This window comes from Pseudolabrys taiwanensis (assembly GCF_003367395.1).
Lineage (GTDB): Bacteria > Pseudomonadota > Alphaproteobacteria > Rhizobiales > Xanthobacteraceae > Pseudolabrys > Pseudolabrys taiwanensis.
Genome location: NZ_CP031417.1, coordinates 4,363,351 through 4,420,846, shown reverse-complemented (window position 1 = coordinate 4,420,846; position 57,496 = coordinate 4,363,351). Strand labels below are relative to the sequence as shown.

Below are 57,496 nucleotides of genomic sequence, written 5' to 3'. Positions count from 1 at the left end.
CACGTCGAGCATCATGTCGCGTCTGTCGGAATCTCTGCTCGTCGAATCCGTGCGGAAATACGCGGCGACGCTCGGCGATCATGAGGCAGGATGGCTGAAAGGCGCGGCCGACCCCCAGATCGGCCGCACTTTGGCGCTCATGCACAGGGATGTGCATGTGCCCTGGACCGCGGAAGCCCTCGCCAAAGAAGCCGCGCTCTCACGCAGCGCGTTCGTGGATCGGTTCACGACCCTCGTCGGAATGCCGCCGATTCGGTATCTCACGACGTGGCGTCTTCAGACGGCCAAGCTCTCCTTGTCCGAGACTCGCATGACGATCGCGCAACTTGCGCACTCGGTCGGCTACGAATCCGAGGAGGCGTTCAGCCGCGCCTTCAAACGCGAATTCGGCCTATCGCCGATGCGCTGGCGCGACAGCCAGACCGCATAGGACGTCATTGCTTGACGAGGGTGAGCGCATCGACGCTTTCCGGCAAGCGGCGCCAGGTATTCGGCTCGATCTCTTCGAAGCGCCAGGGCTCGCCGCGCGACGGCACGAGCAGCAGTTCCTCGCGGTCGAGCCGCCACTGCGTGAAGTTCTGGCCGGCGATGCCGCCGTCGCAGCCCGGCTTCACCGTCAGCGCGAAGGCATCCTTCACCGCCGTCGGCGCGAGCGTAAGCGAGCACAGCGTCTTCTCACCTTGCATCACATTCCAGTTGCCGGCGATTTGCTGCGGTGTCTTCGCCGGCGCCGCCGTGCTCGCGCTTTGGATGAACAGCACGCCGACGCCGGGCGTCGGCGCTTCGTAGATGCCGTCCTCGACCTCGCTGAATTCCGCGAGGGCGCGGCCCTGCGCATCGAGCAGGCGCAACAGATCGTTTTCGGGAAACGTCCAGCCGGCAACATCGCCAACCAGTGGAAATAGGCCGGCGCAACCGGCGTTGAACTCCACCTTGAAGCCGACGGCATTGCGGTCGGATTTGAAGGTGACGGTGCAGACCTTGTCCCGATCGGCGTTGGAGAATTCCCAGCTTCCGACCATGGCTTTGGCGGTCTCGCCGAGCGTCGGCGGCGTCTGCGCCGCGACCGGAGCGGCCGCCGCAACGAATACGCAAGCAATAATGCGGGCGAGCCGCATGGGGCTACTTCTTCCTCTGGGCCGGCCGCTCTTGAACCTTCACGAGCTCATGCATGCCGGCGATGTCCGTCTCGTCGCCGAACGCAACGTAGCGATCGTCCGGCGTCTCAAAGCGCACGCGCGTCTTGCGTAAAGCATCTACCAGATCGATGGTCCAGCTTTCCAGCAGGCGCCAGGCAGCGATGTCGCCCATCACCGGAAAGGCCTTTGCGCATCCGGGCGCAACCTCGATCTGATAGCCGCCGATGCCGAAATCTTTCATCAAATTGATGCGACAGCGCTTCTTGCCGCTTTTGTCGCGGATTTCATAAGCGCCATAGACGTCCGCCAGCATCGCGGGGTCGACCGACGCGGTGTCCATCGGCTTCGCCGGCGCGAAGTCGTAGGCCTGCGCCGGCGCGGCCATGGCCGCTGCCATTAAAATGAGCAGCCAGCCACGGCGCATGATCTTACCTTTTCGGCGGATAAGGTGTTTCCGGCACCGGCGTCAGCGGCGGCTTGCCGGCGACCCAGGCGAGGAGGTTGTCGACCACGAGCTGGTCCATGGCCTGCCGCGTCGCCTCGCTGGCCGAGCCGAGATGCGGCAACAGCACCACGTGATCCATCTCGATCAGCTCCTGCGGCACGTGCGGCTCGTTCACAAAGACATCGAGACCGGCGGAGAAGATGGTGCGATTCTTCAACGCCTCGATCAAGGCCTTCTCGTCGACCACCGAGCCGCGCGCCATATTGATGACGATGCCGCGCGGGCCGAGCGCCTTGAGCACCTCGGCATTGATCAGGTTCTGCGTCGCCGCCCCACCCGGCACGATCACCATCAGCGTGTCGACCTCGCGCGCCATGTCGACGAGCTTGGGATAGTACTTGTAGCTCACGCCCGGCTGCGGATTGCGGCTGTGATAGACGACCGGCACGCCGAAGGCCTCGAGGCGGCGCGCGATTGCCTTGCCGATGCGGCCCATGCCGACGATGCCGACCGTTCGGTCGCGCAACGTCGCCTTCGACAGCGGATAGCCGCCGGACGGCCACTTGCCGGCGCGCAGGTAACGGTCCGCCTGCGGGAATTCGCGCACGGTGCAGAGCAGGAGACCCAGCGCCGTATCGGCCACTTCCTCGTTGAGCACATCGGGCGTGTTGGTGACGACGATGCCGTGCTGCCCCGCCCACTTGGCGTCGATATGATCATAGCCGACGCCGAAGCTCGAAATCTGCTCGAGCTTCGGGAAGCGCTGCATGAAAGCGCCGTCGACCTTATCGGCAGTATAGGCAACCGCGATCGCTCGAACGCTTCCGCCTATCGATTTGAGGAATGCTTCCCGATCGGGATGATCGAACAGGACGTGCAGATTGACCGCGCCCTCGAGCCCTTTGACGAGGGTCGGCTTACGATTGCCGACCAGCAGGACATCGGGCTTTCCGCTCGACATTTTATCTCTCCGTCAGATCAGGAATGTGACCGGAGTTTCGATAAGGGATTTGAACGCCGCGAGCAATTCGGCGCCGAGCGCGCCGTCGACCACGCGATGGTCGCAGGATAGCGTGACCGTCATCTGACTGACGAACTTGACGCCGCCGTCGGCGGTTTCGACCGGCGCGCGCCGGGCGGCACCGACGGCCAGAATGGTGGCATGCGGCGGATTGATGATGGCGGCGAACTCACGCACGCCGTACATGCCGAGATTGGAGATGGCGGACGCGCCACCTTGGTATTCGTTCGGCTTCAGCTTCTTGTTGCGGGCGCGTCCGGCGAGATCGCGCATCTCAGCGGACAAAGCGGAAATCGACTTGGTGTCGGCATTGTGCAGCACCGGCGTGATCAGGCCGCCGTCGAGCGCCACCGCCACGCCGATGTCGGCATGCGTGAAGCGCAGGATGCGATCCTCCGCCCAGACCGCATTGGCGGCCGGCACGCGGGTCAGCGCAACCGCCCAGGCCTTGATGACGAAGTCGTTGAGCGAGAGCTTGAACAGCGGCTCGCCGTCGGCGCCTTTCGGAGCCGCGGCGTTCGCCTCCTCACGCGCCGCCATCAAACGGCCGATCTCGATATCGGCCGTGAGATAGAAGTGCGGAACGGTTTGCTTCGCTTCGACCAGCCGCCGCGCAATGGTCGCACGCATGCCGTCGAGCGGCACTTCTTCGTAAGCGATGCCGTCGAACAGCGCCTTGACCTGCGCCGCGCTCGCCCCTGTGGCAAAGGCCGCGCCACGCACCGGCCCTTGCGCCTTTTCGACGTCGGCGGCGACGATGCGGCCACGCGGACCCGAACCTTTGATCGACGCAAGATCGATGCCGCGCTCGCCGGCCAGTCGCCGCGCCAGCGGCGTGACCGAGACGCCGCCGATGCGGGCCGCACCGAAATTGTGCTCCGGCGTGCGTACCTCCCGCCAGGGGTCCATGTGCGGATAGGCGAAGCTATCTGCACTCCGTTCGTCCCCGCGTAAGCGGGGACCCAGTTCTTTCTGAGGCTGTACCTTTGGGCTCTGGACCCCCGCTTGCGCGGCGGTGAGCGGAGGTTGTTGCGCTGTCGCGGGACTCGCGGGCGCACTCGGTTGCGGCGCCGCTTGCGCCCCGCCCTCGCCTGCGATCACCGCCACCACGGCGCCGACCTTGGCGACGTCGCCGACCTGAAAATGAATGTCGGTCAACGTACCGGCAAACGTTGCCGGCACTTCCATCGAAGTCTTGTCGGTTTCGATCTCGAACAGGTTTTCGCCCGGCTTCACGGCGTCGCCGGCCGACTTGAACCACTTCACGATCTTGCCTTCGGCGACGGTCTCGCCGAGCTGCGGCATCAGGACGTCCATCTCTTCCCTCGTGTCACTTGATGCGTTGCCAAGTGACTTCCATTGTCGAATTGGGCGGCCGCAGCACCAGACGGTCGCCAGTGAACTCAACGCGACGGACGAAGTCGCCGGAATCGCCCGGCTGGATGCTGGCCTCGCGGTGATGCGTCACCGTGCCGGCCGCCTCGTCGATCGAATAGGTGCCGAAATAAGCGATGTAATCCTTGAGCGCGTCGAAGGCTTCGTCCGGAGTCATGACGCTGCCTGCCCGCGGGCGCGCGACGTCAGGCGCAATTTGCACCGACATCTCGCCGGCGGGGCCGTAATAGATCATGCCCTTCGGGCTCGCACCGCGATTGACGTTCTCGCCATTGAGCCGCGTACCGACGTAGCGCCAAGCGCCCACCAGCCTCTCGCGGATTCCGCCCCCTGCCGCACTCATGGTACCGGACCACTCACCACGTCACTGAAACGTATTGCGTCTCGAGAAACTCTTTCATGCCCTCCGCGGCGCCTTCGCGCCCCAGGCCGGACTGCTTGGTGCCGCCGAACGGCGCCGCCGGATCTGAGACGAGACCACGGTTGAGGCCGATCATGCCGAAGTCGAGCTTCTCCGACACACGCATGCCGCGCGACAGATCCTTGGTGTAGAGATACGCGACGAGACCGTATTCGGTCGAATTGGCGCGCTTAATCGCCTCATCCTCGGTCTTGAAGGTCTGGATCGCGGCAACCGGACCGAAGATTTCCTCGTTGAACATCTTGGCGTCGCTCGGCACGTTGGTGACGACGGTCGCCGGATAGAAAAAGCCTGGGCCATCGGGCGTCTTGCCGCCGGTCAGCACCTTGCCGCCCTTGGCCACCGCATCGTCGACCAGCTCGATCACCTTGTCGCGGCCTTCCTTGTTCACCAGCGGCCCGAGCGCGACGCCGTCATCGAGGCCGTTGCCCATCTTCAGACCGGACATCTTGGCGGTGAGCTTCTTGGCGAACTCGTCGTGCACCTTCTCATGCACGTAGAAACGGTTCGCCGCCGTGCAGGCCTCGCCCATGTTCCTCATTTTCGCAATCATGGCGCCCTCGATCGCCGCGTCGATGTCGGCGTCCTCGAACACGAGGAAGGGCGCGTTGCCCCCTAACTCCATCGCCGGCTTGACGATGTTGTCGGCTGCCTCGTGCAGCAGCTTGCGCCCAACTTCGGTCGAACCGGTGAAGGAGACGACGCGCACGCGCGGGTCATGCAGCATGGCCGAGACGACCTTGCCCGAGGAGCGCGAGGGTATGACGTTGACGACGCCGGGCGGCACGCCGGCTTCTTCCAGCGCCGGCATCAGCGCCAGCATGGTGAGCGGCGTGTCGGAGGCAGGTTTGAGCACCACCGGGCAGCCGGCGGCGAGCGCGGGACCGATCTTGCGCGTCGCCATGGCCGCCGGGAAATTCCACGGCGTCACCAAAACGGCGACGCCCGCGGGCTTGTGCTGGGCGACGATGCGCGCGCCGGAGGCCGGCGCCATCGAGATCTGGCCGATGTTGCGCACCGCCTCCTCCGCATACCAGCGGAAGAACTCGGCGGCATAAGCGACCTCACCCCGAGAGTCGGACAACGCCTTGCCGTTCTCCAGCGTGATCAGTTTCGCAAAGCGCTCGGCGTCGCGCATGATGAGGTCGAACGCTTTGCGCAGAATCTCGGCACGCTCGCGTGGCTTGCGCCCGGCCCAGCCTTCGAACGCCGCCTGCGCGGCATCCACCGCGGCAATGGCGTCATCGACCGTCGCGCTCGCCACGGAGGCGATGGTCTTCTCCGTCGCCGGATCGGTGACATCGAAGCGGCCGCCATCGGACGCCTTGCGCCATTTGCCGCCGATCCACAGGTCGGTCGGGACGTTGGCGAGGAGATTTTCGTACATGACCCTACTCCAGTCGTAGGGTGGGTTAGCGCCGAAGGCGCGTAACCCACCATCGAAAACGTCGCATGTTTGCGGCGGGTTACGGCGCTGCGCGCCTAACCCGCCCTACGCGCTAGCTATTCAGCGACCGCTTCACCGTCTCGACGATACGGTCCACCGTCGGCAGCACGATGTCTTCCAGATTGTCGGCGGCCGGCAGCGGAATATGCGGCGTGGTGATGCGTACCGGCGGGCCGTCGAGATCGTAGAAGGCTTCGTCGGCCACGATCGATACGATCTCGGCACCCCAGCCGCACAGTCGTGGATTTTCCTCGACGGTGAACAGCCGATGGGTCTTCGCGACCGAGCCGAGGATCGTCTGCGTGTCGAGCGGCACCAGCGATCGCACATCGACAACTTCGCAGTCGATGCCGTGTTCCGCCTGGAGCTTCTCGGCCGCGGCAAGCGCGCGCGGCACCATCAGCGCGAGCGCCAGAATGGTGGCGTCCTTGCCCGGCCGCAGCACCTTGGCGGTGCCGAGCGTGTCGACGATCTCGCCGTCCGGCACCTCGCCTTTGGTGGCGTAGAGCGATTTGTGCTCGAAGAAGATCACCGGATCGGGGTCGCGCACCGCCGCCGCCAGCAAGCCGATCACGTCGCGCGGCGACGACGGCGCCACGACCTTGAGGCCGGGGATCATCATGCACCAGTTCTCGACGCTCTGAGAATGCTGCGCGCCGAAGCGCGAGCCGGCGCCGTTGCCGGTGCGCACGACTAGCGGGCATTTGGTCTGCCCGTTCGACATGTAACGGCTCTTCGGGAATTCATTGGCGATATAGTCGAAGCACACCGCGATGAAGTCCGAGAACATGATCTCGGCGATCGGCTTCAGACCCGTCATCGCCGCGCCCATGGCGGCGCCGAGAATGGCCTGCTCCGAGATCGGCGTGTCGCGCACGCGCAACGGACCGAACTGCTCGTAGAGGCCGACGGTCGCCTTGAACACGCCGCCGGCCTTCGCCACGTCCTCGCCGAGGAAGACGACGTCTTCGTCACGCGACATTTCCTGGGCAATGCCGCGGATGACGGCGTCGCGATAAGTGATTTCCGGCATTTCAATTTCTCCAGGCCCAGCCGCCGTCGGCGTAGACGTCGGTGGTGATGATATCGACGGGCGGGACCGGCGCGGCCTTGCAGGCTTCGGTCGCGTCATCGACCATCTGACGCACTTCCGCGTCGATCTTCGCGGTCACATCCTCGCCGATACCGAACTGCTTGAGGCGTTCGCGATAGACCTTGATCGGATCGCGCTCCTTCCATTTCTCGAGTTCGCCTTCGGGGCGATACTTCGCCGGGTCGGCGCGCGAGTGGCCGGAGTGACGATAGGTGAGACACTCGATCAACGAAGGCCCCTCGCCGGCGCGCGCCTTGTCGAACGCCTTCTGCGCCGTACGATAGACAGCGTCGGCATCGTTGCCGTCGATGATGATGCGCTCGAGACCGTAAGCCGCGGCGCGGTCGGCCGCCGGATGTGGCACGGCCGTCACGTCGCCGATCGGCGTATATTCCATGTAGAGATTGTTCTCGCACACGAACACCACGGGCAGCTTCCACACCGCCGCGAAATTCAGCGCCTCGTGGAATGCGCCGATATTGGTCGTGCCGTCGCCGAAGAAGCAGACCGAGACGTCCTTCTGACCTTTGTACTGCGCGCGCCAAGCGGCGCCGCAAGCGATCGGCAAGTGCGCGCCGATGATGGCGTAGGAGCCCATCACGCCGTGCTCCTCGGACGTGAGGTGCATCGAGCCGCCCTTACCCCGCATCAGGCCGTTGTCGCGCTGCATCAGCTCGCCGAGCACCTTCTCGACCGGCACGCCGCGCGCCAAAGTATGCGCATGACCGCGATAGGTGCAGAACGACAAGTCGCCCTGTTTCATCGCGCCGGCAAAGCCCGCCGCGATCGCCTCCTGCCCAAGCGACAGATGGCTGGTTCCTTTCACCAGGTTCTGCAGGAAGAGATCGAAGGCGCGCTGCTCCGCCTCGCGGATGACCACCTGCGTCCGGTACAACTCCAGACGCTTGGCCTCGCCGATATCGTCATTCACGCCGGAGCTGGCCGGACCTGTCGCGCGGTCCTTCGCTGTCGCCATGGGTTTCCTCGATAACTGTTTTTCAGTTTTGCCGTCGGAACTTAGCCATGAAGTTCGGGCCACCGCAACCGTTCCATCTCATTGCAGGCATGCGGCCATAGGTGGCGGCCGGTCGGGCTACTCCAGCGGGCCCTCGACGACACTGTCACTGGTAGTCGTCTTGCCTAACTGGCGCTCGCGATAAAGCAGATAAAGTCCCGACCCAATGACCATGGCCGCACCGGCCATGGTCCAGCCGTTTGGCACATGGTCAAATACCACGTAGCCGAGGATCACGACCCAGACGAGTTGCGTATAGATGAAAGGCGACAGCACCGAGGCGGGCGCCAACCGGTGGCCGGCGATCAGGAAGAAGTGCCCGACGCTGCCCAAAAAGCCGATGCCGAGCAGGAGCAGGGCGACGAACGGACCCGTCGGCATCGTCCAGACGAACGGGATGACCGGTAGCATCACCAGGGCGCCGATCGCGTTGTTGTAGAACAGCGACGTCTGGTTGGAGTCCGTGCGCGACACGATGCGGGTGAGGACCGCATAGATGCCGTAGCAGATCGTCGCCGTCAGCGAGAATAACGCCGCCGGATGGATCGCGCCGAACCCCGGCCGGGTGATCACCAGAACGCCCGCGAAACCGAAACAGATCGCGGACCAGCGCCGCCAGCCGAGCCATTCGCCGAGCAGCGGGCCCGACACGATCGCCACGATGAAAGGAAAGGTGAAGATGATCGACAGCACTTCGTCGAGCTGCATGAAGTGCAGTGCAAGAAAATTGAGCACGGTCGAGCCGACCAGCAGGAGCCCGCGGACCAGCTGCAGCTTGAAGTTGCCGGACTTGAGCAGGCCCGGATTGGTCATCGGATTGGATACGAACAGCGTCAGGAGAAAGGCGCCGATATAGCGCGCGGCGGCAATCAGGAGCACCGACATCTGCGCGCTGAGGTACTTCGCGCTGGTGTCGAGGCAGGCGAACAGGGCCACCGCCCCACACATGAGCGCGATGCCCATGAGGCGCTGCCGCCGCTGCCCCGCCGCCTCGATCAATACGTCGCCCGCCCGCCAGAAATATCGAACACCGCACCGGTCGTGAACGAACAATCCGCCGAGGCGCAGAAGGCGGCGAGCGCCGCGATCTCCTCGACCGTCACGAATCGGTTGCGAGGAATCTTCGATAGCATGAAATCAATATGCTCCTGTGTCATCTGATCGAAGATCGCGGTCCGCGCCGCCGCCGGCGTCAGGCAGTTCACCGAGATGTCATAACCGGCCAGTTCCTTGCCGAGCGACTTGGTTAGCGCGATGAGGCCGGCCTTCGAGGCCGAGTAGGCCGGCGCGTTCGGATTGCCCTCCTTGCCGGCGATCGAGGCGATGTTGACGATGCGGCCGTAGTTCTGCGCGATCATCGCCGGAGCAACGGCCCGACAACAGTGGAACGGACCGTCGAGATTGATCGATAACACGCTCCGCCAGGCGTCGAGAGGGTACTCCCAGGTCTTGGTATTCGGGCCGGAGATGCCGGCGTTGTTGACGAGGATGTCGATGCGCTGGAAGTCCGCGAGTGTCGCGTCCCGCGCCCGCTCGACCGTGCCGTAGTCGGTCACGTCGACCGCGACGGCAACGACTCGGCCGCGGCCTTTGAGTTCTGCCGCGGCCTGCTGCGCCAGCGCCAGGTCGCGGTCCCAGATCGCCACCGCAGCGCCCGACTCCAGAAAGCGCGCGACAATGGCGCGGCCAATGCCTTGTGCACCGCCGGTGACGACCGCATGGCGTCCGGCAAGGTCGATCTTATTGGTCATCGCGCGTCTCCCAAGACCGTAGGTTTTCAGACTTACTCGCCTCGGCAGGGTACACCGGCCTCGGCTCTGCGGCAGCCTCGGCCCGCGCGCTTCAGAAGGGGAGCCCTGCTCTTTGGCCTCTGGCGAATTTCGGTGCCGCGGTTAAACCTGAGGCGTCGGCACGGGCACTGCCACTCGTTCGCTTGCCATGCCGCGGGGGACGCATGATCGGCACGAATCTGGCGCTTTATCTCTTGGCGGTCTTTCTCGGCGGCATGACCAACGGCCTCGCGGGCTTTGCGCTTGGACTCGTCGTGTCCGGCATCGCCCTGCACATCATTTCGCCGATCCAGACCGCGGTCCTGATCGCGGGCTACGGGCTGGTCGCGCAAGCCTATGGCATCTGGCGCCTCAAGGACGCGCTGGAGTGGCGCAAAGCAATGCCCTTCGTCGCCGGCGGCGCGGTCGGCGTGCCGATCGGCGCCTTCCTGATCACCTACATCGATCAAGAGTTCATGCGCCGCGCGATCGGCGCCCTGCTGGTCCTCTACAGCGTTCACGGCTTGGCCCGTCCCACTCTGACGCCCATCAACGCCGGCGCCCCGGCCGCTGTCGGCGTCGGCGTGCTGAACGGCTTGCTCGGCGGACTCACGGGGCTTGCGGGCGTCATCGTCGCCGTCTGGTGCCAGATGCAGGGTTGGCCCAAGGATGCGCAACGGACGGTGTATCAACCGACCTTGTTCGTCGTGGCCGCGATGAGCGCGGCCTCGCTGATCGTCGCCGGCGCGGCCGACATGCAGACCGGCAAACTCTATCTGCTCGGGCTACCGATGCTGTTCGCCGGTATGTGGTGCGGATTCAGGCTCTACGGCCGGCTCGACGACCGCGCCTTCCGCAAGCTCATTTTGATACTCCTCCTCGCATCGGGATTGTCGCTGGTCGTGCCGTCAGCTTGAACGGCAACGCGGCTTCATGATCTATGGTCGGATTCGCGCGGGCTCCCGCCGCCGACGACCCGCATACCGCATCCTGAAAGCCGCGTGACACCGCCATGACAACTCAGCCAACAAGCGGCCAAACAGCCGCTCATCCGAGCTTCGGCGAAGCTTTCATGACGTGGCTGAAGATCGGCTGCATCAATTTCGGCGGTCCGGCCGGGCAGATCGCCATGATGCATCGCATCCTGGTCGACGAGAAAAAGTGGATCGACGAGCCGCGCTTCCTGCACGCGCTCAACTTCTCGATGTTGTTGCCGGGCCCGGAGGCGACGCAACTCGCGACCTATGTCGGCTGGGTGCTGCACGGCGTGCGCGGCGGCCTGACCGCCGGCATTCTGTTCGTGCTGCCGGGCGCGTTCGTGATGCTGGGCCTGAGCCTGCTCTATGCCTATGGGCGCGGTGTCGGCGCCATCGACGGCGCGCTGTTCGGCATCAAGGCCGCGGTGCTGGTGATCGTGCTCGAGGCGCTGATCCGCATCGGCAAGCGGGCGCTGAAATCGTGGCTGATGGTCGGCCTCGCGGCCCTGGCCTTCATCGCCATCTTCTTCTTCGACTTGCCCTTCCCATTGATCGTCGGCGCCGCCGCCCTCGCCGGCTATGGCGTATCGAAATCGCGTCCCGATCTGGTCGGCGTGAGCGGCACCGTCGACACGATCCGCACGCACGAGGGCAATCGCTGGCGGCACGCCATTGTTGCGTTGCTCGTCGGCCTGACGCTCTGGTGGGCGCCCGTCGCAATCGCGGCGCTCACCTTCGGCACGAGCCACGTCCTGGTCGCGATCGGCTTGTTCTTCTCAAAGTTGGCGGTCGTCACCTTCGGCGGCGCTTATGCGGTGCTCGCCTACATGGCACAGCAAGTGGTGCAGACGCATCACTGGATGACGGCGCCGGAGATGGTCGACGGCCTCGGCCTGGCGGAGACCACGCCGGGCCCGCTGATCCTGGTCACGCAGTTCGTCGGCTTCCTCGCGGCGTTCCGCGCGCCCGCGCCGTTCTCACCTTTGACCGCGGGACTGATCGGCGCGGCTTTGACGACATGGGTCACGTTCGTGCCGGCGATCCTTTGGATTTTCGCCGGCGCCCCGTTTCTCGAGGACCTGCGCGCGAACAAGCGGCTCGCCGGCGCGCTCGCCGCGATCACCGCAGCCGTGGTCGGCGTCATCCTGAACTTGTCGGTGTGGTTCGCCTTGCACGTCCTGTTCGGCACCGTGACCGAGCACCATGCCGGCTGGCTGCGCTGGTTCGCCTTCGATCCAGCCGCGCTCGACCGACATGCCGCGTTGCTGGCGGTCGTCGCCGCACTGCTCGCGTTTCGCTTCCATCGCGGCCTGCTCGAGGTGATCGTCGTGATGGCGCTGCTCGGGATCGTCAGCCGCTATTCGTTCTAGCGTTCGCGCCGGATGGCGCTCTCGTGCCAGCGGCGCAGCACGACATACGACACCGCCGACAGCACGAAGAAGATGACGACGCCGGCAAGCGACAGCAGCACCAGGGCCGCGAACATGCGCGGGATATTGAGCCGGTAGCCGGACTCGGCGATCCGGTAGGCGAGCCCGGAGCCCGCGCCCGCCGACCCCGCCGCGATCTCCGCCACCACCGCACCGATCAGCGACAGTCCACCGGCAATGCGCAGGCCGGCGAGCATTTGCGGCAGCGCCGCCGGCAGCTTCAACCGCCACAGAATTTCCCAGCGCGAGGCTTTGTAGAGTTCGAACAGCGCCAGCAGATTGTGATCGACGGAATTGAGGCCCAGCGTCGTGTTGGCGAGCACGGGAAAGAAGGCGACGATCCAGGCGCAGGCCAGCACGGCGAGATGCTGCGGCAGATAGATCAGCAGGAGCGGCGCGATGGCGACGATCGGCGTCACCTGCAGGATGACGGCGTAGGGATAGAAAGAATATTCGACCGCGCGCCATTGATTGAAGACCACGGCCCACATGACGCCGCCAACGGCGGCGAGCACGAACCCCTCGATGGTGAGCGTCAGCGTTACCAAAAGCGACTGGAACAGCAGGCCTGCATCGGCGATCAGCGTCGACAGGACGAGACCTGGCCCCGGCAGCACGTAAGGCGGGATGGCGAAGCCGCGCACGATCAGGTCCCAGGCGAGGAGCAGCACGGCCAAGACGAGAATAGGCAAGCCGATACGCAAAGCGCGTTCGCTCATGACGCGCCCCCCGCCATCGCCGCGTTGAGCGCCTCCGACACGCGCCGGCACAGCGCGCCATACTCCGCCGAGGTGCGGAAGCGTTCGTCGCGCGGATAAGGCGCGTCGATGACGATCTCGTCGAAGACGCGGCCAGGGCGCGGCGTCATCACCACGATGCGCTGCGACAGGAACACCGACTCGAACACCGAATGCGTGACGAAGACCACCGTCTGGCGCAGCTCCTGCCATAAAGCGAGCAGATCGTTGTTGAGCTTGAAACGGGTGATCTCGTCCAGGGCGGCGAAAGGCTCGTCCATCAGCAACAGGGCCGGCGCGGTGACGAGCCCGCGCGCGATCGAAGCACGCATCTTCATGCCGCCCGACAATTCACGGGGATAGGCCTTTGCGAATTCGGCGAGCCCGACCCGCGCCAAGGTCTGCGCCACGGCGGCCTCAGCCGTGCCGCGGTCGGCCCGCGCCAATTCAAGCGGCAGCCGCACATTGGCGGCGACATCCGCCCAGGGCATCAAGGTCGGCTCCTGGAACACGAACCCAACCTGCCCCGGCCCGCCGCGCGGGGACACGACACTCCCGGTCGACGCATCGCTCAGCCCGGCAATGATCCGCAGCGCGGTCGACTTGCCGCAGCCGGACGGCCCCAGCAGCGAGACGAACTCGCCCGCGCGCACGTCGAGGCTCAACCGGTCGAGCGCCACCGTGCCACTGTCGAACACCTTGCCGACATCACGGAGGGAAACGATGGGGTCGCTGTGTTGCGAAGACTGCGCCATGGGCTCCGTCATGCCCGGCCTTGTGCCGGGCATCCACGTCTTTTCTCTGTTGCACAGTAAAGACGTGGATGGCCGGGCAAAAGGGTCTTTACGCCCGTCTTCGACGGGCTATGCCCGGCCATGACGAGATTACTTCGGCCGCAGGTCGACGCCGACGCCTTTGTTGACGAACTGCAACGTATAGGCGCGTTTGTAATCGAGGTTCGGCTTCGTGACCCCCGCGCGCACCATCTTGTCGAAGAAGCTCTTCCAGTGCGCGTCCGTCATCGCGCCAATGCCGAGCTTCACCGTGTCGCCCGAGTCGACGATGCCGTATTCCTTCATCTTGGCGATGGAGTTGGCGAGCAGCGCATCGCTCATTTCCGGATTGTACTTCTTGATCAGGTCATTGCCCGGCCGGCTGTCACCGTAGATGTAGTTGTACCAGCCGACGGCCGAGGCATCGACGAAGCGTTGCACGAGATCGGGTCGCTTGTCGACCAGATCGCGCCGCGTCTCGATCAAAGTCGAATAAGCATTGAAGCCGTAGTCGGCGAGCAGGAACACCTTCGGCTTGAAATGCGCCTGCTGCTCGATGGCGAAGGGCTCGGACGTGACATAGCCCTGCATCGCCGAATTCTTGTCGGCGAGGAACGGCTGAGGATTGAAAGTATAGGGCTTCACCTTCGCTTCATCGAAGCCGTATTCCGATTTCAGCCACTGGAAGTAGGTGACGATGCCTTCCTTGGAAACGAACAAGGTCAGCTTCTTCAAGTCCTCGAACTTCTCGGCCATGCCCGGATGGGCGATGAACACCTGCGGTTCCTTCTGGAAGCTCGCCGCCACCGCGACCGTCGGAATGTTGTTCTCGACCGCATCGAACGACTGCAGTGAGTTCGCGCTCATGAAGAAGTCGATCTTGCCGACCGGCAGCAGGATGCGGTTGTTCACGTTCGGACCGCCGGGCACGATTTCGACGTCCAGTCCGTACTTCTTGTAGGTGCCGTCGGCGACCGCTTGATAGAAGCCGCCGTGCTCGCCCTCGGCGATCCAGTTGGTGCCGAAACGCACCTTGTCCAGTTGCTGCGCTTGCGCGCCAGCGAGGCTCGCAGCCAGCGCCAGAATCGTTGCGATTGTTTTCGTCATCATCCGGTTACCTTGTCACCGCCGTGCCGATCCGGGCAACCCGCACGCAAAAATCTGGTGAACCTTTTCGACCTTCGGCGCGACCCATGGATATCGCGGCCTTAACGGCCGCCCGGTTTCAAAGGATGGAGAAGCGCCATGTCCACGAAGACCAAGTTCGCCGCCGTTGCCCTCGCCGCCCTCACCCTCTCCACCGCTGTCGCCGCCACGAGCGGCGAAGCCCAGGCCCGCCCCCGCTTCGGCGTCGGGATCGGCATCGGTCTCGCCGCGGGCGCGCTGATCGGCGCCGCCGCCGCCTCCAGCGCCTATGCCGGCCCGTCTTACGTCGTGCGCGAATGCCGCTATGTCGAGCGCTACGACCGCTGGGGCAACATCCGCACGGTCAAGGTCTGCGACGTCGACTGAGCGTCGCTCGTTCTGCGGATCGGCGCCGCCCCCGCCCCATCCCAGCGCCGATCGCAAAAGACCCGCCCGGTTTCCCCGACCGGGCGGGTCGCTTTTCGGCAGTGTCAGAATTTCACGATCGAGCGCAGGCCCAGCACCCGCGCGTCGCGCCCGGCGACGCCGCTCGGATGCCAGATGTATTGGAAGTCCGGCTGAATGGTCCAACCGGGCTTGATCTGCGCCATGTAGGTCAGTTCGAGATTGGCTTCGAAGTCGCGCACCGGGCCCGGCACGCCGGTGAAGTTGATGGTGTCCTGGTCGAAGCCCGCTATTGCGCTGGAGAACTTCGAGTAGATCACACTGGCGCCGAAGCGATCGTCGGGCCGGCCCGGGATCAGGCCGGCGAAGACGACGCCACTGTCGATCTCCAACGAGAACAGATTGCGGTCCGACGGACTGACGGAGGCACGTGTGAATACCGAAATGCCGCTGTCCGGCGCGCCGCCGCGCGGCCGATAGAGTTGCTGATCGATGACGCCGTAGATGCCGTAATCGCGGCGGTCCTTGCGCGGCACGCCGCCGCTGGCGGGATCGGCAAGCAGCAAACCGCTTTCCGAGTAGCGATCGTCGTTGAACTGGCCGAGATGCGTCCAGCCGCCGAGCTTCAACGTCGTCGCAAGGCCCGTGTCGTTCTTGCCCTGATTCCAGCGAAACTGCGACTCGCCGATGATGAAGGCCGGGTCGCGGACGCGGAAGTTCACGCCGTAGCGGTTGCAGGTGTCCGGATCGCCCGGGCATGGCCCGGCGGGATCGCCGTTGAACAGCGCAACGAGCAGCGACACGTGCTCGTTCGGGTCGACCTTCAGGCGCACGCCCGGCGTCGACAGCGGATAGGCCGGGCCGCCGCCGGGCAGATTGTACGCCGCGATCGACGGCCAATCGCTCTGCAGAAACATCGTACTCAGATCGCTGTAGAAGAACTCGCTGTCGGCGGCGAGTTGGCCGATGCGAAAGCTCGCTTTGCCATCGAACAGACGCTGCTCGAGCCACATCTCGGACAGGCGCGTCGTTGCCGCCGCCTCGATGGCGGCGATGGTATTGAGGCCGCCGACATAGTCGCGGCGGATGCGGCCCGTATTATGGATCTGAAAGACGTTGGCGTAGAAGGTCAGGTCTTTCACGCCGAGCAGCTTCTCGAGATCGGCCGTGAACTGCCCCTCGACCTTACCCTGGTAGATCGTGCCGGTGCGCGTACCGCCGGCGACATTGGCCAGGAGATCGCTGGTGTAGATCAGGCTGTAGCTGATGCCGTGATCGTACAGTTTCTTGCGGGCGCCCCAAGGATCGCCGTGATCCGGGAGGCTGGTGGCAATTGAGGGCTCACTAATCCCCAAGGCATCCGGCGGGGGCGGCGTCTGCGCGCCTGCCTGACTTGCCCAAAGCGCCCCGCCGCCGAGCAAAAAGATCAACAAAAACCGCACGCTAGATCCCTTTACGCGTGGCTATCGCCATTGAGTTCGTCTCAGACGGCCCGACCGTCTGAACTGCAGATTGGCCCATCCCAGTTGCTATTGCAAATTATTCTTAATAAGGACGGCATCTAACCAAACCCTTTGCATGCTAGCGTTCGAAAGAACAGACGGCCGACGACCGCAAACCGCTGGCGGGCACTGAATTTACGCCATTGATATTTCATCCCGTGTTCATGTCCTCCTATGTATAGGTTCGCTCATGCACATGGATTGTGACGGGGACGCTGCAACGTGCTGAAGAATTTGACGCTGTGGCTGAAGCCGCATGCTCGGCTGCGCAACAGCGTTGCGGCCGTGCTGGCGCTCCTTGTTGGCCTGTCGCTGGCCGTCGCTGCGACCAGCGGCGCGCGGCGGCCCGATTCCGCGCAAGCGCCAGAACGCGCGGAGACACCGCGGCGCGTTGGCGACCATTATTATCCGACGCAGCGGCAGTGGGACTCGCTGAAGGTCGACGCCGTCGCCGAGATGAATTTCCCGGACGAGAACCTGACCGAAGGCAAAATCGCCGTCGATGAGGATCGTTCGACGCTCGTTTACTCGCCTTATGCCGGCCGCGTGGTGAAGCTGTTCGCCAAGCCCGGCGACATAGTCACCGCCGGCCAGCGGCTGTTCGCCGTTGAATCGCCCGACATGGTGCAGGCGCAGAACGACTTCATCACCGCGCTGTCCGGACTGAACAAGGCGCAATCCGCGCTCAACCTCGCCAAGATCGTCGAGCAGCAGAACAAGACGCTGTATGAGAGCAAGGCCGGTCCGCTGCGCGACCTACAGCAGTCGCAGGCCAATACCCTGTCGGCACAGAACGACCTGCACGCGGCACAGATTGCGCTCGAAGCGGTGCGCAACCGTATGCGCATTCTCGGCAAGACCGACGACGAGATCACCAAATTCCGCGACACCGGCATCATCGATCCGCTGACCATGATCTATTCGCCGATTGCCGGCACGGTGGTGCAACGCAAGGTCGGGCCCGGGCAGTACGTCAACACCTCGTCCAACAACGCCGCGGCCAGCGACGCGACCTTCGTGGTCGGCGACCTGACGACGGTGTGGCTCGTCGCCTATGTGCGCGAGTCCGAAGCGCGCAACATCAAGGTTGGCCAGCGCGTGACCTTCACGGTCATGGCGTATCCCGACCGGGTCTTCGAAGCCGCGATCAACTACGTGGCGACCTCGCTCGATCCGGCGACGCGGCGGCTTCAGGTGCGCGCCACCATCGACAATCACGAGGGCCTGTTGCGGCCGGAAATGTTTGCCAGCGTCAAGATTCTGACCAGCGAGCAGCTTTCACCGGGCACCCCGCGCGATTCGATCGTGTATGACGGCAGCAAGGCGCATGTCTGGATCGTCAACGAAGACCGTTCCGTGCAGAAGCGCCCGATCAAGATCGGTCTTTCGCGCGGCAACATGGTCCAGGTTCTCAATGGCCTGAGCGTCGGCGAAAAGGTCGTCAGCAAGGGCACCTTATTTGTCGATCGCGACGCCTCCTCGGGCAGCTAGCGCCCCTTCCGATCTCCAGAGCCATAGTCAATGTACGCGCTCATCAGCTTTTCCCTTAGGCACCGAGCGCTGATCGTTCTCGCGTTCATCGCCGTCATGATCGGCGGCGTATTCGCGTTCCGCCAGCTCAACATCGAGGCCTATCCCGATCCCACCCCGCCGATGGTGGACATCATCACGCAGAGCCCCGGGCTCTCGGCGGAAGAGATCGAGCGCTACATCACCATCCCGATCGAGACGCAGCTCTCCGGCCTGCCCAACTCGCAGGTGATCCGCACGATTTCGCTGTACGGCCTGTCCGACGTCAAAATCCAGTTCACCTTCAATTTCACCTACGACCAGGCGCTGCAGCAGGTCATCAACCGGCTGAGCCAGCTCTCGCCGCTGCCGAATAACGCCCAGCCGCAGATTTCCCCGGTCAGCCCGATCGGCGAGATCTTCCGCTACCAGCTCGTCGGGCCGCCGAACTATTCGGTGCGCGAACTCAAGACGTTGCAGGACTGGGTACTGCAACGCCGCTTCCGCGCGGTGCCCGGCGTCATCGACGTCACGGCCTGGGGCGGCGAGACCCAAACCTACGAGGTGCAGGTCGACCCGAACCGGCTGACCGCCTACGGCCTGACGCTGGCGCAGCTCCTCACCACGCTCAACAACAGCAACATCAACGTCGGCGGCAACACGCTCGATATCGGCCCCCAAACCGCGGTCGTGCGCGGCGTCGGCCTCATCCGCACCATCGACGACATCAACAACACGATGCTCACTCAAGTCGGCGGCACGCCCGTGCTGATCCGCGACGTCGCGACGGTCAAGATCGGCAACAAACCGCGCCTCGGCATCGCCGGCCGTGACGACCAGAACGACATCGTGCAGGGCATCGTCCTGATGCGCCGCGGCGAACAGAGCATGCCGACGCTCAAGCGCGTCGAGGCCGAGGTCGCGCGCATCAACAACTCGAACGTGCTGCCGCCCGGCGTGCGTATCGAGCGCATCTACGACCGCAAGGACCTGATCGACGTCACCACCCACACCGTGCTGCACAACATGGTGTTCGGCATCGGTCTGATCTTCTTCCTGCAATGGGCGTTTCTGGGCAACCTGCGCAGCGCGCTCATCGTCGGCGCCACGATCCCGTTCGCCCTCTTCTTCGCCATCGGCATCATCGTCCTGCGCGGCGAGTCGGCGAACCTGCTGTCGGTGGGCGCCATCGACTTCGGCCTGATCGTCGACGCGACCGTCGTTATGGTCGAATGCATCTTCCGCCGCATGAGCGAACCCAGGCCGGCCGCACTCCCGCGTCCGAACGACGACGAAGAGCAACTCACCGGCAAGCCGGCCGTCATTCTCGAAGCGGCTACGTCGGTCAGCCGCTCGATCTTCTTTGCCGCCGGCATCATCATCGCCGCCTTTCTTCCGCTGTTCACGCTGGGCGGCGTCGAAGGCCACATCTTCGGACCGATGGCGCGCACCTATGCTTACGCGCTGGCCGGCGGCCTGATCGCCACCTTCACCGTCGCACCGGCGCTGAGCGCGATCCTGCTGCCGGAGCACACGCAGGAAACAGAGACCTTCCTGGTTCGCTTCCTGCACCGCCTGTATTTGCCGGCGCTACACTTCGCGGTGAGCCACAAGAAGGTCACGCTCAGCGTCGCGGCGCTTCTGCTGGTGCTGATGGTCGGCTCGATCAAGATCTTGGGCTTGGAATTCCTGCCCAAGCTGGAAGAGGGCAATCTCTGGGTCCGCGCCACCATGCCCTCGACGATCTCGCTGGAGGAGGGCGGCAGCTACGTCAATCGCATCCGTAAGCTGCTGGCGGGCTATCCCGAAGTCGCGCTGGTGGTGTCGCAGCATGGACGGCCTGACGACGGCACCGACGCGACGGGCTTCTTCAATGCCGAATTCTTCGCGCCGCTGAAACCGATCGATCAATGGCCGCCCGGCGTCGACAAGGACTCCCTGACGGCCGAGATCCTGAAGAAGCTGCAGGACGAGTTCCCGGGCATCGAGTTCAACTTCTCGCAGTATCTGCAGGACAACGTCGCGGAGGCGGTGTCCGGCGTCAAAGGCGAGAACTCGATCAAGCTGTTCGGCAACGACCTGCAACAGCTCACCGACACCGCAAATAAGATCAAAGCCGTGCTCGCCACCGTTCCCGGCGTGACGGATCTCGCGGTGTTCACCTCGCTCGGCCAACCCACGCTGCAGATCGACGTCGATCGCGAGCGCGCGGCGCGCTACGGGCTGACGCCCGGCGACATCAACGCGGTCGTGCGCGTGGCCATCGGCGGCGATTCCGCCGGCGACCTTTACGAGCCCAGCAGCGACCAGCACTTCCCGATCGTCGTGCGGCTCGCGCCGCGCTTCCGCCAGAGCCTGGAGTCGATCAAGAACCTCGGCGTCGGCGTGCAGACTGCCTCGGGCTTCATGCTCATTCCGCTCAAGGAGCTCGCCCGTATCGAACTCATTTCCGGCGCCGCCTATATCTACCGCGAGCAGCAGCAACGCTATCTCCCGATCAAGTTCAGCGTGCGCGACCGCGATCTCGGCAGCACCATCAAGGAGGCGCAGGACCGCGTCAGCCGCGAAGTGCAATTGCCGCCCGGCTCGCGGCTCGAATGGGTCGGCGAGTTCGGCAACCTTCAGGATGCGATCGGCCGCTTGCAGATCGTCGTGCCGATCAGCCTGGCGCTGATCGCCGTTCTGCTGTGGGTCAATTTCGGCTCGGTGCCCGACATGCTGCTCGCCATGAGCGTGATTCCCATGGCCTCGATCGGCGGCGTGCTCGGCCTCGTCCTCACCGGCACATCGTTCAGCATCTCCGCCGCCATCGGCTTCATCGCCCTGTTCGGCATCTCGGTGATGGATGGCATCATCATCCTCTCCTACTACAACCAGCTCATCGACGAGGGCCTCGAACGCATGGAGGCCGTGCTGCGCGCCTGCGAGCATCAGATGCGGCCGGTGCTGATGACCTGCATCATCGCCGGCGTCGGCCTGCTGCCGGCCGCGGTATCGTCGGGCATCGGCTCGCAAGTGCAGAAGCCGCTCGCGCTGGTGGTTGTCGGCGGCATGATGCTGGCGCCGATCGTGATCCTGATCACGCTGCCGGTGTTGATCGCCTTGTTCTCACGGCGCACCGCGAAACACGCGGCGACACATGCTCACGCCGAGGCCGCTCAGCCCGCGGAGTGATAGCGAAAAAACGCGGCGCCGCCCGCAAGGGCAGCGCCGCTACGCGTGAGCCTCAGCGATAGCCGCCGGCGGCAACAAGTCGTTCGCCGGTCATCCAGCCGGAAGCGTCCGAGGCGAGGAAGACGGCGACACGCGCGATGTCGTCCGGCTGACCGAGACGGCCGAGCGGCGTGCGCGCGACCAGGCTCTTCTCCAGATCGCTGCCGACCAGGCCGAAAGACTGCACGCCCTCGGTTTCGGTGCCGCCAGGCGCAATGACGTTGACGCGAATCTTACGTTGACCCAGTTCGGCGGCGAGCACGCGCGTCAGCGTATCGACAGCGCCCTTCGTGGCCGAATAGATCGAGGCCGTCGGGACGACCGCCTCGATGCTGGCGTTCGACCCGATATTGATGACGTTGCCGCCGTTCGGCCCGAAATGCTTGACCGCTTCCCGGGTCGCCAGCAACGTGCCGAGAACGTTGATGTTGAACAGGCGGTGAAACTCGTCTTCGGTGACGTCCTCGATGGCGTGGAAACGATAGACGCCCGCATTGTTCACCAGCACGTCGAGCTTGCCGAAGGCCTGCTTCGCCGCATCGAACAACTGCTTCACCTCGGCCGCTTTGGCGACGTCGGCCTGGACGGCAATCGCCTTGCCGCCTTTGCTCTTGATGTCGGCGACGACGCGCTCGGCGCCCGCCTTGTCCGAGGCGTAGTTAACGACCACCGCCGCGCCGTCCGCGGCGAAAGCCTTGGCGATGCCCGCGCCGATACCCTTCGATGCGCCGGTGACCACGGCCACTTTGCCGGTCAGATTGCTCATGAACTTCTTCCTTGCCTTAGTTCGATAATTAGATAACCATCGAATTGACAGCTAAGCGGGTGGCGGCGATCCGCAAGGGAGGGGCACGGCAAATTTTTACGGCAGGCGCGACGCTCAGATTTCGGCGAGGCGGTCGAGATAAGCGTGCAAGACATCACGCTTGAGCAGGAGATTGGCGAATTTTCCTTCGCGCACGATCTCGATGAGACCGGCGGTCTCGAGTTCCTTCATGTGGTGGGACAGGGTGGCGGCGCTGATCTTGTGCGCCTCGTTCAGCGCGCTGCAGGCCATCGCGCCCTCGCACGTGCCGATGGCTTTGAGAATCTCATACCGCCTGGGCTCCGCCAGCGCCCGCGCAATGCGCGTGAACTGCTGGTCGGTGAGCGCATGTTTTTTCTTCGGAGCCATGGTCTGAAAGTAGGCAATCGAATGCAAATGTCCAGAAGCGGCTAAGCGCGCGTCGTTTCCAGGCTCATCGCCAGGACGCGCGCCACATGCAGCGCTTCGCGCGCCGCGCCGTCGTGAATCTGATGGCGGCACGAGGTGCCGTCGGCAACCACGATCGTCTCGGCGTCGGCCTTGCGCACGGCGGGCAACAGCGACAGCTCACCCATCTTGAGCGATATGTCCGCGGTCTCGGCCGCGTAGCCGAAACTGCCGGCCATGCCGCAGCAGCTCGATTCGACGGTCTCGACCGCGAGCCCCGGGATCAGCCGTAGCGTCGCCTCGACCGCGCCCATGGCCGCGAACGACTTCTGATGACAATGGCCATGCAGCAGCGCCTTCTTGGGCAGCGGCGCGAGCGGCAGCGCGAGCCGGCCGGCCTTCTGCTCGCGGGCGATGAACTCCTCGAGGAGGAAGGTGCTGGCGGCGAGCACATTGACGCCCTCCTCCTTCAGCACCGCCGGCAACTCGTCGCGGAACGTGAACAGGCAGCTCGGCTCGAGGCCGACCACCGGCACGCCGCGCTGGATGTACGGCAACAGCGCGGCGAGCGTGCGCCGCATCTCCTGCCGCGCCTCGTCGATCAGGCCGGCGGACAGGAAGGTGCGGCCGCAGCACAGCGGGCGCTTATCGCCGTCGGCCGGCACCGCCGCATGCACGCGATAACCGCCCGCGGTCAGCACCTTGAGCGCGGCGTCGAGATTCTCGCGCTCGAAATAGCGGTTGAAGGTGTCGGCGAACAGCACGACCTCGCGGCCCGGGGCGCCGTCGAAACCGGGCGATGGCGGATCGGCATAGATGTCCTTGCGCCATGCCGGCAGCCGGCGCTTGGCCGAGAAGCCGGTGACGATCTGCGCCAGGCCGCGCAGGAGCGCGCTGCCGTTGCGCAGGTTGAACAAATAAGGATGGCGCGCGGCGAACGGCGCGTAGCGCGGCAGATAGCCGATCAGCCGGTCGCGCAGCGACAGGCCTTTGCGCACCACCCGCGCCGCCAGCACCTCAAGCTTCATGCGCGCCATATCGACGCCGGTCGGACATTCGCGCCGGCATGCCTTGCACGAGACGCACAGCGACAACGTCTCAGCCATCTCGTCCGACGCCAGCGCGTCGGGTCCGAGCTGACCGGTAACGGCGAGCCGCAAAGTATTGGCGCGGCCGCGCGTGACATCGCGCTCGTCCTTGGTGACGCGATAAGACGGACACATGGCACCGCCGGCGAGCTTGCGGCAGGCGCCGTTGTTGTTGCACATCTCGACGGCGCCCTGGAAACCGCCACCGGCGCCGGGATAGGCCGACCAATCCAATTCGGTCTTGATGTCGAGGCCGCGATAGTCCGGCTTGAAGCGAAACAGCGAGCGGTCGTCGAACTTGGGCGGGCGCACGACCTTGCCCGGATTGTAGAGGCCGTTCGGGTCGAAGCGGTCTTTCACCTCCTCGAAGGCGCGCGCCAGCTTCGAACCAAACATCGGCTCGTTGAATTCGGAGCGCACGATGCCGTCGCCGTGCTCGCCGGAATGCGAGCCCTTGTATGCGCGCACCATGGCGAACGCCTCTTCGGCGATCGCGCGCATGGCGCGCACATCCTTCTCCTGCCGGAGATTGAGGATCGGCCGTACATGCAGGCAGCCGGAACCGGCATGCGCATACCAGGTGCCGCGCGTGCCGTGCTTCTCGAACACCTGCGTCAGGCGGCTGGTGTAGTCGGCCAGGTGCTCCAGCGGCACCGCGCAGTCCTCGACGAAGGATACAGGCTTACCCTCGTCCTTCATCGACATCATGATGTTGAGGCCGCTGGTGCGGACCTCGGTGATCGCGGCCTGCAGCGCCGGATCCAGCACCTCGACCACGCCGCCCCATTTGGCGCCCGACTTGTCCCAGGCAAAGCCGAGATCGCCGACCAGTTCTTTCAACTGGCGCATCAGGCGCAGATTCACATCGTGGTCGTCCTCGCCGAACTCCACCAGCAGGATCGCCTCGGGCGTCTCGCGCACGAACTGATCGAGCGTCGGCCGGAAGAGCGGAATCTCGCGCGCGAGTTCGATCATGGTGCGGTCGATGAGTTCGACGGCGATCGGCTTCAAGCGCACGAGATATTGTGCGGCATTCATCGCCTCGTAGAAGCTGCCGAAATGCACGGCGCCGACGGCGCGGCGACCGAGCAGCGGCGACAGCTTCAATTCGATCCGGGTCGAGAAGCCGAGCGTGCCTTCCGAGCCGACGAGGATATGCGCGAGATTGACGTCGTTCTTGCCCGGCACCAGCGCGTCGAGATTGTAGCCGCCGACGCGGCGCTGCACTTTGGGGAAGCGCAACTCGATCTCGCCCTGCTCGCGCGCGCCGAGGGCCAGCAGATCCTTGGCGAGCGGGCGTAACGCGGCCGGCACATCGGCAAGGCTGCCGCCGACCGGCCCGAAGTGAGCGCGCGTGCCGTCGGCGAGGATCGCATCGATCGACACGACGTTGTCGCGCATGGTGCCGTAGCGCAGCGAACGGCCGCCGCAGGAATTGTTCGCGGCCATGCCGCCGATGGTGGCCCGCGACGAGGTCGAGATGTCGACCGGAAACCACAACCCGTGCGCTTTGAGCTGGCGGTTCAGCTCGTCGAGCACGATGCCGGGCTCGACGGTGACACGCCGCCGCTGCAGGTCGAGGTCGAGGATGCCGGTGAGATACTTGGAGCAGTCGACGACCAGGGAATCGTTAACCGTCTGCCCGCACTGCGAGGTGCCGCCGCCGCGGGGCAATACCGTCACGCCCTCGTCCCGCGCCAAGGCGATGGCCCGGGCGGCCTCCTCGACGGTCTTCGGCGCAACCACCCCGATGGGCACGATCTGATAGTGGGACGCGTCGGTGGCGTAGCGACCGCGGGTAAAGCGATCGAACCGGACATCGCCGGTCAATTCCGCCTTCAATCGCCGCTCCAAGCCGGGCCTCAGAGACGCCACCGAAGCCCCCCTCGGTTTGAACAATTCTGCCTATGCATCAACGGTTTTTCTGACGTGGGAAAACGCTTGACCACACTGTTACATTCATAGTTCAACCCAGCAAGCGCCGCTCCCCAAACGGCCGGGACCGGCTCGGTGGTGTCACTCTCGCATTTCTTCGCAAGCCGCGTCTCAGGAGCGTTGCTATGGCTCAGAATTCCTCGCGTCCGGTTGGACGTCACTTTCTCCAGATTCCGGGACCGACCACGGTACCAGACCGCGTGCAGCGCGCGATCTCCGCGCCGATCATCGACCACCGCGGTCCCGAATTCGCCAAGCTCGCCAAGAAGTGCCTCGACGGCATCAAGACGATCTTCAAGACCACCAACCCGGTGATCATCTACACCGCGACCGGCACCGGCGCGTGGGAGTCGGCGCTCACCAATACTCTTTCACCCGGCGACAAAGTATTGATGCTGGAGACCGGCCAGTTCGCGACGCTCTGGAAGAAGATGGCCGAGCGCATCGGCCTCGTGCCCGAGTTTATCTCGACCGATTGGCGCCATGGCGCAGATCCTAGCCTGATCGAAAAGCGCCTGCGCGAGGACAAGAACAAAGAGATCAAGGCCGTCTGCGTCCTGCACAACGAAACCTCGACCGGCGCACTGACGCCGATCGCCGACATCCGCAAGGCGATCGACGCCGCCAGCCATCCCGCGCTGCTGATGGTCGACACCATCTCGTCGCTCGCCTCGGCCGACTATCGCCACGACGAATGGGGCGTCGACGTCTCGGTCGGCGGCGCGCAGAAGGGCCTGATGCTGCCGCCCGGCATGTCGTTCAACGCCGTGTCGGACAAAGCGCTCGCCGCCAACAAGACCTCGAAGCTGCCGAAGTCGTTCTTCGCCTGGGACGACATGCTGAACATGAACAAGGTCGGCTTCTTCCCCTACACGCCGGCGACGCAGATGTTGCAGGGCCTCGTCGTCGGCATCGAGATGCTGCACGAAGAGGGCCTCGAGAACGTGTTCGCCCGCCACGCGCGGCTGGGCGAAGCAACCCGCCGCGCCGTCGCGGCTTGGGGCCTCGAGAACCTCAACAAGAACGCCGATCAGTATTCGCCGACCATCACCGCGGTGATGCTGCCGGAAGGCCATGACGCCGACAAGTTCCGCGCACTGGCGTTGGAGACGTTCAACATCTCCTACGGCGCAAGCTTCGGCGCTTATGCGGGCAAGTATTTCCGCATCGGCCATCTCGCCGATATCAATGACGGCACGCTCGTCGGCGCGCTGGGCATCACCGAGATGGCGCTGCAGCTTGCCGGCGTGCCGATCAAGAAGGGCGGCGTGCAGGCGGCGGTGGATTACCTCACCACCGCGCACGGCGGCGGCGCCAAGAAGGCCGCGGCGGAGTAAGGTTTCCGCGAGCGTCGGAAGCGAACGATTGAAATTGAAATGGCCGGGCAATGTCCCGGCCATTTTTGTTTTTGGAAGCACAGCAGCCCCTTCTCCGCTCGTCCCCGCGAAAGCGGGGACCCAGCACTTTGCTTGCGGCCCCTGGGTTCCCGCTTACGCGGGAACGAACGGAGTTTGACGCCTAAGCCCTCTCCGCCTCCAACACATGCGCCACGAAGTCGCCGATGGTCTTCAACGTCACCTCGGGTTGCTCGCGCTGCGGCGTATGCTTGGCGCCTTTGATCAGCGCCAGTTCGACCGGGCAATAGCACTCCTGCTGCGCCACCTCGAGCTGCTTCACCGTGCCGTACTGGTCGTCCTCGCCCTGCACGATCAGGACCGGCACGCGGATGAAGGCGAGATACTCGGTGATGTCCCAGTTGCGGAAACCGGGATCGAGCCAGGCATCGTTCCAACCGCGGAAGGCGCAATCGACATGGGCGTGCCATTTGCCGAGCCGCGCCCGCAGATCGGTCGTCTCGTAGGCTTTCTTCGCTTCGGCAATCGAGGCGATCGACACATCCTCGGTGAAGAAATGCGGCGCGATCAACACGATGCCGCCGAGACGGTGATCCTGATGACTGCCGGCATAGATCGCGGCGATCGACGCGCCGTCGCTGTGGCCGAGCAGCAAACCGTGCCTGAAGCCGATCTGGTCGAGGATCGCCGGCAGCACGCCCTTGGCTTCGCGCGTCATATAATCGAGCGGACGCGGCAGCGCGCATGGGCTCGATTGACCATAACCGAAGCGCGAATAGACGAAGACGCCGCAGCCGGTCGCGGCTTGCAGCTTGACCGGAAAATCGTTCCACAAGCCGACGCTGCCGAGGCCCTCGTGCAGCATGACGATGGTCGGCGCTTGATCGGGCTGTGGCCCGAGGAAGCGATACTCGATCTGCTGGTCGCCGATGCTGAGGAAGCCGGTATCTTGTAAGTTCATTGCATTGCCTTTGACCCGTCATCCTGAGGTGCGAGCGAAGCGAGCCTCGAAGGGTGACGGCCGATCATCCTTCGAGGGCCGCGCTACGCGCGGCCACCTCAGGATGACGGAGAGAGGTGGTCGCCAGTCTACATCATCCCTTCCGCGCGCAGCTTGAACCGCTGGATCTTCCCCGTCGCCGTCTTCGGCAGCTCGATGCGGAACTCGATCCAGCGCGGGTATTTGTATGGCGCGAGCTTCTGCTTCACGTGCTCCTGCAGAGAGCCGATCAGCTCTTCGGTCGCCTTGTCCGGCATCTTCAGCACCACGAAGGCCTTCGGCTTGATCAGCCGCTGCTCGTCGAACCAGCCGACCACCGCCGCCTCCAACACCTCCGGATGCGAGGCAAGCGCCGACTCGACCTCGAACGGCGAGACATAGATGCCCGACACCTTCAGCATATCGTCGCCGCGGCCGCAGCAGATGTAGTAGCCGTCATCGTCCTGGATGTATTTGTCGCCGGAGCGCGTCCACTCACCCATGAAGGTCGAACGCGACTTCTCGCGGTTGTTCCAATACATGATTGCCGAGGTCGGGCCGCGCACCTGCAACTCGCCCATCTCACCTTGCGGCACCTCGTTGCCGTCTTCGCCCACGAGCCGCAGTTCGTAGCCGGGCACGGCCTTGCCCGTGGTGCCGTACTTGGTCGCGCCGGGACGGTTGGTGAGGAAGATGTGCAGCATCTCGGTCGTGCCGAGACCGTCGGAAATCTCGACGCCATAGCGCTCGGCCCAGGCGCGCGCGATGCCTTCCGGCAAGGCTTCGCCGGCGGAAACGCAGCGGCGGATTTGCACCTCGGACTTCGTTGGCGCATTCGCGCTGGCAAGGAAGCCGGCATAGAACGTCGGCACCGCGAAGAACATCGTGATCGGATGCCGGCGCAGCAGCGCGGCAACGCCGTCCGGCGTCGGCCGATCGGCGTTGAGCACGACCGTCGCGCCGGCGGTGAGCGGGAAAGTCATGCCATTGCCGAGACCGTAGGCGAAGAACAACTTCGCCACCGAGTGCACGACATCGCTTTCCGTCACGCCGGCGACCGGCGTGCCGTAGAGATCGGCCGTCAGCTTCAGGCTGCCGTGCACATGCACCGCGCCCTTCGGCGCGCCGGTCGAGCCCGACGTATAGAGCCAGAAGGCAATGTCATCGGCGGTCGTCGGCGCCGTAACGTCTTCAGCTTCCACGGCACCGATGAGATCGTCGAACAGGCGATAGCCATGCGGATTATCGCCCGCGACAATGACGTGTTCGAGATCGGGGCTCTCGGCGATGATCTTCTCGAACTTCGGAAATAGCGCTTCCGATACCACCAGGCAGCGCGCGCGGCTGTCGGCGAGCATGTAGCGGTAATCGTCTTCGGTGAGTAGCGTGTTCACCGGCACCGCAATAATGCCGGCCTTGAGGCAGCCGAGGAACGCCGTCGGCCAGTCGACGGTATCGAGCATGGCCATCAGCACGCGCTCCTCGCGGCGCACGCCCAAACCGCGCAAGGCGGCGCCAAACCGCGCAACCCGTTCGGCCAATTGGCCATAGGTGGTCGCGCCACGGACGTCGATATAGGCCGGCTTGCCCGCGCGGCCCCCGCGCAGGTTGTTCTCCAGGACGTTGGCGGCGAAATTGTAAAGGCGTGGGACCGAGCCCATCGCAGGGGCCGCGCTCGATGGCGCCGCGCGCGTGTCGGCAGCAGTCATTTTTTGTTCCTCCCCGGATTGCGGTTATTATGCCAAAGAGGCCTTGCGCAGCAATTCGATTTATATTTCCGATGTTGCTCGTGCCGCGCGCGGCGAAAAACAAAACACTGCCTAGGGAGTTTACGATGATTTACAGCCGAGACCGCATCCTGACCACGCATGTCGGCAGCCTGCCGCGCAACGAGACCTTGTCCGAGCTGCTGATCCGCCGCGAGGCCGGCGAAAACTACGACACCAAAGTCATGGCGGCCGAACTCGACAAGGCCGTCCAGCACGTCGTCGACCAGCAGGCGAACGCCGGCATCGATGTCGGCAATGACGGCGAGCAGCAGCGTGTCGGCTTCCAGACCTACGTGCCGCAGCGCATGGAAGGCTTCGGCGGCGTGTCGAACCGGCGTCGCGGCAAGGAATTCGACGACTTCCCCGAACTCGTCGCCAACCTGCAGCGGCGCTTCCCGCATATGAGCAAGCAGACCAACGCGCCGCAGTGCCAGAGCGAGTTGAAGTATCGCGACATCAAGCCGCTGCAGGACGAGATCGCGCGCTTCAAGAAGATCGCCGGCAGCCGCTTCTCGGAATGCTTCATGACAGCGGCGTCGCCCGGCATCATCTCCTCGACGATGCTGGACGCCTATTACGGCTCGCAGGACAAATACCTGTCGGCGCTCTCGCGCGAGATGAAGCACGAGTATCACGAGATTCATAAGGCCGGCCTGATCCTGCAGATCGACGCGCCCGATCTCGCGATGGACCGCACGATGATGTACCGCGACCTGTCGGATGCGCAGTTCATCGGCGCGGTCGAGCGTCATATTCAGGCGATCAACGACGGCATCGAAGGCATTCCCGCCGATCGCGTGCGGCTGCATGTGTGCTACGGCAATTGGGAAGGCCCGCACATCCACGACATCCCGCTCGAGAAGATCCTGCCGGCGCTCTACCAGGCCAAGGTCGGCGCGCTGTCGATCGAGTTCTCCAATCCGCGCCACGCGCACGAATACGCGGCGTTCAAGAAACATCCGCTGCCCAAGCACATGCTGCTCGTGCCGGGCGTGATCGAGACGACCTCGAACTTCGTCGAGCATCCGGAAGTGGTGGCGCGCCGTATCGAGGAAGCCGTCGCGGCCGTCGGCGAGCGCGAGCGCGTGATCGCCTCGACCGATTGCGGCTTCGGCACCTTCACCAAGCGCGAATGGGTGATCGAGCCGGTGGTGTGGCTGAAGCTCAAATCGCTGCGCGAAGGCGCCGACATCGCCTCGGCCCGCATCTGGGGCAAGAAGAACGCGGCGTGAGCCGGTCCCTCATGGTGAGGAGCGCGGCGCGAGCCGCGCGTCTCCACGCGGTCATTGCCGGGCATAGCCCGTCGCAGACGGGCGTGAACGCCCTTATGACCCGGCAATCCACGAGGCCATCCCACAAGTAAGTTAGAAGTACGGCTCATCTTCGTGGCGCGTCATCATGGATGCCCGGGTCAAGCCCGGGCATGACGCCGCGTGTGTGGCGTCGCTCCCGATCTCTTCGCTTCAAAATTTCAAACAGCGCGCATTCGCCGGGGTTTCGGCGCGCAAGCCAACGCTCCGCCGCCCGCATTCTTTGACGGCCCCGGGTAGGCCGATGTCCCTTTTTCCTTTTCCCCGAAGGGAATGGAGCGCCGGGAGGCGCCAAGGGGTTTGCGAGACCCCTTTTGGCGGAGCCCTTGCGATCGGGCCCGCCGCGCGCCGAATGACGAAGCAGGGTTACGAAGCCTGCTTCGAGGCGCGCGCGCCTCATGCGGCAGGTTTGCGAGGCCTGCCGCCCGGGCGCTGCGCCTCCCGGCGCTCCACCAACGGCGCGCATTGTCGACGCGCCGGCCCCGTTAGAGCCCGCGGCGCCTCTAGATGACGCCAGGGCCCTAACGAAGCGCAAGGACTATAATCTTTTCGCGGTACAGGCGTCAATAGACCTAGGTATATTGTACTATAAAAGATAGTATCTTTACTATTTTATAGCCGGTGCCATACTTCCCCTCGCACGCGAGGACGCCCCATGCCCCTGAAGGCGCAGCGCCAACCGGTGACGATGAGCGGCAAATTGACCGCGCGCATCATGTTTGCCGGCCGCTCGTCCTCGCTCTCGGCGCAGATCGTCGCCGAGGTGCGCGACCAGCTTTTCGCCAAGGAGCTCAAGCCCGGCGACTTCCTCGGCACCGAAAAGGACCTCGCCGCCCGCTTCGGCACCAGCCGCATCGTCGCGCGCGACGCGCTGCGCACGCTCGAGGCGCTCGGCATCGTCGAGATTCGCATGGGCAAAGGCGGCGGCGCCCGCATCGCGGCGGGCAATCCGCGGCTGTTCGCCGAGGCTTTGGCGGTGCAGCTCGATCTCACCGGCGTCACCGTGCCCGAGATCATGGATGCGCAGCGCGCGATTGAAGCGCTCGGTGCGGAGCTTGCCGCCGAACACGCAACGGCCGAAGACATCGTGACGTTGCGCCGCCTGCTCGCCGAAGCCGAAGCGGCGATGGACGATCTCGACACGTTCACCCGGCTGTCGCGCGACTTCCATCTCGCGGTCGCCGAGGCCTCGCACAATCGCGTGCTGGTCGTGCAGCTCGTCTCGCTCGAACACGTGTCGTGGCCGCGCCGCAACGTCACCGCGACGCCGAAGCTGGCGCGGCACATCATCGAGATTCATTCAAAGCTCGTCGATCTCATCGAGATGCGCGACGCCGCCGCGGCGCGCGCGCTGATGGACGACCACGTCAAGATGATCCGTGCCCGGCGCGTCGCCGAGCATGGGTCGCATGAAGCCTCCGAAGAGGGGCGGTGTTGTTGAGAAGACCAACGTGCATTGAGCCAGCTCCGTCACCCTGAGGTGCGAGCAAAGCGAGCCTCGAAGGGCGACGGCCAATTCGTCAAGGTCTTGGCCGTTCATCCTTCGAGGGCCGCTACGCGGCCACCTCAGGATGACGGAGATAGGCTTGAGCAAGCGACAAAGAATCAGAAAGGGAGAAACGACCATGGCCAAGTTCATCATCGAACCGCATTTCCGCCTGCAGGAATGGGTGGCGGACGAGAAGGGGTACTTCGTCGATGAAGGACTCGACTACGAGTTCCGCGAGCTGATGCGCTCGACCGACGGCAAGCAGCACGACAAAGGCTCGAAGGGCGCTTTCCAATCCTTCGAGGAAGGCCGCACGGCGAACGTCTCCTGCGCCTGCCACTGGACCGTGAACGTCGCCGCCTCGAACGGCCACGGCCGCATGCTGACCGATGTCTATTCGGTCGCGACCGCGGGCATCTTCGTCGCCCCCGATTCGCCGATCAAGACGCCGGCCGATCTCGCCGGCGTGCCGATCTCCGTCGGCTACCAGTCCGGCAGCCACTACGCGACGGTGCAGGCGCTCGAGCAGTATCTGAAGCCGGAAGAGATCAATCTGCGCTACGAGACCGGCATGCTGTTCAAGCGCATGGAGCACTTGTTCGAAGGCTCGGCGCCGGCGGTGCATCTGTTCAACGGGCCGTATTATTTCGCCGAGCAGCTCGGTTACCGCAAAGTGATCGACGCCACCTTCATGATCGGCACGATGATCCACGGCAATCCCGACGCGGAAGACCTTCGCAAGTTCTTCCGCGCCCTGCGGCGCGCCCAACGCGACATCGACCTGCGGCCGGAACTTTACACGCACTACTACAAGAACGAATTCCCCGACCGCTTCCACGCCAAGATGGACACGCGGCGCTGGGGGCCGGGCGAACGTCTGGTGTTCGAGCCCTACACCAAGGAGGTCTACGAAGAGTCGTTCGAGTGGATTGCCGCCCACGGCATCTTCCCCGAGGGCGCGATGGGCGCGGGCCAATATGAGCGGGCGACGCTGTCGTTGAGCTGAACGACTCCGTCGGCGAAATGCGTAGGGTGGGTTAGCGCCGAAGGCGCGTAACCCACTGGCTGACTCCACGCCGCATGACGCTGGTGGGTTACGGCGCTCCGCGCCTAACCCACCCTACGCCGACCAACCGTGCGCCCAGCGTGTGCGCCGCACAACGGTGGGACGCCCAACCGAGCTGACCGGCCGCGCGCGAGAGTGGTGGCGCGCCGCGTCGACCAATCACGGCAATATGCCGCGCATTGACGCGGAACGCTTTTCTTTGCGGGGAAGGTCGGGCATTGTCCGCCCTCAAGGGTATCTGTTCGGGATCCTCGGGAGGGAAAAACATGAACCGCGCACTCTACACCGGCGTCGCGCTCGCCGCGGCGACGCTGGTCTCCGCCACCGCATCGGCGCAGGACACCGTCAAGGTCGGCATCATCAGCGCCTATTCGGGCCAGTTCGCCGACACCGCCAACCAGATCGACAACGGCATCAAGCTGTACATGAAGCAGCACGGCGACACCGTCGCCGGCAAGAAGATCGAAGTCATCCGCAAGGATACCGGCGGCCCGAACCCGGACGTCGCCAAGCGCCTGGCGCAGGAACTGATCGTCCGCGACAAGGCCGACATCCTCGCCGGCTTCACGCTGACCCCGGAAGCGCTCGGCGCCGCCGGCGTCGCGACCGAAGCCAAGAAGCTGCTGGTCAATATGAACGCCGCGACCTCGGTGGTCACCGAGAAGTCGCCGTACATTGTACGCGTCTCGGTGACGCTGCCGCAGATCACCGAAACGCTCGGCACCTGGGCCGCCACCAAAGGCGGCGTGAAGAAGGCCTACACGATGGTGTCGGACTTCGGCCCGGGCATCGACGCCGAGACCGGCTTCCAGAAGGCGTTCAAGGCGGCCGGCGGCGAGATCGTCGGCTCCGTGCGCATGCCGGTTGCCAATCCGGATTTCTCCGCCTTCGTGCAGCGCGCCAAGGACCTCAACCCCGAGTCGATCTTCGTCTTCGTGCCCGGCGGCGCGCAGCCCGGCGCGATCGGCAAGGCTTTCGCCGAACGCGGCATCGACCCGAACAAGATCAAGATCTTCTCGACCGGCGAACCGGTCGACGAGACCGCGGTTAAGGCGCTGGGCGATCTCGCGCTCGGCCGGCTGTCGGCGTGGCACTACGACTACAACCACAAGTCCAAGATGAACGAGGACTTCGTCAAGGCGTTCAATGCCGAGTTCAAGCGCAACCCGGACTTCTTCGCTCTCGGCGGCTATGACGGCATGCACCTCATCTACGAGGCGCTGAAGAAGACCGGCGGCAAGGCCGACGGCGATTCGCTGATCGCCGCCGCCAAGGGCATGAAATGGGAGAGCCCGCGCGGCCCGGTCTCGATCGATCCGGATACGCGCGACATCGTGCAGAACGTCTATATCCGCAAGGTCGAGAAGGTCGGCGGCCAGATCGTCAATGTCGAGTTCGACACGGTCAAGGACGTGAAGGACCCGACGCACAAGTAAGCGCTCGTTCCAGGACGGCGTCCGCTACCGGATGGGGCGACTGTGATGGTCGCCCCATCTGTTGTATCTAAAGCAGTCATTCCGGGACGGCGCGCCAGCGCCGGACCCGGAATCCAGCCCAAACGAAGGCCTTACCGCTCTTCTGGATTCCGGGTTCGCGAGCTACGCTCGCGCCCCGGAATGACCTAGAAAACGCACAAGCGGACCACAGACCGAACTCAACTACCGGATATTCGATGCTCCCTCCCTTCTTCGGCGTCCTGTTCGACGGTCTGGCCTACGGCATGCTGCTGTTCGTGCTGTCGGTCGGCTTGTCGGTGACGCTCGGGCTGATGAACTTCGTCAATCTGGCGCACTGCGCCTTCGCCATGCTCGGCGGCTACGTCACCGTGACTTTGGTGAACGACTTCCATTGGCCGTTTCTCGCCACATTGCCCGCCGCCTTCGTCGCCGCCGCCTTGGCGAGCGTCGTGCTGGAGCGCGTGTTCTACCGCAAGCTCTACCGCGCCTCCGATCTCGATCAGGTGCTGCTCACCATCGGCTTCGCCTTCATCTCCGTCGCGGTCGCGGCCTACATCTTCGGCACGCTGCAACAGCCGATCCAGGCGCCCGAATACCTGCGCGGCTCCACGCCGTTCCTCGGCCTCGCGCTCGGCAATTACCGGCTGTTCCTGATCGGCGTCGCGATCGTCGTGACGCTGCTGCTCATCGCCGGCCTCGAATACACGCGCTTCGGCGCCCAGGTGCGCGCGGCGGTCGACAACCAGCGCATGGCGCGCGGCCTCGGCATCGACGTCGACCGCACCTTCGCCGCGACCTTCGCGCTCGGCTCCGGCCTTGCCGGTTTGGGCGGCGCGCTGGCGATCGAGATCGTCGGCCTCGATCCCTCGTTCTCGTTCACGTATCTCGTCTATGTGCTGATCATCGTGTCGGTCGGCGGCCTGGGGTCAATCGCCGGCTCCTTCGCCGCCGCCTGCCTGATCGGCGTGTCCGACATCGCCGGCAAGTATTACGCGCCGGAACTGGGCGCCTTCCTCATCTATCTCGTCATGGTGGTCGTGCTGATGTGGAAGCCGGCCGGCCTGTTCGGCAAGCGGTGAGCATTATGAGCACCGCATTCGCAGCATACTCCGTTCGTCCCCGCGAAAGCGGGGACCCAGCGCTGGATTCCCGCTTTCGCGGGAATGAACGGAGCAAGGGTCGCCGCCAATGAGTCAAATGAGCGTACCTGTGTCCCCGCAACTCTATCTGCAATCGCAGTCGCGCTGGCGGCCGGTCGAGATCGTGTTCTGGCTGGCGACGCTGCTGCCGTTCTTCCTGTTTCCCGATTACCTGTCGCTGGCGAGCCAGATCGCCATCGCGGCGCTGTTCGCGCTGTCGCTCGACCTGATCCTGGGTTACGCCGGCGTCGTCTCGCTCGGCCACGCCGCCTTCTTCGGCGTCGGCGCCTACACCGCCGGCATCTTCTCGAAGTTCGTCTGGGGCGAGCCGCTCACCGGCCTGCTGGTCGCGGCGACGCTCGCCGGCCTTGTCGGTTACGCGTCGAGCTTCATCGTCGCGCGCTTCCGCCATCTCACGCTGATCATGATCACGCTCGGCCTCGGCTTGCTGTTGCACGAAGCGGCCAACCGCGCGCATTGGCTCACCGGCGGCTCGGACGGTCTGCAAGGCGTATCGATCTGGCCGGTGCTCGGCCTGTTCAAGTTCGACCTCTACGGCTACACCGCTTACGGCTATGCGTTGGCGACCTTGTTCGTGCTGTTCCTCGCCGTGCGCCGTATCACCAATTCGCCCTTCGGCCTGGCGCTGCGCGGCATTCGCGAGAACTGGACGCGCATGCCGGCGATCGGCGCCGCCAGCCAGGCGCATATCCGCAAGGCCTATACCATCGCCGCTTTCATCGCCGGCATCGCCGGCGCGCTGCTGGCGCAGACCACCGAAACCGTGTCGCTGGAATCGATCAGCTTCCAACGTTCCGCCGACGTGCTGGTGATGCTGGTGCTCGGCGGCGCCGGGCGGCTCTATGGCGGCCTCGTCGGCTCGGTGATCTTCATGATCGCGCGCGACCAGTTCTCCGGCATCGCGCCGCAATACTGGTACTTCTGGATCGGCGTGCTGCTCGTCGTCGTCGTGATGTTCCTGCCGAACGGCATTGTCGGCGGACTGTCGAAGATCGCCGCCCGCTGGAGGCGCAAATGACGGCCTACGCGCTTGAAGGGCAAGACGCGATCGCTAAAGGCGCGACCGCTTTATCGACAAAGGGCCTGCAAAAAGCCTTCGGCTCGTTGCCGGTCGCGCGCGACATCGCGATCGATCTTCCTGTCGGCGCCCGCTATGCGCTGATCGGCCCGAACGGCGCCGGCAAGACGACGCTGATCAATCTGATCACCGGATTGCAGCAGCCCGACGCCGGCGCGATCACGCTCGGCGGCGAGGACATCACCGCGCTCGCGCCGCAGGACCGCGTCAAACGCGGCCTCGCCCGCACCTTCCAGATCAACACCTTGTTCGCCGGCCTCAATCCGCTCGAAGCCGTGACGCTCGCCGTCTGCGAACGGCGCGGCATCGCCAATCGTTTCTGGCAGAACATCGCGGTCAATAAGGACGCGATCGAGGAGGCCTACGGCATCCTCGAAAAGCTCAAGCTCGGCGACGTCTGCTATCAGACGACGCGCGAGTTGCCCTATGGCCGCCAGCGGCTCCTGGAGATCGCGCTGGCGCTTGCCACGCAGCCGAAGGTGCTGCTGCTCGACGAACCGGCGGCGGGCGTGCCGCAGGAAGAGTCCGGGGACATCTTCGAGGTGGTCGCCGGCCTGTCGGACGACTTGACCGTACTGTTCATCGAACACGACATGCACATCGTGTTCCGTTTCGCGACGCGCATCATCGTGCTGGTCGCGGGGGCGGTGTTCACGCAAGGCACGCCGGCCGAGATCGCCGCCGATCCAGGCGTACGCGAAGTTTATCTGGGCAAGCGTCATCATGGCTGAACCGCTGCTCACGCTCGAAAAGGTCACCGCGGGCTACGGCGACGCCGTCGTGCTGCACGGCGTCTCGTTCGAACTGCCGGAGCATGGCAGCCTCGCCCTGCTCGGCCGCAACGGTGTCGGCAAGTCGACGACGCTGATGACGATCATGGGCTACACGCAGATGCGCGGCGGCCGCGTGCGCTGGCGCGGCAAGGACATCTCGCGCGTGCCGCCGCACAAGCGCGCGACCATGGGCATCGGCTGGGTGGCGCAGGAGCGCGAGATCTTCCCGTCGCTTTCCGTGGAGGAAAACCTCACGGTGGCCGCGCGCCCGGGCGCCTGGGATCTCGAGGCCGTGTTCAAGATGTTCCCGCGTCTGAACGAGCGCCGCCGCAACATGGGCAACCAGCTTTCGGGCGGCGAACAGCAGATGCTGGCGATCGCCCGCGCGCTGATGACCAATCCGGCGCTGCTGCTGCTCGACGAGCCCTGCGAGGGCCTCGCGCCGGTCATCGTCGACGAACTGATCGCGGCCATGCGCATGCTGCTCGACCAGCGCAAGATCGCGATCATCCTGGTTGAACAGCACACCGAGATCGCGCTCGAATTGACGGCCGACGCCCTCGTCCTGGAGCGCGGCGCCGTGGCCCATGCGGCGCGCGCAGAGGTGCTCGCCAAGGACACAGCCACGCTCGAGCGGCTTGTCGGCTTGCGCGTCGCCGCGACGCCGTGAGACACTTTCCGTCGTGCCGGAACAGTCCGTAACGACGTAGAGGTTTTCATGTCTGCTCCGATGATCCCCAACCAGCGCGCCGACTTTTCCGCCATCGTCGACCGCCCGCCGCTCAAGCTGCCGGGCAAGGCGCGCATCGTGTTCTGGACCATCGTCAACTACGAGGTATGGGACGTCGGCAAGCCGATGGCGCGGCAACTGCTGCCGGCGCCGACCGGCGCGCCGATGCTGCCGGACGTCGTGCATTGGGGCTTCCACGAATACGGCATGCGCGTCGGCTGCTGGCGCTTCTTCGAGCTGTACAAGCGGCTCGGCATTCGCCCAACTTTGTCGGCCAATGCGCGCATCATCGAAGACTATCGCCGCGTGGCGGAAGAAGCGCGCGACGCCGGCTGGGAGTTCATGGGCCACGCCTATGAGCAGGGCCCGATCCACAAGGAGGCCGATCAGGCCGGCATGATCAACCGGTCGATGGACATGATGGAGAAGTTCACCGGCAAGCGTCCGGTCGGCTGGCTCGGGCCCGGCCTGACGCAGACGCTGGAGACGCCGGACCTGCTGACGGCGGCCGGCGTCAAATACATCGGCGACTGGGTCTACGACGACGAGCCGACGGTGATCCGCACCACCAACGGGCCGTTGGTGACCTTGCCCTACACCATCGAGACCAACGACATCCCGGTGATGATCATCCAGCACCACAACAGCGATTACCTGCTGCAGATGGTGAAGGACCAGTTCGACCGGCTCTATCAGGAGAGCGAGCACCGCGCAAAGTTCGTCGCGCTGGCGATCCATCCCTACATCAGCGGCCAGCCGCACCGGATCAAATATCTCGAGCAGATCTACGACTACGCGAACGGCCACGAAGGCGTGCTGCATTGGAACGGCGAGCAGATTCTCGATTGGTACAAGGGCGTCGCGAAGACATAACTCCGTTCGTCCCCGCGCGCAGACATCGGGTTTACCCGATGTCTGCCGTTACAGTGCGATGGGGACCCAGGAGAGACGGACGTGGCGTTCTATGTTTACATGCTCGCCAGCAAGCGGAACGGCACGCTCTATATCGGCGCGACCGACGATCTCGTGAAACGAGTTTGGCAGCACCGCAATGGCGTCATTGACGGATTCACCAAAGAGCATGCGGTCAAAACCCTCGTTTGGTATGAAATTCACGAGACTCGAGAGGCGGCCCTGACGAGAGAACGCCAGATGAAGAAATGGAATCGCATTTGGAAGTTGGAGCTGATCGAAAAGGCGAATCCAGTTTGGCGAGATTTGTGGAGCGAGATTACCCGGTAAAGAACTGGGTTCCCGCTTACGCGGGAACGAACGGTGTGTGACGCGCCGCCCCCCTTTCGTTCGTCCCCGCGAAAGCGGGGACCCAGGGTCATAAGTTCCCAAATGCTATTCGGCTCTGGATCCCCGCTTGCGCGGGGATGAACGGAGAATGGGGTGCCGCTTTAAAACGATAACAAAGGGAAACGCCATCTATGAAATACACCAAGCCCAAAGTCGGCATGCTGCCGGGCGATCGCATCACCTATTCGCCCATCGTCTCGCGCAAGCCGCTCAAGCTGCCGGGCAACGCGAAGATGGTCGTGTGGACCGTCACCAATGTCGAAGAGTGGGACCCGACGCAGACCATGCCACGCACGGTGCTGACGCCGCCCGCGGGCGGCTCGCCGATGCCGGACATTCCGAACTGGTGCTGGCACGAATACGGCAACCGCGTCGGCTTCTGGCGCTTGCTGCAGGTCTACGACGACTTCAAGATTCCCGGCGTGATGAACATCAACGGCACGGCCGTCGAGGCGATGCCGGAACTGGTGCAAGCCTGCGTCGAGCGCAAATGGGAATTCGTCGGCCACGGCTACACCCAGCGCAACATGCAGAAGGTCGAGAACGAGCGCGCCGACATCAAGAAGAGCGCGGCGGTGATCGAGAAGGCCACCGGCACGAAGCCGCGCGGCTGGCTGGGACCCGGCCTCACCGAGACCTGGGAGACGCCCGACATCCTCGCCGAGGAAGGCTACGACTATGTCGCCGACTGGGTGCTCGACGACCAGCCGGTGTGGCTGAAGACACGCGGCAAGCCGATCCTCAACATTCCCTACACGCAGGAATGCAACGACGTCGCCATGATGCTGATCCAGCATCACAAGGCGAACGAGTTCTACGAGCGGGCGATGGATCAGTTCGAGCAGCTCTATCGCGACGCCAAGGGGCTCGGCTCGGCGCGGGTGATGGCGATTTCGGTGCATCCCTACATCATGGGCGCGCCGCACCGCGCGAAGTATTTCCGCAAGATCTTCGAGAAGATCCGCAAGCAGAAGGACGTGCTGTTCTGGTCGGGCTCGCAGATCGCCGACTGGTTCAAGAAGGCCGGGCCGAAAGCGCCCGCCTAGTGGACCGCTCGTCCCCGCGAAAGCGGGGACCCAGCGCTGGATTCCCGCTGTCGCGGGAATGAGCGGAGTTTGGGGGTGGCTTCCACAAACGCCGTCATGCCCGGCCTTGTGCCGGGCATCCACGCCTTCTATGCATGCCCCCGAGCAACACGTGGATGGCCGGGACAAGCCCGGCCATGACGACCGAGAGGCCTGCGCGCATGACCGCCCCCACCACCTACCTCGACAAGAAGACCATCGCCGAGCTGACGGCGCGCATGTACCTGGAGACCGGCGCGGTGCGCTTCATGGAGGACAAGCCGTTCATCTTCACGAGCGGCTGGGCGAGCCCGGTCTACAACGACTCGCGCTGGCTGATTTCCTTCCCCGACGTGCGCTCGACCCTGATCGACTTCCAGATCGCCTCGATCGACCGCGCCGTCGGCCGCGAGAACATCGACGCCGCCGCGGGCGGCGAAACCGCGGGCATCCCCTTCGCCGCCTGGGTGGCCGACCGCATGCACGTGCCGATGCAGTACATCCGCAAAAAGCCGAAGGGCTTCGGCCGCGGCTCGCAGATCGAGGGCCAGCTTCTGCCGGGCCAGCGCGTGCTGCTGGTCGAAGACCTCGCCACCGACGGCCGCAGCAAGGTGAACTTCGTCAAGGCGATCCGCGAGGCCGGCGGCAGCTGCGATCACTGCTCAGTGCTGTTCTTCTACGACATCTACAAGGAAGGCCGGAAAATCCTGGCCGATATCGGCGTCACGCTGCACTACCTCACCACGTGGTGGGACGTGCTGGCAGTGGCCAAGGCGAGCGGCAAATACGACCCGAAGCTGCTCAACGAAATCGAGACCTTCATGAACGACCCCGCGGGCTGGTCGAAGGCCAATGGCGGTGTCGCCGAAGCAGCGGATTAGTCTTCCGCTCGTCCCCGCGAAAGCGGGGACCCAGTGCTGGATTCCCGCTTTCGCGGGAATGAGCGGAGTTGGTGACTACGCCTTGCCTTCCAACTTCCGCTTCAACCGCACGATCGCCAAATCCAGCGCCGAGAGAAACCGCGACAGATCCTGCCGCGACAGCGGCGGCGGACCGCGCGTCGCGGCGCCCGCCGACCGCAGGTCGGTGAGCAGGTTGCGCGTCGCCACCGCCATGTGGATGGAGTCGTCGTCGAACACCTTGCCGGTCGGGCTGATTACGCTGGCGCCGTTGCGGAAGGCACGCGCCGCCAGCGGCACGTCGGCGGTGATGACGACGTCGCTCGCGCCGGCCCGCTCGGCGATCCAGTCGTCGGCGACGTCGGGCCCGGCCGCCACCACGACCAGTTCGATCAGCCCGCCGCGCGGCACCTGCATGAAGGCGTTGGCGACGACGAACACCTTGAGGCCGTAGCGCTCCGCCACCCGGTAGACCTCCGGTTTCACCGGGCAGGCATCGGCATCGACAAAGATGCGGATTTGCGCGCCTTCAGGGCCTTCCAAGCTGTCCGCCACCGTGTTCCAATCCTTTCCGGAAACCGGAGGGATCAATGGCCAAGAGCCGGAAAAAAGTCCAGGCGCAGCGCAAACCGCCCGCCCGCAAGGCCAGCAAGACAAGCGTCCGGCACGCGGTGAAGGCCAAGACCCGGGCCAAGAAGCGGCCGAAGCAGAAGTTCGCGGTGAGCCACCACCGCGAGGAGGACTTCGATCAGGGGCTGCGCACCTATGCGAAGTACCGCGACCTCGGCATCGCGCCGGCCACCGGCGGCATGGTGCAGGCGCATGTCATCCGCATGATCCCGCCCTACCGGCCCGAAGACGTCGCCACGCCGCATTATCACGACGTCGACTTCCAGATGATCTATGTGCTGAAGGGCTGGTACAAGACGGAGTTCGAAGGCGAAGGCGTGCACACCTTCACCGCCGGCTCGTGCTGGATCCAGCCGCCGAAGATCAAGCACACCGTGCTCGGCTATTCCGACGATTGCGAGCTGCTCGAGATCGTGCTGCCGGCCGATTTCGATACGGTGATGCTGGAGAAGTAAGCGAGCCGCATTCAGACTTTGACCCGTCACCCTGAGGCGCCCGCCGTAGGCGGGCCTCGAAGGGCGACGGCCCCGGCCGTTCATCCTTCGAGGCTCGCGCTTCGCGCTCGCACCTCAGGATGACGGGTCAAAGGGCCCGCATCAGCAACAGCCCGCCGGTGACGATCACCAGGATCACCGCCGTCGACGCCACCACCGTCGTGATGTGGCGCCAGCCGAGACCGATGATGGTCTTCACCGACGTCCCGAGACCGAGCGCGCCAATGGCCAGCAGCAGGCCCCAGTTCGACGCCTCGACCAGCACGCTCTTCACCGGCGCGTAGAGCGGCGCGAGCGGCGGCACGAACGGCACCGCGCTGTTGATCAGGCACAGAATGAGAAACACGATGGCGAACACCGGCACCGGCACGCGCGCTTCGCCGTGACGCATGCCCTGGCGCGTCAAATACCAGCCGACCGCAAGCACCACCGGCAGCAACAGAAAGACGCGGAACAGCTTCACGATCACCGCGCTGTTGCCGACCGTGTCCGACACCGCGTAACCGGCGCCCACGACCTGCGCGACGTCGTGGATGGTGCCGCCCAACATCACGCCGGTGTCCTGCGCGTCGAAGCCGAACAGCAGGCACAGCGGCGGATAGGCCAGCATGCCCAAGGTCGCCAGCGCATTGACGGCAACGACGACGAAGGCGACGTCGGCCTGCTTGCCGGGATAGTCCGGCACCACCGTCGAGGTGGCGAGCGTCGCCGAGGCGCCGCACACCGCCGTGCCGACGCCCACGAGCGCGCCGAAGCCCGGCGTGCGGCCGTACCAGCGCGCGAACAGGAAACCGGAAGCGATGGTCGCCGCCATCGCAACGATGATGAGCACCGCAGTGCCGAGGCCGAGCGCCGCGATATCGGCGAGCGCGACGCGCAGGCCCAACAGTGCGACCGCCCAGCGCAGCACCGTGCGCACGCAGAAGGCCATGCCGGGTTGCGTCGTTGGCCGCGCGGCGATGGGATTGTGGGCGATGCCGACGATGAGCGCGATCACCATGCTGGGGATCGGCACCACCCGCGCCACATAGGGAGCGGCAAGATAGCCGGCGACAGCGACGATGGCCGACAACAGCACGCCCGGCAGATAATCGACAAACGTACCGGCAAGCGGGCGGCCGGTTTGGGGAAGCGGAGCGGCCACGGAAAGTTCCTCTGATGCCGGCGAGCGATGGACGCCGGCAGCACCGCGCATCGCGCGGCCGCCGCGGCGGCGGGCGGGGAAGGATTTTCTATCACGAAGCCGCCCGGGGCCAAGCTTTTCCGGCCAATAGGCCCTATCGGGAAACCCTGTTGCTCTCGCCGCGCATAGGAGGCGGATCGCTCTCCAGATCGTCATCCGAGAGCACACGCAAAGCGGCGCCCTCGATGTCGTTGTATTGCCCGCTCTTGAGCGCCCACAGGAAGCCGAACAGGCCGGCGAGGCCCAGGCCCAGCGCCATCGGCACGAGATAGACGAGAACGTTCATGCGCTCTTGCCCCCGCGTAAAGCGTTCAGCGTCACCAGGAGTGAGGAGCCGGACATCGCCAAGGCGGCGATCAGCGGCGTCACCAGGCCGGCGATGGCAATCGGCACTGCGATGAGGTTGTAGACTACCGCGAGGATGAGGTTCTCGGTCATCAGCCGCCGCGCGCGGCGCGACACGATCAGCGTGTCGACCACCGGCTGCAGCCGCTCGCCAAGGAACACGGCATCGGCCTGCGCTTGCGTCAGATCGGCGGCGGAGATCGGCGACAGCGACACATGCGCCGCGGCGAGCGATGGCGCATCATTGAGGCCGTCGCCGACCATCAGCACTTTGCGCCCCTGACGCTTGAGCTCTTCGATGACGGCGATCTTGTCCGCCGGCTTCAAGGCACCCTGCCAATGCTCAATGCCGAGCGCGGCGGCGACCGGCGCCACCGCCTCACTGCGATCGCCGGACAGGATACGCAGATCGAGCGCGCGGGCGCGCAAGGCCGCCACGACCTCGACCGCGTCGGGACGCAGCTGCTGCGCGATGGCAATCACCGCCGACTGCGCGCCATGGACGAAGCAGATGAATGAGTTGCCATCCTCTGCTCCGCTCGTCCCCGCGGAAGCGGGGACCCAGGGCAACGAACCTGTAAGGTGCCGTTCTTGGCTCTGGATTCCCGCTTGCGCGGGAATGACCGGAGTGTGAGCAAGTCCGCAAAACTCGGCGCTGCCGAGCCGCGCTTCGACGCCATCGATGACCACGCGCACACCGCGCCCGGGCTCCTCGATCGCACCGTCATAGGGCATGGAGGGCGAGGCCTCGCGCGCCAGCGCCATCGCCAGCGGATGACGGCTGGACAGCGCGAGCCGCGCGGCCATCTGCAACAGGGCCGGATCAAGCATCGATGCGTTGGCGACGCGCGGCTCCGGCAAGGTCAGCGTGCCGGTCTTGTCGAAGATGACCGTATCGACCTCGGCCAGGCGCTCGATGGCATCGCCTGCGTTCAGCATCACGCCGGCGCGGAACAAGGCCCCCGACGTCACCACCTGCACGGCCGGCACCGCCAGCGCCAACGCGCAAGGACATGTAATGATGAGCACGGCGATGGCGGTGATGATCGCGTCATGCGTCGAAGCGCCGGCGATGAGCCAGCCGATGCAGGTGAGCGCGGCGGTGAGATGCACGACCGGCGCGTAGACACGCGCGGCGCGATCGGCGAGCCGCATCGCCTTCGACTTGGCACTGGCGGCTTTGTCGAGCAGCTTCTCGATGTCGTCGATGAGCGCGTTGCCGCCCGCCGCGGTCACCTTCAGCGTCAGCGCGCCGGCGTAATTCATGCTGCCGGCGTAGACGATCGCACCGGTCGCCACCTTGCGGCGCATGGTTTCACCGGTGATCAGGCTGTCGTCGATCTCGGATACGCCGCTGACGACGACGCCATCGGCGGGCACGCGCTCGCCGGCGCGCACGAGAAGGCGGTCGTCCGGCTTGAGCACCGACACCGGCACGCTGACGACCTCGTCGCCGTCAAAACGATGCGCCGTATCGGCGCGCAGCGCCGCGAGATTGCCGGCGACCGCGCGTGTCTTGCGTCGCATCGTGTGGTCGAGCGTGCGGCCGACCAGCAGAAAGAACAGCAGCATCAACGCCGAGTCGAAATAGGCTTCCTTGGCGTGGTTCGCGGTCTCGACCACCGACATGCCGAGCGCCAGGATGACGCCGATCGAGATCGGCACGTCCATGTTGGTGGTGCGCGCCTTCAGCGCGCGCCAGGCGCTGGCAAAGAACGGCCGGCCGGCATACGCCGCCGCCGGCAGCGCGATCAGCGCCGACGCCCAATGAAAGAAGTCGCGCGTCTCCGGCGTGATGTCGGTGACGTTGCCGGACCACACCGACACCGACAACAGCATCACATTCATCGCCGCGAAGCCGGCGACGCCGAGGCAACGCGTGAGCTTGCGCGCTTCGTCGGCTTCTTCCTGCTCGGCGCGTTGCGGCACGAAGGGATGGCCGTGATAACCTCGGCTTTCCAGCGCCGGCAGAATCTGCGCCGGCGCCGACGCGCCTTCTTCCCACGCCACATGCAGACGGCGATTGGTGTAGTTCAGCCGCACATCCTTGACGCCGGGGAGCTGGCGGACGGCGCCTTCGATGCGGTTGATGCAGGCAGCGCAAGTGATGCCGTCGATGGCCAGATCGACGCCGAGCGTGCCGTCCTCGTCCGGCTTGGCGTAGAGCGAGAGGTCGAGGGTGTCGCTCATGACGTCACCCGGAACTCCGCTCATTCCCGCGCAAGCGGGAATCCAGCGCTGGGTCCCCGCTTGCGCGGGGACGAGCGGTGAAGGTACCGATGTCCTGCATGGCTCGCCCTATTGCAGCGACACGCGGCTGCGCGAGCGGAACACGCGGTCGCCGTCGCGATAGAGATCGACCAGCAACTCCCACTGTCCGCGCGGCGCCGCGGATTCACCGTGGAAGCGGCCGGCGCCGACACGGTCGACCTTGATGGCGTGGTCGAGCCGCGCATCCGCCGGATGCACCAGCGTCGCGTCCGCCGTCAGGCCCGTGAGCGGCGCGCCGGACGCGTCGCGCGCGGTGAAGTCGAGCACCGCTTCGCCGGCGCCGTTGCGCTTGAGCGTGCCGTCGATCTTCCAATGCCGCTCGTCCTGTTGCTCGGCGGCGGCGATCTCCTGCTTGAACATCAACCCGGCTTTGTACGAGCTCGCGGTCTCGACGCCGCCGAAGGTCGACGTGGCCGCCTTGATCATCACGCCGTTGACGACGAACACGACGCCGAAGAAGCACACGAGCCAGACAAGAACGGCTCGGCCGGTCACTTCGCGCGGCTTTTTGACGGAAGCAATCATCGTCGTCTCCCTTTATGGCGCGAAGAAGTGATCGCGCGCTTCGCTCGTGTCGCCGGTCGCGACGTCGGTCAGGCGGAAGGTCACGCGTGTCGACTGCGCGGGCTTGGGATCGCGGTCGGTAACCAGGATGCGCACCTCGCGCGTCTGGTCCGGGCCGACGTCGATCAGCATGCGTCCGTCGGAACGCGCCGGCACCCCGATGTAATCGATCGAGCTTGCCGTGAGACCATCGACCGCGAGGGCGAACTCGCGCGTTTGACGCTGCTTGTTGACGATGCGGATGGTGTAGCCGTTGCGCAGCGAACCGTCCGACAGCCGCACATACATCGGATTGCGGTCGTGGATGACGTTGATGCCCTCGGTCTCGCGGGTGGCGAGCGTATAGATCATGACGGCGCCGACCACGGCGATCAGCACCGCGTAAAGCAGCGTGCGCATGCGGATGAGCCGGTAAACGGACGGCTTGCCCTCCATGCGGCTCTTGATGTTGAGGTCGGTGTCGTAAGCGATGAGGCGCGGCGCGCGGCCAAGCTTCGTCATCACCGCGTCGCAGGCGTCGATACACAGGCCGCACTGGATACAGCCGAGATTTGCGCCGCCGCGAATGTCGACGCCGGTCGGGCAGACGTGCACGCATTGCAGACAGTCGACGCAATCGCCGGCCGGCGCGCCCTGCGCCCGCAATTGTTCGGCCTTCTTCACCGAGCAGCGCGGCTCGCCGCGGTCATACCGATAGGTGACGTTGAGCGCGTATTCGTCGGTGAGCGCCGCCTGGATGCGCGGCCACGGGCACATATAGAGGCAGACCTGCTCGCGCAGATGACCAGCGAGCGAATAGGTCGTGAAGGTCAGAATGCCGATCCAGGCGTAAGCGACAAACGGCGCTTCGCCGGTCGCCAGCTCCTTCACCAAGGTCGGCGCGTCGGCGAAGTAGAGCACCCAGGCGCCGCCGGTCCACCACGCCACCATCAGCCACAGGAAATGCTTGACGCCCTTGCGCGCCCAGGTGTTCGCCGTCCACTTGCGCGCATCGCGCTGCATGTGCTCGCGGCGATCGCCTTCGACGAAGCGCTCGATGGCGAAGAACAGATCGGTCCACACCGTCTGCGGACAGAGATAGCCGCACCAGACGCGGCCGGCCACGGCGTTCATCAGGAACAGGCCAAGCGCGGCGAGGATCAGCAGGCCGGTGAGGTAATAGATTTCCTGCGGCCAGATCTCGATGAAGAAGAAATAGAAGCGGCGGTTCGGGAAGTCGATCAGCACCGCCTGGCTCGGCGCGTTGGGGCCGCGATCCCAGCGCACGAACGGCAGCAGGTAGTAGATGCCGAGCGTGACGATGAGCAGCGCCCATTTGATGCGGCGGTAGGTGCCGTGAACGCTCTGCGGGTAGATTTTGCGGCGCGGAGCGTAGAGCGGGATGTCGTCTTCCGGCTCGGGCGCCGGCGCCGCTTTCGGGGCGGCTGTGACCGCCGCCTCCTTCACGAGATTTTCGAGAGTAGTCATGGACTTAACGAACCTTCGAGAGCCGCTGCAAAGTAGCGGTATTCGTCCGGACGCGACTTGATCTTTCTCAAGCCAGGACCGCACCGGCGCCCGTTCGCGCATGCGTGCCATCTGCAAACGCGGCAGCTTGCGGAGCCATGACGGTCCCGCAAGCCACCCGATCGCGCCGCCCCCGCGGGATCGCTATTTCTCGCCGCCGCCCAACGTGTGCACGTAGACGGTCAGCGCCTTGATGGTCGGCTCCGGCAGACGCGCGCCCCAGTTCGGCATCACGCCGCCGCGGCCGTTCAGGATGCCCTGCATGATGGTTTGCTTGTCCGAACCGTAGAGCCAGATCTTGTCCGTCAGGTTGGCCGACCCAAGCTCGCGGTTGCCCTTGCCGTCCGGACCGTGACACACGGCGCAATTGTCGGCGAAGACCTTCTTGCCCAGCGCGAGATCGGCGCCGGCTTCCGGCGCGAGCCCCGACAACGACCGCGCATAGTCGGCCACCGCCGAGATTTCGTTCGGCTTCAGCACGCCGTTGAAGGGCGGCATGTTGCCCGAACGGCCCTGATCGTCGCCGGAGCGCACGCCATGGGTGATGGTCTGTTGGATGTCGGCGAGCTTGCCGCCCCAGAGCCAGTCGTCGTCGTTGAGGTTGGGATAGCCCTTGGCGCCGCCGCCGCCCGCGCCGTGGCACGGCGCGCAGTTGTCGGCAAAGGCCACGCGGCCGACGGCACGCGCGAAGTCGAGCAGTTGCGGGTTGCCCTCGATCTCGGCGACCGACGCGGTCGACAGCTGCGCCATCATCGGGCCGCGCTTGGCTTGCAGCTCCTGCATGTCGGTGACGATCGCCTCGCGGGCGTGCCAGCCGAACAGGCCCTGCGTCGACGTGGTGAGCAACGGCCAGGCCGGATAGACGAGCCAGTAGCCGACCGACCAGATGATGGTGAGATAGAACAGCCAGAGCCACCAGCGCGGCAGCGGCGTGTTGAGCTCCTGAATGCCGTCCCAATCATGGCCGGTTGTCGCGGTGCCGGTCAGGGCATCGACTTTGTGTTCTTCAGCCATGGCTTAGTCCTCTCGCAACGGAATGCGGGCCGCTTCATCGAACTGCTGCTTGCGCGAAGGCCACAGCGCATAAGCCAGCACCACCATGAACACGGCGACGAAGTAAGCGAGCCCCCAGGTCTGGGCGAACTCGGCTAAAGCGCGGTAGGTCGGGTCCATGGCGATTACCGGATGTTGGCTTTGTCGTCGTAGAGCTTGAAGTCGACCTGCGTGCCCAGCATCTGCAGATAGGCGATCAGCGCGTCAGCCTCGGTGATGCGGCCGGGATTGCCGTCGTAGTCGCGCGCCTGCGCCTTGGGATAGCGCTTGGCGAGGTCGGTGGCGTCGGCGCTGTCGGTGGTCGACTGCGTGACGACGTCCTGCTTGGCGCTGGCAATCATCTCCGGCGAATAGGGCTCGCCTTCCAGCGCCAGCGTCTTCAGGTCGTTGTCGATGTGGGAGAAGTCGAGATCGGTCCGCGCCAGCCAGCCGTATTCGGGCATGACCGAACCCGGCACCACCGAGCGCGGATTCCTCAGATGGTCGCGGTGCCAGTCGTCGGAATACTTGCCGCCGACGCGCGCCAGATCGGGACCGGTGCGCTTGGAGCCCCACTGGAACGGCCGGTCGTACATGCTCTCGGCCGCGAGCGAGTAGTGGCCGTAGCGTTCGACCTCGTCGCGCAAGGGACGGATCATCTGCGAGTGGCAGAGATAGCAGCCCTCGCGCACATAGATGTTGCGGCCGGCGAGTTCGAGCGGCGTATAAGGCCGCACGCCTTCGACCTTCTCGATCGTGTTCTTGAGGTAGAACAGCGGCACGATCTCGACGAGACCGCCGATCGCGATCACGACCAGGATGCCGATCACGAGGATGATCGAGTTCTTTTCGAAGATCGCGTGTTTTTGCCAGAGAGACATCATTACCCCCGCTTATTCCGCCGGCGCCAGCGCCACACCGGCCGGCTTGGCCTCTTCCGCGGCGGTCACGGTTTTCCAAAGATTCCAAGCCATCACGATCGCGCCGGCCAGGAACAACAGGCCGCCGAGCGCGCGGATGACATAGAAGGGATGCATCGCTTCCACGGTCTCGACGAACGAGTATTCGAGGAAGCCGAGATTGGTGTAGGCGCGCCACATCAGGCCCTGCAGGATGCCGGAGACCCACATCGACGAGATGTAGAGCACGATGCCGATCGTCGAGATCCAGAAGTGCCAGTTGACGAGCTTGAGCGAATAGAGCGGCCGGTTCCACAGCCATGGGATCAGGCAGTAGAGCGCGCCGAAGGACACGTAACCGACCCAGCCGAGCGCGCCGGAGTGCACGTGGCCGATGGTCCAGTCGGTGTAGTGCGACAGCGAGTTGACGATCTTCACCGACATCATCGGGCCTTCGAAGGTCGACATGCCGTAGAACGCCACCGACACCACCATCATGCGCAGCACCGGATCGGTGCGCAGTTTGTCCCACGCGCCGGACAGCGTCATGATGCCGTTGATCATGCCGCCCCACGACGGCATCCACAGCATGATCGAGAAGGTCATGCCGAGCGTCTGCGCCCAATCCGGCAGCGCCGTGTAGTGCAGATGGTGCGGACCGGCCCAGATGTAGAGGAAGATCAGCGCCCAGAAGTGGATGATGGAGAGCCGATAGGAATAGACCGGCCGCTCCGCGCGCTTCGGGATGAAGTAGTACATGATGGCGAGGAAGCCGGCGGTGAGGAAGAAGCCCACCGCGTTGTGGCCGTACCACCACTGCACCATCGCGTCCTGCACGCCCGACCAGACGATGTAGGACTTCGGCGAGAACAGCGACACCGGCACGGCGGCGTTATTGCCGAGATGCAGCACGGCGATGGTCAGGATGAAAGCGAGATAGAACCAGTTGGCGACGTAGATGTGCGGTTCCTTGCGTCGCCAGATCGTGGCGAGGAAGACCAGGAAATAGGTCACCCACACGATGGTGAGGAACAGGTCCGAGTACCATTCCGGCTCGGCGTATTCCTTGGACTGGGTGATGCCGAGCAGATAGCCGGTACCGGCGATGACGATGAAGAAGTTGTAGCCGAGCACGACGAACCACGGCGCGATGTCGCCGGCGAGGCGCGCGCGGCAGGTGCGCTGCACGACGTAGAACGACGTCGCGATCAGCACGTTGCCGCCGAAGGCGAAGATCACCGCCGAGGTGTGCAGCGGACGCAGCCGCCCGAAGGTCGTGTAGGGAATGCCGAGATTGAGATCGGGGAAGGCCAGCTGCAGCGCGATGATGAGACCGACGGTGAAGCCGGCGAGGCCCCAGAATACGGCGGCGACCGACGAGAACTTGACCGGTCCGAAGTTATAGTTCGGCTTGCCGTTGATCTCGAGCGGGGCCGGCTCGGCCGGACGGTCGAAGTAGCGGTTGATGATAACGAAGACCGACGCGATGCTGGCCGCGGCGAACAGATAAGCGTGGAACGCGTATTCGGGCGTGTAGGCCTTGGCCGCGACGACGATGGAGAGCAATGCGAGAGCGGCGAGCGCCAGCGCCGATCCCCCCTCTCCAATGGTCATGGTCTTCTGGGGAGCAATCGCGTTCGCCATGATGTCGATTCCACTTTTAGCTGGCCGGTGGGATTTGCAGAGGGCCTAGGTGGTATTTACGGCGCTGCACCCAAGGCAACTTTGACACACGTCAAATTGACGGCTCAGTTGCGGTCGCGCCAATGCTGCCAGCCCCAACGACGTGGCCCGGCCGTGTTCAAGCGGGCTTTTTGTTCGTCGTTGAGCGTCGCATAGAACGCATCGAAAGCAGGCCGCACGGTCTTCACGGCCGTCAGCATGGCCTCCATGCGTTTTTCCATGAGTTCGAGCCGCGCCGGCGCACTGGCCGGCCACTCGGTCGGACAAGCGGCCTTGATCGACTCGGCGGCCTTGGTCGAAGCCGTGCGCAGATCATCGAGCGCCTTGCGCTGGGTCTCCGTCGGCTTCACCAGTTCCTCGATGCGCTCCATGCGCCATTCGGCAAGGCCGGCGCCTTGCGGGCTGCACATCCAGCCCATGCCGCGCCCGCCGCCCCGCCCCATCATGCCGGGGCCCATCATCATGCCAGAGCCCCAGCCAGGCCCGGACGGCTGAGCAACGACGGTGGCGGTGAGAATGATGGAAGCCAGAACAAAGGCGAGGACAGGCGCGAGCAGCTTGGTCATGGCGCGTCTCCGGCAGTCGCGTTGCGGGTGCTTTAAGGTTTGTTGCAGTCTGCAACGCCGGCGCCGGACCAGCCTTGACGCACATCAACCGAAGCCGCGCGCTTAAGGCGACAGCGCGAACTCGCGCTCGACATCGGCCACGGAGATCTGCGGCTTGGGCGCCGGCGCGACCGGCGCGCGATCGCCACGGAACAGCACGCCGAGGCTGAAACCGTCGTCGCCCATCGCCAATGCCGTGGCGGCGGCGCGGTCCTGCTCGATCGCCTGCGACGCGGGACGCACCATTCTCTTCCACTCGCGCTGCTCGGGACGGAAGGTGACGCAAGGGCTCAGCACTTCCAGGAAAGCAAAGCCCGGCCAGCGCAGACCATCGACGATCAAATCGGCAAGGCCGTTCGGATCGCCGGAAAAGCCGCGCGCGACATAGTTGGCGCCCGACGCGATGGCGACCGCGAGCGGATTGAACGGCCGCAGGCCGATGCCGCCGGGCGCGATCTCGCTGTCCCAATCGGCTTCCGTCGTCGGCGACGGCTGGCCCTTGGTCATGCCGTACACGCGGTTGTCCATCACGATGTACAGCATGTCGACATTGCGCCGGCAGGCATGGATGAAATGATTGCCGCCGATCGAATAGCCGTCGCCATCGCCGCCGACGACGATGACTTCGAGATCCGGCCGCGTCAGCTTCAGGCCGGTGGCGGCGGCGAGCGCGCGGCCGTGCACGCCGTGGAAGCCGTAAGTGCTCATGTAGCCCGGCAGGCGCGACGAGCAGCCGATGCCGGAGACCAGCACAACTTCATGCGACGGGCGGCCATGTTTTGCGAGCGCGCGCTCGAGCGAGGCGAGCACGCCGTAATCGCCGCAGCCCGGACACCACACCGGATGCGCCCCGGAGGAAAAGTCCTTGGCGCTGAAGACGCAATGCGGCTCGGTCGTGGCTTCGGTGAGGGTGTCGGTCATGGCGCATCTCCGTTAGTCGCTGTCGTCCCGGGCGACTGAGCCCTTGCGAAGGAGGCCCGGGACCCATACGCCGCAGTCTCTCGATAGCGCACGGCGTATGGGTCCCCGCCTTCGCGGGGACGACAAAAAACCGCACGGCACAAATAAAATTCACACCACATAGCTTGCGATCTCCGACGGCCGGAACGGCAACGGGCCCGGCCGCGCGACGCTTTCGGCGTTCGGCGGAATGGCCTTCTGGCCGACGAGGTAGTGATAGAGCTGGCCGCTGTGGTTCTGCTCGATCACGATGATGCGGCGCGCGCCGGCGAGCGCGCGGCTGAGCGCTTCGGTCGGCAGCGGCGCGATCACACGCAACGCCACGACGCGCATCTGATGACCGGCCGCCGACAGCCGCCGCGCCGCTTCGCGCGCCGCGCCGATGGTCGAACCGATGGCCAGCACCACCGTATCCCCCGTGCCCCAGGTCTCGCCCCAATAGGCGCCGGGGTCGAAGCGCGCGATCTTCTTGGCGCGTTTGTTGATCTGCGCCACATGCGGACCGGCGCCGCTCGCCGGCAGTCCGGCTTCGTTATGGGACAGCCCTTCCGCCACCCACTCATGCTGCGGCGTGCCCGGCAGAGGCATCGGCGTCACCGGATCGCCACCGATCGCGTAGCGCTTGAACGGCTTGCTCGCCGCCGCGCCATTGAGGCGGCGCTTGAGCGGCGCCGGCCGCTTGTCGCTCGGATCGATGACGGTCGTTGCCTGACCGAGCGCCTGATCGGATAGGACGATGACCGGCGTCTGCAACGACTCGGCGACATAGACCGCGTACTCGGCGGTGGTGATGCAATCCGCGACGGAGACCGGCGCCATCACCACGCGCGGCGCATCGCCATGCGCGCCATAGAGCGCGAGATTGATGTCACTCTGTTCCGTCTTGGAGGCGATGCCGGTCGAAGGACCGGCCCGCATGACGTCGACCAGCACCAGCGGACTCTCGGCTGCGACGGCAAGACCGAGGCTTTCGACCATCAGAGAGAAGCCGGGCCCGGCCGTGACCGTCATCGCCGGGGTGCCGCCATAGGACGCGCCCAGCGCCAGATTGATGGACGCGAGTTCGTCCTCACCCAAGACGAGCCGGCCGCCGAGCTTTATCAGATGCGGCGCCAACCACTCGACGAGATCGGTCGCCGGCGTGATCGGGTAACAGCCGACGAAACGCACGCCGCCGCGCAAGGCGCCGAAAGCGATCGCCTGGTTGCCGCTGATGAGCCAGCGCGCCGCGGCGGTCGGGGCATCGAGTCGGACATTCAACGTCAGGCTGGCCGCCGCGGCGATGCCGGCGGCCGTGCCTTTGGCATTGGCTCCGATGACGTCAGCGCCCTTGTCGGAGAACACCGCTTCGGCCGCGGCCTGCAAATTGGCTTCGTTCAGACCGATGAGCGCGCCGACGAGCCCCGCGGCGAACATGTTGACGCGGCGGCCGAGCAGACCGCGTTCGAGCTTCGTCGCGTTGCGATCGCCCATGGTCAACGCGACCACACGGCCTTTCGATTTCGCGATGCCGGGCGGGACGGCACCGGCGGCCGGATCGGCGATGATGACGCTCGCTTCATCGAGCGGGATTTCGGCGGCGAACTGCTCGACCTTCTCCCAATCCAGGGCGACGAACAGATCGTAGCGGTCCGGCTGGCTATCGATCGGTTGGGTGGACACTTGCACCAGAGCGGCGGACTCGCCGCCGCGCACTTGCGCGCCGAACAGCTGAGTCATCAGGCCGTAGTAACCAGCGTGAGCAGCGGCGCGGAGCAGCACGGCCCCGGCGCTCATCGCGCCGGAACCGCCGCTGCCTGCGAATACTATGGCAATTGACGTACGTGGCACCGACCGCGCTCCTTAAACGTATCCGAGCCAGCGCCAGTAGGTCGCGCCGAGCAGGAGCGTCAGCGCATAGGCCAACACCGTGATGACGATGCCGGTGCGCACGAAGTCGCGGACGACAAAGGTCTCCGTGCCGTAGGCGACCATGCCTTGCGGCGAGTTCACCGGCAGAATGAAGCCGAACGACACGACGAACTGCAGGACCAGCGTCATGCCGAGCACGCTCAGACCCGGCGTCTGCACCTTCTGCATCACGGCGATCACGATCGGGATCAACGACGACGCGAGCGCGGTGGCGCTGGCGAATCCAAGATGGATCACGATCAAGAAGGCTGCCATGACGGCGAGGATCGCCAGGATCGGCAGATGATTGAGTCCGAACCATTGCACGATCAGGTTGGCCAGCCATTGCGCCGCCTGCGTCTGCAAAAGTGCCGTGCCGAGGCTGATGCCGACGCCGAACAGAACGATGGTGCCCCAGGGGATCAGCGCATTGGCCTTCTTCCAGTCCATCACGCCGACGCCGGGCAGGAACAACAGCGCCACCGCGACGACCGTGGTCGTCGACGAGTCGAACTTGTGGAGGACGCCCTCGGTCGCCCAGAAGCAGAGAAGGACGAGCGAAATCGCCAGGAGCCGGGCCTCTTTGCCCGTCATGGGGCCGAGTTCGGTCAGCGACTTCTTTACCGCCGCCTGGCCGCCGGGGACTTCCTCGGCCTCAGGCGGCATCATCCACATCATGATCAGATAAAGGCCGATCGACATCAGGATCGAGAACGGCGCCGCCGCAATCAGCCAGCTCAGCCAGGTGATGTCGTGGCCGAGCGTCTTCTGAATGAAACCGACGGCAACCATGTTCTGTGCCGCCGCCGTCTTGATGCCGACGTTCCAGATGCTTACCGCCTGCACGGTGGTGATCATCAACAGGCCGGCGAAACGGCTTTTCTTGTCGACGCCGAAGGCGAGGATGATGCCCATCATGATCGGGATGACGGCGGCCGCACGCGCCGTCGCGCTCGGCACAAGGAAGGCGAGAACCGTCGACACGATGATGCTGCCGATCACCACGCGGCTGGTGCGCGCGCCGACGCGCGCGAGAATGACGAGCGCGATGCGCCGGTCGAGACCGGTGATGGTCATCGCCGCCGCCAGGAACAGCGCGGCGGCGACCAGGGTCAGCGCGGTGTTGCCGAAGCCGCTCATCGCCGTGGTGAGGCCCTGCACCGTGCCGATCAATACGTTCGGATTGGTTACGCTCGGCGACGTCCCGAGCAGAAACGCCATCAACGCGGCGATGACCACGGCGCTAATGGCGTAATCGAGCGCCTCGGTGATCCAGACGATGACGGCGAAGCCGAAGATCGCCAGCATGCGATGACCGGCAATCGGCAGGCCGGCCGGCGTCGGCAACAAGAGAATAGCGATAAGGACCGCA

Annotated in this window: 53 protein-coding genes (2 of these 53 running past the window's edge); 20 read left to right on the top strand and 33 right to left on the bottom strand. The window is 64.9% G+C overall.

The window, feature by feature from the left end; all coding sequences use genetic code 11:
- A protein-coding gene (locus DW352_RS21020; RefSeq protein WP_115693164.1) for an AraC family transcriptional regulator crosses the window boundary here: on the top strand, window positions 1–430 show its 3' portion. It extends 527 nt beyond the left edge of the window; only the last 430 of its 957 coding nucleotides appear in the window; its start codon lies off the left edge, out of view; its stop codon occupies window positions 428–430.
- A gap of 4 nt (window positions 431–434) precedes the next feature.
- On the opposite strand, the gene DW352_RS21015 is transcribed toward DW352_RS21020, so the two are convergent.
- The 10 genes from DW352_RS21015 to DW352_RS20970 form a co-directional block, all read right to left on the bottom strand.
- A complete protein-coding gene (locus tag DW352_RS21015; protein ID WP_115693163.1) occupies window positions 435–1,118 on the bottom strand; it encodes an AprI/Inh family metalloprotease inhibitor in 684 nt (227 codons plus the stop codon).
- A 4-nt stretch (window positions 1,119–1,122) separates the two neighbouring features.
- Window positions 1,123–1,563 carry an AprI/Inh family metalloprotease inhibitor gene (locus DW352_RS21010; RefSeq protein ID WP_115693162.1) on the bottom strand — a complete coding sequence of 147 codons (441 nt, stop codon included), beginning with the start codon at window positions 1,561–1,563 and terminating at the stop codon, window positions 1,123–1,125.
- 4 nt (window positions 1,564–1,567) lie between these two features.
- Window positions 1,568–2,545: a 2-hydroxyacid dehydrogenase gene (locus DW352_RS21005; RefSeq protein ID WP_115693161.1), complete on the bottom strand. Its 978-nt coding sequence runs from the start codon at window positions 2,543–2,545 to the stop codon at window positions 1,568–1,570.
- Window positions 2,546–2,557: 12 nt separating this feature from the next.
- On the bottom strand, window positions 2,558–3,922 hold the full coding sequence (locus DW352_RS21000; protein WP_115693160.1) for a dihydrolipoamide acetyltransferase family protein: 1,365 nt from the start codon (window positions 3,920–3,922) through the stop codon (window positions 2,558–2,560).
- 13 nt (window positions 3,923–3,935) lie between these two features.
- On the bottom strand, window positions 3,936–4,307 hold the full coding sequence (locus DW352_RS20995; protein WP_210209870.1) for a lipocalin-like domain-containing protein: 372 nt from the start codon (window positions 4,305–4,307) through the stop codon (window positions 3,936–3,938).
- Window positions 4,308–4,356: 49 nt separating this feature from the next.
- Window positions 4,357–5,808, bottom strand: a complete 1,452-nt coding sequence (locus DW352_RS20990) for an NAD-dependent succinate-semialdehyde dehydrogenase (protein WP_115693158.1) — start codon at window positions 5,806–5,808, stop codon at window positions 4,357–4,359.
- A 112-nt stretch (window positions 5,809–5,920) separates the two neighbouring features.
- Window positions 5,921–6,901 carry an alpha-ketoacid dehydrogenase subunit beta gene (locus DW352_RS20985; RefSeq protein ID WP_115693157.1) on the bottom strand — a complete coding sequence of 327 codons (981 nt, stop codon included), beginning with the start codon at window positions 6,899–6,901 and terminating at the stop codon, window positions 5,921–5,923.
- A 1-nt stretch (window position 6,902) separates the two neighbouring features.
- Window positions 6,903–7,937, bottom strand: a complete 1,035-nt coding sequence (locus DW352_RS20980; protein WP_115693156.1) for a thiamine pyrophosphate-dependent dehydrogenase E1 component subunit alpha — start codon at window positions 7,935–7,937, stop codon at window positions 6,903–6,905.
- Between the two features lie 117 nt (window positions 7,938–8,054).
- On the bottom strand, window positions 8,055–8,939 hold the full coding sequence (locus DW352_RS20975) for a DMT family transporter (protein WP_115694533.1): 885 nt from the start codon (window positions 8,937–8,939) through the stop codon (window positions 8,055–8,057).
- 32 nt (window positions 8,940–8,971) lie between these two features.
- The gene (locus DW352_RS20970) at window positions 8,972–9,727 is read right to left on the bottom strand and encodes an SDR family NAD(P)-dependent oxidoreductase (RefSeq protein ID WP_115693155.1); all 756 of its coding nucleotides are present in this window, start codon (window positions 9,725–9,727) and stop codon (window positions 8,972–8,974) included.
- A 203-nt stretch (window positions 9,728–9,930) separates the two neighbouring features.
- Between DW352_RS20970 and DW352_RS20965 the strand changes: the two genes are divergently transcribed.
- Window positions 9,931–10,662, top strand: a complete 732-nt coding sequence (locus DW352_RS20965; protein WP_115693154.1) for a sulfite exporter TauE/SafE family protein — start codon at window positions 9,931–9,933, stop codon at window positions 10,660–10,662.
- A 95-nt stretch (window positions 10,663–10,757) separates the two neighbouring features.
- Entirely contained in the window at window positions 10,758–12,092 is a 1,335-nt protein-coding gene (gene chrA, locus DW352_RS20960) for a chromate efflux transporter (protein WP_115693153.1), read from the top strand.
- On the opposite strand, the gene DW352_RS20955 is transcribed toward chrA, so the two are convergent.
- The 3 genes from DW352_RS20955 to DW352_RS20945 form a co-directional block, all read right to left on the bottom strand.
- Complete coding sequence (locus tag DW352_RS20955) at window positions 12,089–12,871, bottom strand: ABC transporter permease (protein WP_115693152.1); 783 nt, start codon at window positions 12,869–12,871, stop codon at window positions 12,089–12,091. The two genes, chrA and DW352_RS20955, sit on opposite strands and share 4 nt — an antisense overlap.
- Entirely contained in the window at window positions 12,868–13,656 is a 789-nt protein-coding gene (locus tag DW352_RS20950; protein WP_115693151.1) for an ABC transporter ATP-binding protein, read from the bottom strand. The genes DW352_RS20955 and DW352_RS20950 overlap by 4 nt, the downstream gene beginning before the upstream one ends.
- A 117-nt stretch (window positions 13,657–13,773) precedes the next feature.
- Window positions 13,774–14,769 carry an ABC transporter substrate-binding protein gene (locus DW352_RS20945; protein WP_115694532.1) on the bottom strand — a complete coding sequence of 332 codons (996 nt, stop codon included), beginning with the start codon at window positions 14,767–14,769 and terminating at the stop codon, window positions 13,774–13,776.
- 138 nt (window positions 14,770–14,907) lie between these two features.
- On the opposite strand from DW352_RS20945, the gene DW352_RS20940 reads away from it, so the two are divergent.
- The gene (locus DW352_RS20940; RefSeq protein ID WP_115693150.1) at window positions 14,908–15,174 is read left to right on the top strand and encodes a hypothetical protein; all 267 of its coding nucleotides are present in this window, start codon (window positions 14,908–14,910) and stop codon (window positions 15,172–15,174) included.
- Window positions 15,175–15,278: 104 nt separating this feature from the next.
- On the opposite strand, the gene DW352_RS20935 is transcribed toward DW352_RS20940, so the two are convergent.
- A complete protein-coding gene (locus DW352_RS20935) occupies window positions 15,279–16,634 on the bottom strand; it encodes a carbohydrate porin (protein ID WP_115693149.1) in 1,356 nt (451 codons plus the stop codon).
- Between the two features lie 282 nt (window positions 16,635–16,916).
- On the opposite strand from DW352_RS20935, the gene DW352_RS20930 reads away from it, so the two are divergent.
- Window positions 16,917–18,185, top strand: coding sequence for an efflux RND transporter periplasmic adaptor subunit (locus DW352_RS20930; RefSeq protein WP_245434204.1), 1,269 nt, complete (start codon window positions 16,917–16,919; stop codon window positions 18,183–18,185).
- A 30-nt stretch (window positions 18,186–18,215) separates the two neighbouring features.
- Window positions 18,216–21,377 carry an efflux RND transporter permease subunit gene (locus tag DW352_RS20925; RefSeq protein WP_115693148.1) on the top strand — a complete coding sequence of 1,054 codons (3,162 nt, stop codon included), beginning with the start codon at window positions 18,216–18,218 and terminating at the stop codon, window positions 21,375–21,377.
- 52 nt (window positions 21,378–21,429) lie between these two features.
- Here the strand turns inward: DW352_RS20925 and DW352_RS20920 are convergent, their stop codons facing one another.
- From DW352_RS20920 to DW352_RS20910, 3 genes are all read right to left on the bottom strand, one after another.
- On the bottom strand, window positions 21,430–22,182 hold the full coding sequence (locus DW352_RS20920; protein WP_115693147.1) for a glucose 1-dehydrogenase: 753 nt from the start codon (window positions 22,180–22,182) through the stop codon (window positions 21,430–21,432).
- A gap of 114 nt (window positions 22,183–22,296) precedes the next feature.
- A complete protein-coding gene (locus DW352_RS20915; protein ID WP_115693146.1) occupies window positions 22,297–22,590 on the bottom strand; it encodes an ArsR/SmtB family transcription factor in 294 nt (97 codons plus the stop codon).
- Window positions 22,591–22,631: 41 nt separating this feature from the next.
- A complete protein-coding gene (locus DW352_RS20910; protein WP_115693145.1) occupies window positions 22,632–25,571 on the bottom strand; it encodes an FAD-binding and (Fe-S)-binding domain-containing protein in 2,940 nt (979 codons plus the stop codon).
- A gap of 185 nt (window positions 25,572–25,756) precedes the next feature.
- On the opposite strand from DW352_RS20910, the gene DW352_RS20905 reads away from it, so the two are divergent.
- The gene (locus tag DW352_RS20905) at window positions 25,757–26,968 is read left to right on the top strand and encodes a pyridoxal-phosphate-dependent aminotransferase family protein (protein ID WP_115693144.1); all 1,212 of its coding nucleotides are present in this window, start codon (window positions 25,757–25,759) and stop codon (window positions 26,966–26,968) included.
- A 181-nt stretch (window positions 26,969–27,149) separates the two neighbouring features.
- Here DW352_RS20905 and DW352_RS20900 read toward each other — a convergent pair whose 3' ends face one another.
- Both DW352_RS20900 and DW352_RS20895 read right to left on the bottom strand, forming a co-directional pair.
- The gene (locus tag DW352_RS20900; RefSeq protein ID WP_115693143.1) at window positions 27,150–27,947 is read right to left on the bottom strand and encodes an alpha/beta fold hydrolase; all 798 of its coding nucleotides are present in this window, start codon (window positions 27,945–27,947) and stop codon (window positions 27,150–27,152) included.
- A 128-nt stretch (window positions 27,948–28,075) separates the two neighbouring features.
- The gene (locus tag DW352_RS20895; protein WP_210210024.1) at window positions 28,076–29,626 is read right to left on the bottom strand and encodes a benzoate-CoA ligase family protein; all 1,551 of its coding nucleotides are present in this window, start codon (window positions 29,624–29,626) and stop codon (window positions 28,076–28,078) included.
- 173 nt (window positions 29,627–29,799) lie between these two features.
- Between DW352_RS20895 and DW352_RS20890 the strand changes: the two genes are divergently transcribed.
- The 12 genes from DW352_RS20890 (at window position 29,800) to DW352_RS20830 (ending at window position 42,044) form a co-directional block, all read left to right on the top strand.
- On the top strand, window positions 29,800–30,966 hold the full coding sequence (locus DW352_RS20890) for a cobalamin-independent methionine synthase II family protein (RefSeq protein ID WP_115694530.1): 1,167 nt from the start codon (window positions 29,800–29,802) through the stop codon (window positions 30,964–30,966).
- Between the two features lie 733 nt (window positions 30,967–31,699).
- Window positions 31,700–32,485: a FadR/GntR family transcriptional regulator gene (locus DW352_RS20880; protein ID WP_115693140.1), complete on the top strand. Its 786-nt coding sequence runs from the start codon at window positions 31,700–31,702 to the stop codon at window positions 32,483–32,485.
- A 184-nt stretch (window positions 32,486–32,669) separates the two neighbouring features.
- Complete coding sequence (locus DW352_RS20875) at window positions 32,670–33,539, top strand: ABC transporter substrate-binding protein (RefSeq protein ID WP_162827098.1); 870 nt, start codon at window positions 32,670–32,672, stop codon at window positions 33,537–33,539.
- A gap of 326 nt (window positions 33,540–33,865) precedes the next feature.
- Window positions 33,866–35,035, top strand: coding sequence for an ABC transporter substrate-binding protein (locus tag DW352_RS20870; RefSeq protein WP_115693138.1), 1,170 nt, complete (start codon window positions 33,866–33,868; stop codon window positions 35,033–35,035).
- A 236-nt stretch (window positions 35,036–35,271) separates the two neighbouring features.
- Window positions 35,272–36,135, top strand: a complete 864-nt coding sequence (locus DW352_RS20865) for a branched-chain amino acid ABC transporter permease (protein WP_115693137.1) — start codon at window positions 35,272–35,274, stop codon at window positions 36,133–36,135.
- Between the two features lie 118 nt (window positions 36,136–36,253).
- Entirely contained in the window at window positions 36,254–37,234 is a 981-nt protein-coding gene (locus tag DW352_RS20860) for a branched-chain amino acid ABC transporter permease (protein WP_115693136.1), read from the top strand.
- Window positions 37,231–38,025, top strand: a complete 795-nt coding sequence (locus DW352_RS20855) for an ABC transporter ATP-binding protein (protein WP_115693135.1) — start codon at window positions 37,231–37,233, stop codon at window positions 38,023–38,025. The genes DW352_RS20860 and DW352_RS20855 overlap by 4 nt, the downstream gene beginning before the upstream one ends.
- On the top strand, window positions 38,018–38,737 hold the full coding sequence (locus DW352_RS20850; RefSeq protein ID WP_115693134.1) for an ABC transporter ATP-binding protein: 720 nt from the start codon (window positions 38,018–38,020) through the stop codon (window positions 38,735–38,737). Before DW352_RS20855 ends, DW352_RS20850 begins: the two co-directional genes overlap by 8 nt.
- A gap of 48 nt (window positions 38,738–38,785) precedes the next feature.
- Window positions 38,786–39,670 carry a polysaccharide deacetylase family protein gene (locus DW352_RS20845; protein WP_115693133.1) on the top strand — a complete coding sequence of 295 codons (885 nt, stop codon included), beginning with the start codon at window positions 38,786–38,788 and terminating at the stop codon, window positions 39,668–39,670.
- Window positions 39,671–39,751: 81 nt separating this feature from the next.
- On the top strand, window positions 39,752–40,039 hold the full coding sequence (locus DW352_RS20840) for a GIY-YIG nuclease family protein (RefSeq protein ID WP_210209868.1): 288 nt from the start codon (window positions 39,752–39,754) through the stop codon (window positions 40,037–40,039).
- Window positions 40,040–40,230: 191 nt separating this feature from the next.
- Window positions 40,231–41,145, top strand: coding sequence for a polysaccharide deacetylase family protein (locus DW352_RS20835; protein WP_210209867.1), 915 nt, complete (start codon window positions 40,231–40,233; stop codon window positions 41,143–41,145).
- Window positions 41,146–41,345: 200 nt separating this feature from the next.
- A complete protein-coding gene (locus DW352_RS20830) occupies window positions 41,346–42,044 on the top strand; it encodes an orotate phosphoribosyltransferase (protein WP_115693132.1) in 699 nt (232 codons plus the stop codon).
- Between the two features lie 75 nt (window positions 42,045–42,119).
- On the opposite strand, the gene DW352_RS20825 is transcribed toward DW352_RS20830, so the two are convergent.
- On the bottom strand, window positions 42,120–42,617 hold the full coding sequence (locus DW352_RS20825; protein WP_245434203.1) for a YaiI/YqxD family protein: 498 nt from the start codon (window positions 42,615–42,617) through the stop codon (window positions 42,120–42,122).
- A gap of 35 nt (window positions 42,618–42,652) precedes the next feature.
- On the opposite strand from DW352_RS20825, the gene DW352_RS20820 reads away from it, so the two are divergent.
- Window positions 42,653–43,147, top strand: a complete 495-nt coding sequence (locus tag DW352_RS20820; protein WP_115693131.1) for a cupin domain-containing protein — start codon at window positions 42,653–42,655, stop codon at window positions 43,145–43,147.
- Between the two features lie 127 nt (window positions 43,148–43,274).
- Here the strand turns inward: DW352_RS20820 and DW352_RS20815 are convergent, their stop codons facing one another.
- The 13 genes from DW352_RS20815 to DW352_RS20755 all read right to left on the bottom strand — a co-directional run.
- A complete protein-coding gene (locus tag DW352_RS20815; RefSeq protein ID WP_245434202.1) occupies window positions 43,275–44,330 on the bottom strand; it encodes a YeiH family protein in 1,056 nt (351 codons plus the stop codon).
- A 133-nt stretch (window positions 44,331–44,463) separates the two neighbouring features.
- Window positions 44,464–44,655 (bottom strand): cbb3-type cytochrome oxidase assembly protein CcoS, encoded by a 192-nt coding sequence (gene ccoS / locus DW352_RS20810; RefSeq protein WP_115693129.1) that lies wholly within the window; start codon window positions 44,653–44,655, stop codon window positions 44,464–44,466.
- The gene (locus DW352_RS20805; protein ID WP_115693128.1) at window positions 44,652–46,904 is read right to left on the bottom strand and encodes a heavy metal translocating P-type ATPase; all 2,253 of its coding nucleotides are present in this window, start codon (window positions 46,902–46,904) and stop codon (window positions 44,652–44,654) included. Before DW352_RS20805 ends, ccoS begins: the two co-directional genes overlap by 4 nt.
- 108 nt (window positions 46,905–47,012) lie before the next feature.
- Complete coding sequence (locus tag DW352_RS20800) at window positions 47,013–47,510, bottom strand: FixH family protein (protein ID WP_115693127.1); 498 nt, start codon at window positions 47,508–47,510, stop codon at window positions 47,013–47,015.
- Window positions 47,511–47,522: 12 nt separating this feature from the next.
- The gene (ccoG, locus tag DW352_RS20795; RefSeq protein ID WP_115693126.1) at window positions 47,523–49,016 is read right to left on the bottom strand and encodes a cytochrome c oxidase accessory protein CcoG; all 1,494 of its coding nucleotides are present in this window, start codon (window positions 49,014–49,016) and stop codon (window positions 47,523–47,525) included.
- A gap of 183 nt (window positions 49,017–49,199) precedes the next feature.
- A complete protein-coding gene (ccoP, locus tag DW352_RS20790) occupies window positions 49,200–50,069 on the bottom strand; it encodes a cytochrome-c oxidase, cbb3-type subunit III (protein ID WP_115693125.1) in 870 nt (289 codons plus the stop codon).
- Window positions 50,070–50,072: 3 nt separating this feature from the next.
- Window positions 50,073–50,228: a cbb3-type cytochrome c oxidase subunit 3 gene (locus tag DW352_RS20785; protein ID WP_115693124.1), complete on the bottom strand. Its 156-nt coding sequence runs from the start codon at window positions 50,226–50,228 to the stop codon at window positions 50,073–50,075.
- 5 nt (window positions 50,229–50,233) lie between these two features.
- Window positions 50,234–50,968 (bottom strand): cytochrome-c oxidase, cbb3-type subunit II, encoded by a 735-nt coding sequence (ccoO, locus tag DW352_RS20780; protein ID WP_115694526.1) that lies wholly within the window; start codon window positions 50,966–50,968, stop codon window positions 50,234–50,236.
- A 12-nt stretch (window positions 50,969–50,980) separates the two neighbouring features.
- Window positions 50,981–52,630, bottom strand: coding sequence for a cytochrome-c oxidase, cbb3-type subunit I (gene ccoN / locus DW352_RS20775; RefSeq protein ID WP_115693123.1), 1,650 nt, complete (start codon window positions 52,628–52,630; stop codon window positions 50,981–50,983).
- 104 nt (window positions 52,631–52,734) lie between these two features.
- Entirely contained in the window at window positions 52,735–53,235 is a 501-nt protein-coding gene (locus DW352_RS20770) for a Spy/CpxP family protein refolding chaperone (protein ID WP_115693122.1), read from the bottom strand.
- Between the two features lie 102 nt (window positions 53,236–53,337).
- Window positions 53,338–54,195, bottom strand: a complete 858-nt coding sequence (locus tag DW352_RS20765) for a 2-oxoacid:ferredoxin oxidoreductase subunit beta (RefSeq protein WP_115693121.1) — start codon at window positions 54,193–54,195, stop codon at window positions 53,338–53,340.
- A 150-nt stretch (window positions 54,196–54,345) separates the two neighbouring features.
- On the bottom strand, window positions 54,346–56,064 hold the full coding sequence (locus DW352_RS20760; protein WP_245434201.1) for a 2-oxoacid:acceptor oxidoreductase subunit alpha: 1,719 nt from the start codon (window positions 56,062–56,064) through the stop codon (window positions 54,346–54,348).
- A gap of 12 nt (window positions 56,065–56,076) precedes the next feature.
- Window positions 56,077–57,496, bottom strand: partial view of a DASS family sodium-coupled anion symporter gene (locus DW352_RS20755; RefSeq protein ID WP_115693119.1) — the 3' portion only. The gene runs 98 nt beyond the window's last position; the window shows 1,420 of its 1,518 coding nt (coding positions 99–1,518); its start codon lies beyond the right edge, outside the window; its stop codon occupies window positions 56,077–56,079.

Bases quoted from the DNA above. Each gene is read 5' to 3' on its own strand.
- ccoN (WP_115693123.1), bottom strand. From the start codon at position 52,630: ATGGCGAACGCGATTGCTCCCCAGAAGACCATGACCATTGGAGAGGGG.
- DW352_RS20905 (WP_115693144.1), top strand. From the start codon at position 25,757: ATGGCTCAGAATTCCTCGCGTCCGGTTGGACGTCACTTTCTCCAGATT.
- DW352_RS20940 (WP_115693150.1), top strand. From the start codon at position 14,908: ATGTCCACGAAGACCAAGTTCGCCGCCGTTGCCCTCGCCGCCCTCACC.
- DW352_RS21005 (WP_115693161.1), bottom strand. From the start codon at position 2,545: ATGTCGAGCGGAAAGCCCGATGTCCTGCTGGTCGGCAATCGTAAGCCG.
- DW352_RS20920 (WP_115693147.1), bottom strand. From the start codon at position 22,182: ATGAGCAATCTGACCGGCAAAGTGGCCGTGGTCACCGGCGCATCGAAG.
- DW352_RS20820 (WP_115693131.1), top strand. From the start codon at position 42,653: ATGGCCAAGAGCCGGAAAAAAGTCCAGGCGCAGCGCAAACCGCCCGCC.
- DW352_RS20845 (WP_115693133.1), top strand. From the start codon at position 38,786: ATGTCTGCTCCGATGATCCCCAACCAGCGCGCCGACTTTTCCGCCATC.
- DW352_RS20765 (WP_115693121.1), bottom strand. From the start codon at position 54,195: ATGACCGACACCCTCACCGAAGCCACGACCGAGCCGCATTGCGTCTTC.
- chrA (WP_115693153.1), top strand. From the start codon at position 10,758: ATGACAACTCAGCCAACAAGCGGCCAAACAGCCGCTCATCCGAGCTTC.
- DW352_RS20900 (WP_115693143.1), bottom strand. From the start codon at position 27,947: ATGAACTTACAAGATACCGGCTTCCTCAGCATCGGCGACCAGCAGATC.
- DW352_RS20880 (WP_115693140.1), top strand. From the start codon at position 31,700: ATGCCCCTGAAGGCGCAGCGCCAACCGGTGACGATGAGCGGCAAATTG.
- DW352_RS20990 (WP_115693158.1), bottom strand. From the start codon at position 5,808: ATGTACGAAAATCTCCTCGCCAACGTCCCGACCGACCTGTGGATCGGC.
- DW352_RS21010 (WP_115693162.1), bottom strand. From the start codon at position 1,563: ATGCGCCGTGGCTGGCTGCTCATTTTAATGGCAGCGGCCATGGCCGCG.
- DW352_RS20770 (WP_115693122.1), bottom strand. From the start codon at position 53,235: ATGACCAAGCTGCTCGCGCCTGTCCTCGCCTTTGTTCTGGCTTCCATC.
- DW352_RS20965 (WP_115693154.1), top strand. From the start codon at position 9,931: ATGATCGGCACGAATCTGGCGCTTTATCTCTTGGCGGTCTTTCTCGGC.
- ccoO (WP_115694526.1), bottom strand. From the start codon at position 50,968: ATGTCTCTCTGGCAAAAACACGCGATCTTCGAAAAGAACTCGATCATC.
- DW352_RS20985 (WP_115693157.1), bottom strand. From the start codon at position 6,901: ATGCCGGAAATCACTTATCGCGACGCCGTCATCCGCGGCATTGCCCAG.
- DW352_RS20830 (WP_115693132.1), top strand. From the start codon at position 41,346: ATGACCGCCCCCACCACCTACCTCGACAAGAAGACCATCGCCGAGCTG.
- DW352_RS20950 (WP_115693151.1), bottom strand. From the start codon at position 13,656: ATGACGGAGCCCATGGCGCAGTCTTCGCAACACAGCGACCCCATCGTT.
- DW352_RS20895 (WP_210210024.1), bottom strand. From the start codon at position 29,626: ATGGGCTCGGTCCCACGCCTTTACAATTTCGCCGCCAACGTCCTGGAG.
- DW352_RS20955 (WP_115693152.1), bottom strand. From the start codon at position 12,871: ATGAGCGAACGCGCTTTGCGTATCGGCTTGCCTATTCTCGTCTTGGCC.
- DW352_RS21015 (WP_115693163.1), bottom strand. From the start codon at position 1,118: ATGCGGCTCGCCCGCATTATTGCTTGCGTATTCGTTGCGGCGGCCGCT.
- DW352_RS20925 (WP_115693148.1), top strand. From the start codon at position 18,216: ATGTACGCGCTCATCAGCTTTTCCCTTAGGCACCGAGCGCTGATCGTT.
- DW352_RS20975 (WP_115694533.1), bottom strand. From the start codon at position 8,939: ATGGGCATCGCGCTCATGTGTGGGGCGGTGGCCCTGTTCGCCTGCCTC.
- DW352_RS20850 (WP_115693134.1), top strand. From the start codon at position 38,018: ATGGCTGAACCGCTGCTCACGCTCGAAAAGGTCACCGCGGGCTACGGC.
- DW352_RS20800 (WP_115693127.1), bottom strand. From the start codon at position 47,510: ATGATTGCTTCCGTCAAAAAGCCGCGCGAAGTGACCGGCCGAGCCGTT.
- DW352_RS20870 (WP_115693138.1), top strand. From the start codon at position 33,866: ATGAACCGCGCACTCTACACCGGCGTCGCGCTCGCCGCGGCGACGCTG.
- DW352_RS20835 (WP_210209867.1), top strand. From the start codon at position 40,231: ATGAAATACACCAAGCCCAAAGTCGGCATGCTGCCGGGCGATCGCATC.
- DW352_RS20805 (WP_115693128.1), bottom strand. From the start codon at position 46,904: ATGAGCGACACCCTCGACCTCTCGCTCTACGCCAAGCCGGACGAGGAC.
- ccoS (WP_115693129.1), bottom strand. From the start codon at position 44,655: ATGAACGTTCTCGTCTATCTCGTGCCGATGGCGCTGGGCCTGGGCCTC.
- ccoP (WP_115693125.1), bottom strand. From the start codon at position 50,069: ATGGCTGAAGAACACAAAGTCGATGCCCTGACCGGCACCGCGACAACC.
- DW352_RS20785 (WP_115693124.1), bottom strand. From the start codon at position 50,228: ATGGACCCGACCTACCGCGCTTTAGCCGAGTTCGCCCAGACCTGGGGG.
- DW352_RS20980 (WP_115693156.1), bottom strand. From the start codon at position 7,937: ATGGCGACAGCGAAGGACCGCGCGACAGGTCCGGCCAGCTCCGGCGTG.
- DW352_RS20945 (WP_115694532.1), bottom strand. From the start codon at position 14,769: ATGACGAAAACAATCGCAACGATTCTGGCGCTGGCTGCGAGCCTCGCT.
- DW352_RS20865 (WP_115693137.1), top strand. From the start codon at position 35,272: ATGCTCCCTCCCTTCTTCGGCGTCCTGTTCGACGGTCTGGCCTACGGC.
- DW352_RS20970 (WP_115693155.1), bottom strand. From the start codon at position 9,727: ATGACCAATAAGATCGACCTTGCCGGACGCCATGCGGTCGTCACCGGC.
- DW352_RS20860 (WP_115693136.1), top strand. From the start codon at position 36,254: ATGAGCGTACCTGTGTCCCCGCAACTCTATCTGCAATCGCAGTCGCGC.
- DW352_RS20890 (WP_115694530.1), top strand. From the start codon at position 29,800: ATGATTTACAGCCGAGACCGCATCCTGACCACGCATGTCGGCAGCCTG.
- DW352_RS20875 (WP_162827098.1), top strand. From the start codon at position 32,670: ATGGCCAAGTTCATCATCGAACCGCATTTCCGCCTGCAGGAATGGGTG.
- ccoG (WP_115693126.1), bottom strand. From the start codon at position 49,016: ATGACTACTCTCGAAAATCTCGTGAAGGAGGCGGCGGTCACAGCCGCC.
- DW352_RS20855 (WP_115693135.1), top strand. From the start codon at position 37,231: ATGACGGCCTACGCGCTTGAAGGGCAAGACGCGATCGCTAAAGGCGCG.
- DW352_RS21000 (WP_115693160.1), bottom strand. From the start codon at position 3,922: ATGGACGTCCTGATGCCGCAGCTCGGCGAGACCGTCGCCGAAGGCAAG.
- DW352_RS20915 (WP_115693146.1), bottom strand. From the start codon at position 22,590: ATGGCTCCGAAGAAAAAACATGCGCTCACCGACCAGCAGTTCACGCGC.